The sequence below is a fragment of the Pseudarthrobacter raffinosi genome (assembly GCF_023913835.1).
GTDB classification, from domain to species: Bacteria; Actinomycetota; Actinomycetes; order Actinomycetales; family Micrococcaceae; genus Arthrobacter; species Arthrobacter raffinosi.
In genome coordinates this window covers 340,929-385,096 of the sequence record NZ_JAMXBG010000002.1, presented here as the reverse complement: position 1 = coordinate 385,096, position 44,168 = coordinate 340,929, and the positions used below count along the sequence as shown (strand labels likewise).

At 64.0% G+C, this 44,168-nt stretch carries 32 protein-coding genes and 4 pseudogenes (1 of these 36 only partly in view); 16 read left to right on the top strand and 20 right to left on the bottom strand.

The features are described from left to right. Window positions 1–306: 306 nt before the first annotated feature. Window positions 307–550 (bottom strand): annotated as a pseudogene (locus NG697_RS03595) (recombinase family protein); the annotation flags it as partial. Between the two features lie 561 nt (window positions 551–1,111). Here NG697_RS03595 and NG697_RS03590 point away from each other — a divergent pair. Further along, window positions 1,112–2,569, top strand: a complete 1,458-nt coding sequence (locus NG697_RS03590; RefSeq protein ID WP_252613638.1) for a catalase — start codon at window positions 1,112–1,114, stop codon at window positions 2,567–2,569. A gap of 663 nt (window positions 2,570–3,232) precedes the next feature. Here NG697_RS03590 and NG697_RS03585 read toward each other — a convergent pair. Together NG697_RS03585 and NG697_RS21315 are read right to left on the bottom strand one after the other, a co-directional pair. Beyond that, window positions 3,233–6,247 carry a Tn3 family transposase gene (locus NG697_RS03585; protein WP_252613637.1) on the bottom strand — a complete coding sequence of 1,005 codons (3,015 nt, stop codon included), beginning with the start codon at window positions 6,245–6,247 and terminating at the stop codon, window positions 3,233–3,235. A 9-nt stretch (window positions 6,248–6,256) separates the two neighbouring features. Further along, window positions 6,257–6,496, bottom strand: a complete 240-nt coding sequence (locus tag NG697_RS21315) for a universal stress protein (protein ID WP_374209883.1) — start codon at window positions 6,494–6,496, stop codon at window positions 6,257–6,259. Window positions 6,497–6,616: 120 nt separating this feature from the next. Between NG697_RS21315 and NG697_RS03580 the strand changes: the two genes are divergently transcribed. Then, on the top strand, window positions 6,617–7,309 hold the full coding sequence (locus tag NG697_RS03580) for an NADPH-dependent F420 reductase (RefSeq protein ID WP_308293027.1): 693 nt from the start codon (window positions 6,617–6,619) through the stop codon (window positions 7,307–7,309). Between the two features lie 45 nt (window positions 7,310–7,354). Here the strand turns inward: NG697_RS03580 and NG697_RS03575 are convergent. After that, window positions 7,355–7,912: pseudogene (locus NG697_RS03575) on the bottom strand (transposase); the annotation flags it as partial. Between the two features lie 227 nt (window positions 7,913–8,139). Here NG697_RS03575 and NG697_RS03570 point away from each other — a divergent pair. Further along, window positions 8,140–8,820 carry a response regulator gene (locus NG697_RS03570; RefSeq protein ID WP_252613636.1) on the top strand — a complete coding sequence of 227 codons (681 nt, stop codon included), beginning with the start codon at window positions 8,140–8,142 and terminating at the stop codon, window positions 8,818–8,820. Window positions 8,821–8,822: 2 nt separating this feature from the next. Here NG697_RS03570 and NG697_RS03565 read toward each other — a convergent pair whose 3' ends face one another. Next, window positions 8,823–10,418: a GAF domain-containing sensor histidine kinase gene (locus NG697_RS03565; protein WP_308293073.1), complete on the bottom strand. Its 1,596-nt coding sequence runs from the start codon at window positions 10,416–10,418 to the stop codon at window positions 8,823–8,825. Window positions 10,419–10,701: 283 nt separating this feature from the next. Here NG697_RS03565 and NG697_RS03560 point away from each other — a divergent pair, with 283 nt between their 5' ends. The 7 genes from NG697_RS03560 to NG697_RS03530 all read left to right on the top strand — a co-directional run bounded on the left by NG697_RS03560 (window position 10,702) and on the right by NG697_RS03530 (window position 18,722). Beyond that, entirely contained in the window at window positions 10,702–11,169 is a 468-nt protein-coding gene (locus NG697_RS03560; protein ID WP_252613635.1) for a pyridoxamine 5'-phosphate oxidase family protein, read from the top strand. A 6-nt stretch (window positions 11,170–11,175) separates the two neighbouring features. Then, a complete protein-coding gene (locus NG697_RS03555) occupies window positions 11,176–12,180 on the top strand; it encodes a zinc-dependent alcohol dehydrogenase family protein (RefSeq protein WP_252599437.1) in 1,005 nt (334 codons plus the stop codon). A gap of 76 nt (window positions 12,181–12,256) precedes the next feature. Next, window positions 12,257–12,724, top strand: coding sequence for a universal stress protein (locus NG697_RS03550; protein WP_252613634.1), 468 nt, complete (start codon window positions 12,257–12,259; stop codon window positions 12,722–12,724). A gap of 124 nt (window positions 12,725–12,848) precedes the next feature. Next, window positions 12,849–14,084 carry a universal stress protein gene (locus tag NG697_RS03545; RefSeq protein WP_308293072.1) on the top strand — a complete coding sequence of 412 codons (1,236 nt, stop codon included), beginning with the start codon at window positions 12,849–12,851 and terminating at the stop codon, window positions 14,082–14,084. Window positions 14,085–14,209: 125 nt separating this feature from the next. Beyond that, a complete protein-coding gene (locus tag NG697_RS03540) occupies window positions 14,210–15,265 on the top strand; it encodes a zinc-dependent alcohol dehydrogenase family protein (RefSeq protein ID WP_252599441.1) in 1,056 nt (351 codons plus the stop codon). Between the two features lie 448 nt (window positions 15,266–15,713). Then, window positions 15,714–16,247 (top strand): flavodoxin family protein, encoded by a 534-nt coding sequence (locus NG697_RS03535; RefSeq protein WP_252599443.1) that lies wholly within the window; start codon window positions 15,714–15,716, stop codon window positions 16,245–16,247. Window positions 16,248–16,256: 9 nt separating this feature from the next. Next, complete coding sequence (locus tag NG697_RS03530; RefSeq protein ID WP_252613632.1) at window positions 16,257–18,722, top strand: HAD-IC family P-type ATPase; 2,466 nt, start codon at window positions 16,257–16,259, stop codon at window positions 18,720–18,722. Here NG697_RS03530 and NG697_RS03525 read toward each other — a convergent pair. Further along, window positions 18,719–19,183 carry a pyridoxamine 5'-phosphate oxidase family protein gene (locus tag NG697_RS03525; protein WP_252613631.1) on the bottom strand — a complete coding sequence of 155 codons (465 nt, stop codon included), beginning with the start codon at window positions 19,181–19,183 and terminating at the stop codon, window positions 18,719–18,721. The genes NG697_RS03530 and NG697_RS03525 overlap by 4 nt on opposite strands. Window positions 19,184–19,348: 165 nt before the next feature. On the opposite strand from NG697_RS03525, the gene NG697_RS03520 reads away from it, so the two are divergent. After that, entirely contained in the window at window positions 19,349–19,771 is a 423-nt protein-coding gene (locus NG697_RS03520; protein WP_252568837.1) for an Hsp20/alpha crystallin family protein, read from the top strand. Window positions 19,772–19,791: 20 nt separating this feature from the next. Here NG697_RS03520 and NG697_RS03515 read toward each other — a convergent pair whose 3' ends face one another. The 3 genes from NG697_RS03515 to NG697_RS03505 form a co-directional block, all read right to left on the bottom strand. Continuing rightward, window positions 19,792–20,817 (bottom strand): 6-phosphofructokinase, encoded by a 1,026-nt coding sequence (locus NG697_RS03515; RefSeq protein WP_252609604.1) that lies wholly within the window; start codon window positions 20,815–20,817, stop codon window positions 19,792–19,794. Beyond that, window positions 20,814–23,216, bottom strand: coding sequence for a phosphoenolpyruvate synthase (gene ppsA, locus NG697_RS03510; RefSeq protein WP_252613630.1), 2,403 nt, complete (start codon window positions 23,214–23,216; stop codon window positions 20,814–20,816). Before ppsA ends, NG697_RS03515 begins: the two co-directional genes overlap by 4 nt. 73 nt (window positions 23,217–23,289) lie before the next feature. After that, window positions 23,290–25,848 (bottom strand): cation-translocating P-type ATPase, encoded by a 2,559-nt coding sequence (locus NG697_RS03505; RefSeq protein WP_252609621.1) that lies wholly within the window; start codon window positions 25,846–25,848, stop codon window positions 23,290–23,292. A gap of 237 nt (window positions 25,849–26,085) precedes the next feature. Between NG697_RS03505 and NG697_RS03500 the strand changes: the two genes are divergently transcribed. Beyond that, window positions 26,086–26,538: a universal stress protein gene (locus tag NG697_RS03500; RefSeq protein WP_252613629.1), complete on the top strand. Its 453-nt coding sequence runs from the start codon at window positions 26,086–26,088 to the stop codon at window positions 26,536–26,538. Between the two features lie 143 nt (window positions 26,539–26,681). On the opposite strand, the gene NG697_RS03495 is transcribed toward NG697_RS03500, so the two are convergent. The 4 genes and pseudogenes from NG697_RS03495 to aspS form a co-directional block, all read right to left on the bottom strand. Then, the gene (locus NG697_RS03495) at window positions 26,682–26,957 is read right to left on the bottom strand and encodes a glycosyl hydrolase family 65 domain-containing protein (protein ID WP_252613628.1); all 276 of its coding nucleotides are present in this window, start codon (window positions 26,955–26,957) and stop codon (window positions 26,682–26,684) included. 94 nt (window positions 26,958–27,051) lie between these two features. Further along, a pseudogene (locus NG697_RS21310) lies at window positions 27,052–27,225 on the bottom strand (hypothetical protein); the annotation flags it as partial. Between the two features lie 573 nt (window positions 27,226–27,798). Continuing rightward, complete coding sequence (locus NG697_RS03490; RefSeq protein WP_252613627.1) at window positions 27,799–28,638, bottom strand: GNAT family N-acetyltransferase; 840 nt, start codon at window positions 28,636–28,638, stop codon at window positions 27,799–27,801. Window positions 28,639–28,707: 69 nt separating this feature from the next. Next, window positions 28,708–30,495 carry an aspartate--tRNA ligase gene (gene aspS, locus NG697_RS03485; RefSeq protein WP_252609597.1) on the bottom strand — a complete coding sequence of 596 codons (1,788 nt, stop codon included), beginning with the start codon at window positions 30,493–30,495 and terminating at the stop codon, window positions 28,708–28,710. A gap of 109 nt (window positions 30,496–30,604) precedes the next feature. On the opposite strand from aspS, the gene NG697_RS03480 reads away from it, so the two are divergent. Next, window positions 30,605–31,861: an APC family permease gene (locus NG697_RS03480; RefSeq protein ID WP_252599450.1), complete on the top strand. Its 1,257-nt coding sequence runs from the start codon at window positions 30,605–30,607 to the stop codon at window positions 31,859–31,861. A 16-nt stretch (window positions 31,862–31,877) separates the two neighbouring features. Here the strand turns inward: NG697_RS03480 and hisS are convergent, their stop codons facing one another. After that, window positions 31,878–33,263 carry a histidine--tRNA ligase gene (gene hisS, locus NG697_RS03475; protein ID WP_252599451.1) on the bottom strand — a complete coding sequence of 462 codons (1,386 nt, stop codon included), beginning with the start codon at window positions 33,261–33,263 and terminating at the stop codon, window positions 31,878–31,880. Between the two features lie 231 nt (window positions 33,264–33,494). Here hisS and NG697_RS03470 point away from each other — a divergent pair, with 231 nt between their 5' ends. The 3 genes and pseudogenes from NG697_RS03470 to NG697_RS21525 form a co-directional block, all read left to right on the top strand. Then, a complete protein-coding gene (locus tag NG697_RS03470) occupies window positions 33,495–34,295 on the top strand; it encodes a peptidylprolyl isomerase (protein ID WP_252599452.1) in 801 nt (266 codons plus the stop codon). Between the two features lie 67 nt (window positions 34,296–34,362). Continuing rightward, entirely contained in the window at window positions 34,363–35,973 is a 1,611-nt protein-coding gene (locus NG697_RS03465) for a DUF349 domain-containing protein (RefSeq protein ID WP_252599453.1), read from the top strand. Window positions 35,974–36,095: 122 nt separating this feature from the next. Continuing rightward, window positions 36,096–36,554: pseudogene (locus NG697_RS21525) on the top strand (type IV toxin-antitoxin system AbiEi family antitoxin); the annotation flags it as partial. A gap of 108 nt (window positions 36,555–36,662) precedes the next feature. Here the strand turns inward: NG697_RS21525 and NG697_RS03455 are convergent. From NG697_RS03455 to ruvA, 6 genes are all read right to left on the bottom strand, one after another. Continuing rightward, complete coding sequence (locus tag NG697_RS03455; RefSeq protein WP_305884330.1) at window positions 36,663–39,056, bottom strand: RelA/SpoT family protein; 2,394 nt, start codon at window positions 39,054–39,056, stop codon at window positions 36,663–36,665. Between the two features lie 137 nt (window positions 39,057–39,193). Beyond that, the gene (secF, locus tag NG697_RS03450) at window positions 39,194–40,216 is read right to left on the bottom strand and encodes a protein translocase subunit SecF (RefSeq protein ID WP_252599455.1); all 1,023 of its coding nucleotides are present in this window, start codon (window positions 40,214–40,216) and stop codon (window positions 39,194–39,196) included. Further along, a complete protein-coding gene (gene secD, locus NG697_RS03445; RefSeq protein WP_058932341.1) occupies window positions 40,216–41,973 on the bottom strand; it encodes a protein translocase subunit SecD in 1,758 nt (585 codons plus the stop codon). Before secD ends, secF begins: the two co-directional genes overlap by 1 nt. A 111-nt stretch (window positions 41,974–42,084) precedes the next feature. Beyond that, entirely contained in the window at window positions 42,085–42,471 is a 387-nt protein-coding gene (gene yajC / locus NG697_RS03440; RefSeq protein ID WP_252599457.1) for a preprotein translocase subunit YajC, read from the bottom strand. Window positions 42,472–42,653: 182 nt separating this feature from the next. Beyond that, window positions 42,654–43,742 carry a Holliday junction branch migration DNA helicase RuvB gene (gene ruvB, locus NG697_RS03435; RefSeq protein WP_252613626.1) on the bottom strand — a complete coding sequence of 363 codons (1,089 nt, stop codon included), beginning with the start codon at window positions 43,740–43,742 and terminating at the stop codon, window positions 42,654–42,656. Further along, window positions 43,735–44,168: the 3' portion of a Holliday junction branch migration protein RuvA gene (ruvA, locus tag NG697_RS03430; RefSeq protein WP_141140748.1), read on the bottom strand. Its footprint extends 211 nt past the window's final position; only the last 434 of its 645 coding nucleotides appear in the window; its start codon lies beyond the right edge, outside the window; it ends in the stop codon at window positions 43,735–43,737. Before ruvA ends, ruvB begins: the two co-directional genes overlap by 8 nt.

Genomic DNA, 44,168 nt, shown 5'->3' with positions numbered 1-44,168 from the left:
CAGCGCCGCTGACCCGGCGTAACAGCGGTGCCGACCAGAACCTCTGATACCTGGCCCCACCGGCTTAGCGTGACTTTCCCGAGCATTGGTCCTCAAGCCCCTTACCCCTCTCGGTGGTTGATCTGCCACGCGACAATGCCCGTCGTCAGGTCTGTCCGTTGCGGCGCGTGACCTAATACCACAGGACGCCCCGCTGAGCGATCCCCACGTGACGCAGCGCCGCGATGGCTGATCAACCGCGTGTCGCACGTTGAATCTGCGCCAGTGATCGTCCGGCTTGCGGCTCGTTCATTGGGACGTCTGGGGGTCAGGTTGTTCCCGAAGGGACCGAGCCAACCGGTCAAGCTTTGCAACCACCAAGGTGTCACCGCCTCGGCACGCGGCCAGCGCTTCCCGAAGACCAGGCCGGGCAGGGTTGGTGCCCGTGAGGCCGTGGTCGGTGTAGATCAAGGCAGGTCTAAACACCCAGTCGTTCGCGGGCGTTTTGTTGGGCAGTGAGATCTTGTTCGTTCGTGGATACGCGTGCGTATCCAATCAGTAATTCATTCATGCACGGCAGCGTGAACCGCCGGACCGCACCGGTCAACATCGATCCCGCCGAGCGTTCGAGTCCCGAACTGCCCGCCGTCCCCTCGCGGGCACCCGAGTTCGACCCAGAAGGAGCCGATTTACGATTGGTTCCGTCTTCTCAGGGGTGGCCCGTTCGGCGTCCCTACATGACGCAGCGGTAGTGGATCTGGGGGCTCAGCAGCCCTGGTTGCGAAACATTGACGGTCAGAATCGGTGGGGGTCGACGGTCTCGGACTGGCTGTCTCCATATCCGGTGCACTGGACTTCGGTCGTCCGTGCATGGCGTGGGGATTGTGCAGGAGAGGCAAGTTGTAGTTCGTGAACTGGCTCGACAACGGGCGAGACTTCCGAAATGACCGTGGCATGAAACCCGAGATGTTTCAGATTTTTCTTGACGCCAACCTCATGGGAAGAGTCGTATGGAGTTACTGGTTAAGGAACACCGATCGGATCGGATCGCTGATGTCACCATCTTGGCCGGAGGCTAGTTGACCACTTTCGGAGCTGTTCGGAAGCGGATCAGACAACCGATTGGGAAATCATGTCAGAGCAGAACTTCACCACGAACAACGCGGGCATTCCGGTAGCCAGCGACGAACACTCGTTGACCGTTGGTCCAGACGGGCCGATTCTTCTGCAGGACCATTACCTCATCGAAAAGATGGCGCAGTTCAACCGTGAACGTGTGCCGGAACGACAGCCGCATGCAAAGGGCGGTGGCGCGTTCGGCCGATTTGAAGTGACCAATGACGTTAGTGCTTATACCAAGGCCGATCTGTTCCAACCGGGACGCAAGACTGACCTCCTGATCAGGTTCTCAACCGTAGCGGGGGAACGTGGAAGCCCCGACACATGGCGCGATCCGCGTGGTTTTGCCATCAAGTTCTACACCGAGCAGGGCAACTACGACATGGTCGGCAACAACACCCCGGTCTTCTTCATGCGGGATCCAATGAAATTCATGGACTTCATCCGCTCGCAAAAACGTCGCGCCGATACCAATCTTCGTGACAATGACATGCAGTGGGATTACTGGACACTTTCCCCCGAGTCAGCGCATCAGGTCACGTGGCTGATGGGTGACCGTGGCATCCCGCGCACCTGGCGAAACATGGATGGATTCTCCAGCCACACCTATCTGTGGGTCAATGCGGCAGGTGAGAAGTTTTGGGTTCGCTATCACTTCAAGACGGATCAGGGCATCGAGTTCTTTGCTCAGGCTGAAGCGGATGAGATGGCTGGCAAAGACGGCGACTATCACACCCGCGATCTGCACAACGCAATTGAGCGCGGTGAGTACCCGAGCTGGAGTCTGAAAATGCAGATCATGCCCTTCGATGAGGCAAAAGACTATCGTTTCAATCCGTTCGATCTGACCAAGGTCATTTCCCAGAAGGATTACCCACTTATCGACGTCGGTCGTATGACGCTCGACCGAAACCCTTCTGACTATCACACGGAAATTGAGCAGGCGGCGTTCGAGGTGAACAACATGGTGCCGGGGATCGGGGCGAGTCCAGACCGCATGTTGCAGGGCCGCATGTTTTCCTATCCGGATGCGCACCGGGCCCGGATAGGAACCAACTACAACGAGTTACCAGTAAACAAGCCGCGCAACGCTGAGATTCGGTCCTATGCCAAAGACGGCAACATGCGGCATCACAACCCTGGGGATCCGGTTTACGTGCCCAACTCCAAGAGCGGGCCGACCGCAGGCACGGAACGGTTTGGCGAATCGGCCGTGTGGTTTGCCGACGGCGATCTGGTCCGCTCAGCCGCTTCCCTCCATCCGGAAGATGACGACTGGGGACAGGCAGGGACGCTAGTGCGTGATGTGCTGGACGATTCTGCACGACAGCGTTTGGTGAGCAACATTGTCGGGCATCTTCTCAACGGGGTCAGCGAACCAGTACTTCTGCGTGCCTTCGAATATTGGCACAACGTAGACAACGATCTTGGCGATAAAGTTGAGAGCGGTGTGCGCGCGGGATCACGCTAATCGCCACTGACTCGTTGCCGGCATAGCTTCACAACGGTTGTGCGCTCAATTCCGTCCCGCTCACCGTTCCCCAAATGGGACGGCCGCGACGCCAAATAAAGGTTGCGGTCTAACCGTCACTTTCCGCTCACAGTCACCCCACAGGGAATATTGATCGGATTGAAACCAGCGGTTGATACTTGCCCCCTATTTTTGTGGAGCGGGTATCGGGACAATCAGGGCATGGGACGTACCAGAGAGATCCGCGTGTTCATGGCCGCATGCATTCTGATTTTCTCTATCACAGCCTGCGGAAGTGTTGGCAGTAACGGGGCCGGAGAAGAGTGGCAGGAGCCGCCCCTGCCATCCGCAGAGCCATCCCCGAAAGTCAGTATCAGTCTCGTCCGCGAGTGCCAGGAGACAGGAGACAGGAGACAGGACAGCTTCCCACCAATTCAACAGAATCGATTGTCCCCGCCCCCGACTCTCCGACGGCATCCAGTTGCGTGACAAGCTTTGTTCCACTGACCGAGGGCCAAATGCGCAGCGCCACTCCTATGCCGATGCCGCTTCAACCACTCCCGGAAAGTCCAAGCACACCCTAATCACAGGGGAGCTAACCGAAGGAACTGCCCGATCAGGGTTCCCCTTGCGGGACAGCAGAGCGGTTCACCGTTTTCCGGGTCAGGCCTCTCGGTCCTCGTCGGGGTTCCGGAAGGGCCGAAGCCGCGTGCCGGCGGGGTCTGCGGTGAAAGTGTAGCGGCCCAGCATGTTGATGTGTTCCGAGGCCAGCGGGGAAAGGCGTTGTACGTCTTCATCGGCAACACTGGAGCCACGGTCGCGGAGCTCGGTGAGCGCGGCGTCCACGTACCGGGTGTTCCACAGGATGATTGCGTTTAGGACCAGGCCCAGGGCTCCGAGCTGGTCTTCCTGGCCTTCCCGGTAAGGCTGCCGTATCTGTCCCCTCCTGCCGTGGAAAATGAGTCTGGCCAGGGCGTGCCGGGATTCCTGCAACGTCAACTGAGTATGGATTTGCCGGCGGTAGCCCTCGTCAACGTCGATGAAGTCCAGCAGGTGCCCGGTTTTGGCTATTCTGCCGTACTCCGCCAACGCTTTTCCGAGCAGGCTTGGTGTCCCGCCGCCCTGGGTGACCCGCAGAACTTCCGAGGCGCGCACGGTTCCGGCAGTCAGGGATCCAGCAAGGCGGAGCATGTCCGGCCAGTTCGCCGTGATGAGGTCCATGTTGATCCGGTTGCGTCCGGCGACAGCGTTCAGCTGTCCATAGTCCGCTGTGGTGTCGATGCGCCAGAACCGTTGGTCCGGCAGCCCGGCCAGGCGGGGCGAGAACCGGTACCCGAGCAGGGTGAACAGCCCAAAGACCTGGTCCGAATAGGAGGCCGTGTCGGTGGCGACCATCTCGGGGCGTTGGCCGCCGTCAAGATCGAGCAGCCCGTCCAGAATGTGTAGGGAATCGCGGACCGTCCCCGGGACGACGACGGCGCCAAGGCCGGCCACCTGGTCGTTGAGATAGTTTAGCCAGGTCAGTCCGCGGCCCTGGCCGAAGTAGCGCGGATTCGCCCCGGCATTGACGGTGGCGACCGGCACCACGAACCGCATTCCATCGACGGACGCCAGCAAGCCGGCACCCCAGCGCTGGGCGAGACCAAGACCGGACTGGGCCTGGATCAGCCGGGAGTTCGCCGCGCGAAGCGTATCGGCGCGCACATAGTTTTGATCGACGTGTGACAGACGCCCTCGGGTCAGCGCGGGGTGGCCGTCCTTGACCACCGGTGTCAGGCCGACGTTGCACGCCTCGGCCACCAGAATGGCGGCGACGGAAACACCGAGCTGGTCCATCCGTGCGGAGGCCTCCGAAACGTGGCTGAATTCCGACAGGAACCCCGTCCAGGAATGCACTTCCAACAGCACATCGGGCAGGTCCACCCGCGGCAGCATCGCCGACACGAGCCCCCGAAGCTGCGTTAATGACTCAGGTACCGTCTTGGCCTCCAGGGGCGAGAGATGAACCTTGCCGTCATCGCCAATCCGCACCGCAGGATTATCCGCCAGTTGATCGGCCGCCGCCCGGTAGTGGGCGTCCAGGCTCTCGCGGACACCGTCGAGGTGTGCCGGGGGATCTTCAGGCAGCTGGAGTGCTCTCAAGGTCTCGTTCTTGGTCGCCTGCCATGCCTGGTCGGTCAGCAGCCGTGCCCTGGGGTCTCCCCAACGGCGCCCGTCGAGAACGAAAATGTCCCTGCGTCGCAGCGCCTTATGGACGGCGTCCATTACCGCTACCGTGTAGGCCCTGCGATCGATCTCTTCCGAGGCGTTGATGAGGCGTTGCCAGACGGGTGACAGAACGGACAGATCAACCTGGCCCGGATCGGTTTTACGGCCGTCCAGAACGTCCGGCAACGCTGCCAGCGCCGCCAATGTCGGGGTCCCGCCTGCCGTGGCCCCAAAAGGTGCCGCCGATGCCAACGCCGGCAGGAAGGAACGCACCGTTGTGAACCGGCGCATCATCTCGGCCGCGGTATCGCCCTCGCTGCCGGCAGGATTCACCAATTCAGTCACCACATCGACCGCAGCGCGCAACTCGGGCAACGAAATCTGCTCGGCAAGCATGGATGCGGCATCTGCACCGGAAAATTCCGCATTGCCCAGGACCTCAACCAGTGTTTCCGCAGCCTTGGCCAGCTGCAGCGACGCCCGCGACAAGCGGGGCAGGGACTTCAACCGGGCGGTCGCGGATTCCCGGGCCGCTTTGCGGACCACCCGTTCAGTGACGATCGCATCCAGGGCGTCACACAAATCATCGGCGACCTCGGCCGTCAGGGCCCGCACGGCGCAGAGCAGGGTCGCGCCCCGGCGTTGGCCCGACAGCCCCTGAAGCGCCGATGCCTTGCCTGCCAGCCCGTAGCGGGCCAGGGCATTCATCCGGCCCGCGGGTATCGTTTCCACGTCAACGGTCCCCGCGCCCAGGGCCCGCAGGCGTGCCAGCCGGTCCAGCTGCCGCAGCAGCTCCGGCACCGACACCCTTGAGGGCCCCGTCCGCAGCCGTTCCCACGCGGTCAGCCTCGAGCCGTCCTCGACCCGAAGCAGGCCCTCCAACTCCTGGATCAGGGAGGGCCCGGCCGCGTCAAGCAGCACCGCATAGAGTCGGTCATTCGCGCCGGCACGGACCTCTGAAACCAGGCGCGTCAATGTGGAGACGCCCGGGAGAAGGACCTTCCGCTCGCGCAGCCAGACCGCCGCCCGTTCAAACAAGCGCACCGGCCCCTCCGCCGACGTCCACGCCCGGGCCGACAGGAACAGCTTCAGTTCCTCGTGCCTGGCCGGATCGGCGAAGTCCACGTACTCGTAGATGGCGGAGATCTCCGCTGCATGCTCGTAACCGGTCTGTTCCCGCTGCGCGTATAGCTTGAGAACGGAGGCATCCGCAATGCCCAGCTGTCCGGCCAGGGACTCGACCACCGGCCAGGGAACAACCAACGGATCCGTCAGGAACCGGCCCACGACCCGCACGGTAGCCAGCTGCACAGCGAATCCCAATCGGTTGTGCATCCCCCGGCGGCGGCCGGCTACCGACAGATCGGCATCGTCCAACCAGCAAAAGCGTTCGAGGTCCTCCAGCGACACCTCATCAGGGAATCGGCCGAACCCGGCGGCCTGCTCATCACTTAGGAAATCGACCGCCATGGCACCAATTCAACAGCCACCGGATCCCTTACCGTGAATTTCCGTACCGATCCTCCTCAGACCCCGCACCTGCGCCTCGGCCACGGCCTCCACGTACTGCGCCGGCACCCTGTAGTACGAGGATTCGGGCACCACCCGCACCAAATGCAGCCGGAGGCCTAGCCGGTCCGCCCTCTGCGCAGCCCAGTCCGCAGCCCCTCCGCCTGTGCTGGAGCCATCAACCCCCGCCAGGACCTCATGCGCCTTCAACTCCTGCTCCCTTCATCACACCACTTACACCACAGTGTCTCGCTGAAGCACTGAACGGCCAGTGCCTTAAGCCCCCACCGCCTCCGGGGCTTTCGTCCCTATTGCCCGAACCGACTAACAATGTCTACTGGATGGACAAGCAGATCGCGGCGTTTCCAGCAAGGGAAGATCATGACCAACATCAGCATTCTCGGCAGCGGACACATGGCCCGCGCACTCGCCACGGCGATGCTGCGAGGGAACAACCCGGTACAGATTCTTGGCCGTGACGGCTCCAAAACACGGGATCTGGTCGAAAGCCTCGGACCCGGTGCCACAGGAGGCGTGACGGGGGCCGCCATCACAGGAGCAATAATCTTCCTGGCCATCCCGCACAAGGAAGTCCATAACGCCCTCCTGGAAATCGGCGACGCTCTTGACGGCCGGGTCGTCGTAGACATCAGCAACACCGTGGACGTCACGAATTTCGATCGGCTGACCACGGAGCCCGGCACCTCCGCAGCCGAAAATACAGCCCGGCTGTTAGATGGACGCGCGGATGTGGTGAAAGCATTCAACACCACGTTTCCCACCACCCTGGAGGCTGGAAAGGTCGGCGGGCAACATCTGGACGTTTTTATCGCCGGCGACTCGGAGCAAGCCAAAGAGAAAGTCAGCGCCGTGGCAGCGGCCGCAGGACTCAGGCCCATCGACGTGGGGCCGCTTCGGCGTTCGCGCGAACTTGAAGCCTTCATGCTGGTTGTTATGGGCCTGCAGGTCAGCCCTGAGCACCAGCACTTCAACTGGGACACCGCGCTCAGGATTTTTCCATAGAAAAGGGTTGCCTGATGATCCCGCCTTCAGGCATTCAGCGCGGGTGATCGCCGCGTAGACCTCGTCCAGCGGCCGGTTCTGCCACGCGGCCATCTCCTCGACCACCCGGTCGGTGATCCGGGAGACCGTCTCCTTCGACACAGACGTACCGTAGATCTCGGCGAAATGGGCGCTGATTTCTCCCGTGGTCAAGCCCTTGGCGTAGAGCGAGAGGACCATCTCATCGACCCCCGTCAGGCGGCGCTGGCGCTTCTTGACGATGACCGGCTCGAACGTGCCTTCCCGGTCCCGCGGCACGTCCACCTGCACGGGGCCGGCGGTCTCCGTCAACACCGTTTTCGGGCGCACCCCGTTGCGGGAGTTGCCAGTCTGTTTACCGGCCGTATCGTGCTTTTTATATCCGAGGTGCTCGGTCATTTCCTCATCGAGCGCAGTCTCGATCACGGTCTTGGTCAGCTGCTTGAGCAGACCATCGGGACCGGTCAGGGACAGGCCCTGTTCCTTCGCCATTCTGACCAGCTCGCGGGCAGCGTCAGCCTCGGATATTTCTGTCTTCTTCTCAGCGGTTTTCGTACTCGGCACAGCCTCAAGTGTTGCGGCCATATCGGGCTCCTCCCCGCCAGGCTTAACGCCCGGCGTGTCGAGCCGGATACACCGTTATTTCCACAGTCCCTTCCCCGGTTCCGCGGGCAGGGGTAGGGCCATTGGTCATACCCCGCCGCGCCGGCCGGGTCATTGGACCCTTGTGGCGATACCGTCCTTCCTCAAGAATGAGTCAGTCGCAGACGTGACACCTCGGTACCGGTTGGAACGGGTACACAGAAAGGAACATGATGAACGCCTCGACAGCATCGGAGCAATGGACTGAATCATCCGACGACGGTATCCGGGTGTTCATCCTTGACGACCACGAGCTGGTACGGCGGGGCCTTCAGGACCTCCTGGAAAGCGAAGGTTTCGTCGTCGTCGGCATGTCCGGGTCTGCCGCCGAAGCGGCACGTCGGATTCCGGCGCTGCGCCCGGACGTGGCAGTACTTGATGCCCGGTTGCCGGACGGGACGGGGATCGAAGTGTGCCGCGATGTGCATTCGGTGGATGAAACGATTAATTGCCTGATCCTCACAAGCTACGACGACGAGCAGGCGCTGCGGGGCGCGGTCCTGGCCGGGGCCTCCGGGTACGTTCTCAAGGAAATAGGCGGTTCCGCCCTGATCGGTGCCCTGCGCCGCGCCGCCAAGGGGGAATCCCTGTTTGATGCCGACCTGAAGGCCCGGATTGTTCAGGGACTGGGAGAACCGGAGCGCGTGGACCCAAAAATCGCGTCCTTGACCCGGCAGGAGCGCAGGGTGCTGGAGCTCATTGGGGAGGGTCTGACAAACCGCCAGATCGGCGAACGTATGCTTCTGGCGGAAAAGACAGTCAAAAACTACGTCTCATCCCTGCTTGCGAAGTTGGGTTTTGAACGGCGGACGCAGGCCGCGGTCCATGTGGCGCAGCACCATGAACACTGACCTCAGAAAACTGGAGCCGTCCATGTCAGTGCTGTTCCCGTTTTCGGGGAGCTGGCGACCTCGAAAGTGCCGCCCAGTGAGGCGGCCCGGTGCTGCATGTTCGTCAGGCCGGTGCCAGGCGAAGGCACGCTGAATCCTGTGCCGTTGTCCTGGATCAGGATGCCGACAAGACTGTTGTCCACGGAAACCGACACGCGGATCGAATCCGCTCCGGAGTGCCGGACGGCGTTGCTCAGCCCCTCCGTGATCATTGCCAGGATATTCAGGGCGGTTTCTTCATCCCGGATCGCGTCGATGGGCCCCGTAAGAGTCAGCAGGGGGACAAACGGCAGGGACTGCGCGCCGCTACGAACCGTCTGGAGGACACGGCTGCTGAGGAGTTCCTTCGCCGTGGCGGAGTCACTCAGCGAATAGATGGTGTTGCGTAGCTCCCGGATTGTCTCGTCCAGTTCGGCGGTCACAGTCTGGATGGTCCTGGCTGCGGAGTCATCGGACATATAACGTCGGAGGCTTTGGATGCTGAGCCCTGCTGCGAACAGGCGCTGGATGACGAGGTCATGCAGGTCGCGGGCGATCCGGTCCCGGTCGGTAAACACGGCAAGTTTCTCCCGCAGCCGATGCGCACGCGCCAGCTCGAGCGCCAGTGCGACGTGCGATCCGAACACGGGACCCATCTCCAGGTCCGTCGTACTGAACGTCCCGGATTGACGCTCCCGCAGGAGGAGCAGTAGGCCGTGGTGGGTGCCGTGGGCGCTGAGGTCGATAACCAGGAGCCGGCTCGTGGCCAGGTCACTTCCGGTGCCGAGGGCAGACGATGCGTCTTCAATCACAGCGGCGTGGCCCGTGGCGAGAACGGTGTCCATTTCGCCCGAGTCAAACGACAAAAGCCGTCCGACCCACTCCGGAGCATGGTTCCCCGCACCTCCGGCGATCCGGTACAAGTCGGGAGTGTCCTCCTGGACCAGGATGAGGGCAAGGGTGGAACCGGACTCCTGGAGTGCTCTGGCGGCGATCATGTCCAGTCCCCCATTCTGGCCCTCCGGCGTCTCCTCGTCGCCCATCATTTTGTTGGTCACATCCATGGAGGCCTGAAGCCATGCGGTTCTGCGCCGGGCATCGTCATAGAGCCTGGCGTTTTCGATGGCGACGCCGGCGGCTGCAGCAAGTGCCTCGGCCAGGTCTTCGTCTTCGTCTGTGAAGTCGCCGCCGCCTCTCTTATGGGTCATGTAGAGATTGCCGAACACAACGTCCCTCACTCGGATCGGCACGCCCAGGAAAGATTTCATCTGCGGATGATTCTTGGGAAACCCGTAGGCATCCGGATGCTGGCTAAGATCATGCAGCCGCAGCGGCTTCGGATCGCGGATCAGGAGGCCAAGAACGCCATGTCCTGTGGGGAGGGGGCCAATCTGACGGGCGAGTCCCTCATCTATCCCCACAGTGATGAAATGGCTCAGGGCACGGTCGCCTCCAATCACTCCCAAGGCCCCATAATCAGCCCCGAGAAGGTGGCACGCTGAACTGACCACTCTGTGCAGCACCGCCTCCAGGCTAAGATCCTCGGCCAAGGCAACGACGGCACTTAGAAGTCCTTGCATCCGTTGCTGGTCGCTTACCATTTCCCCGGCACGGTCAACAAAGTCGGTACGAAGTTCGTCGATTCGAGGCCCGGCAACGGGTTGCCGGGCGCCCGTACTGGTGGGGTGTATGGGCTCGTTCAATGTAACCCGCCTTTCGATGGACATCCACGCGGGCCGGCCTGCCGGCTGCAGCCGGTGCACACAGACTACCCCTGCAGGGGAGGTTCATCCAGCACCGCAGGTTCGGTGAGGGGTCTTTGTGCCCTACAGCCGGTCGCACCTGCTCCGTATGATCGTGGCCATGACCCCAGATTCATCGATACCGGAGACCGCCGTGCTGCCAACTGAAGAGTGCTGGCGTTTGCTGCGGGGCGACTCCGTGGGCCGCCTTGCCGTGTGGGTGAACGACCACCCCGAGATCTTTCCCATCAATTACAAGGTTGACCATGAATCACTTGTCTTCCGAACAGGTGCCGGCACCAAGCTTGCGTCCGCATTGGGCAAGCTGGTGGCGCTTGAAGCCGATGGTGCTGACACGGATGGGGGCGTTGCCTGGAGTGTCGTCGTGAAAGGGCCGGCCACAGCCCTCACCCGTACCCCTGAACTCCTTGACTCCGTAGGACAGTTACTGTTCCCCTGGGAGACAGGCCCCAAGGACCATTTCCTCCGTATTGTCCCGGAGAGTGTCAGTGGACGGCGTTTCAAGATCGCCGCCCCGTTGACCTGGGGCGGTCCCTTGGATGAGGCCACCCGCGCCGGACTTGAATGACCAGTCATGAGGGCATGGTGGGTTGAAAAACCCGGCCCCATCGTGTCAGGTCCGTTGCGCCTGGGCGAGCGCCCTGATCCATCGCCGGGGCCGGGCGAGGTCCTGCTCTCGGTTCGTGCATGTGGTGTATGCCGCACAGATCTTCACCTTGCTGAAGGAGACCTGCGGCCCCGTGCTGCTCGACGGATCCCTGGCCATGAAGTGGTCGCCGAGGTGGTGGGGCTCGGAGCTGGCAGCTCCCGGTTCCGTCTTGGCGAGCGCGTGGGGGCAGCCTGGCTGGCCCGTACGTGCGGCTCTTGCCGCTTCTGTGCCCGCGGGTCAGAGAACCTCTGTCTCGCCCCGTCATTCAACGGCTGGGATGCGGACGGCGGCTACGCGGAGCTGATGACCGTCCACGAGGATTACGCGTACCGGATACCCGAAGCATTTACCGATGAGCACGCGGCGCCCTTGCTGTGTGCCGGGATCATCGGTTATCGGGCGCTTCGTTCCTCCGGCCTTCCGCCGGGAGGCAAACTCGGCATTTATGGCTTTGGCGGATCGGCCCACCTGACGGCGCAGATGGCTATCTACGAGGGTGCAAGCGTCTATGTCATGACACGGTCGGCGGCGGCGCAGAGGCTGGCCCTTGAACTGGGGGCAAAGTTCGCCGGGCCCGCTGAAGCAGTCCCGCCTGAGCTGCTGGACGCGGCCATCCTCTTCGCTCCTGCGGGCCGGCTGGTACCAATCGCGCTTCGAGCTCTGGACCGCGGAGGAACCCTCGCCGTCGCAGGCATCCACTTGAGCGACATCCCGGTCCTGGACTATCAAAAGGACCTTTTTCAGGAGCGCCGCCTGCGCAGCGTCACGGCCAATACCAGAGCCGACGGGCGGGAACTCCTCGCGCTGGCAGAGCAAATACCGCTCCGCCCCACCACTACCCCCTATCCGTGGACAAAGGCAGACCAGGCATTGCTGGACCTGTCCCTGGACCGGTTCACGGGGGCCGCAGTGTTGCTTCGACCAGCCTGAGGCGCCGCCGGAAACCGTGTGCCTTCAGTGACCTTCGGCCCTAGGCCACCGCCGGATCCTGGGGGAAGGTACTGCCATGAGTGATAACGATCGCATCCTTGTCGGAATCGACGGTTCCGAATACTCCCCCGCGGCGCTGCGCCTCGCCGGGCGCCTGGCGTCCGCACTGGCCGCACCGTTGCACCTCGTCACATGCCTGGGCTTCTCCGACTTCTACCTGCCCGCGCACCTGCCTCCGGGTTACATCGATACAACGGCCGAGCTTGAGGCCATCGCCAAACGCCTCATGGAACAGGCCATCGACAGGGCCTACGGCGCGGAGCGCCCAGAACATCTCACGACAGCTGTCAAAGTGGGATCGCCTGCGAAGGTCCTGGTTGACGAAAGCCGCAACGCCCAAATGCTCGTCGTTGGTCGACGCGGCCACGGCGGCCTCTTTGGCCAGCTCATGGGCTCCGTCAGCGCAGCGTGTGCAGCCCATGCGCACTGCCCTGTGCTGGTGGTCAGCCAGGAGGCCGAGGAACACGATGCCACCGGCGGCTGAACTGCCGCCAATCGTGGTGGGCGTAGACGGAAGCGCTCCTTCCACACTCGCTCTGCGCTGGGCGGGCGCATTGGCGCCGCTGCTCAACGCCCGTATCCGGGCCATGTCCTCCTAGCAGTTCCAGATCGCCTTCGGCACTTTCACCCCGGTTGTCTGGAACCCCGATGAAGAAGCCCGGAAAATCTGTGCCGAGGCAGTGGCCAAGGCCTTCTACGGTGTTCCTCCTGCGAGGCTCGAAATGGTGGTGTCCCAAGGGCCGGCGGCCAAGGTCCTAGTCGAAGAAAGCAGGTCTGCGCACATGGTTGTAGGGGGCAGCCGCGGCCACGACGGATTTGAAGGGCAGCTGCTGGGTGCGGTGAGCGCAACGGTGGCTGAACACGCAAAATGCCCAGTCCTCGTCGCGCATGGCTCAGACCTGCCGGCAGGGATTTCGATTGCTCCCGGGCAGGCCTCCGTGGAGGGCGGCGGCAAGGCCGGTCCAGCCATGCCCTCCCCTGACCGCGTGGTAGTTGGCTACGACGGATCGGCTGAGGCAGCCCTGGCTGTGCGCTGGGCTGCACGGCACGCGAAGTTTTTGGACTGTGAGTTGCAGGTGGTTCATTGCTCACTGTGGCCGCTGCTGACCAGCGACCTTGGACCCGTCAAGGGCATAGAGGGAAGCGGGCTGCAACATCAGGCGCAGGCCATCCTTGATGAGGGGAAAGCTGAGGCGCTGTCAGTGGCGCCCCGGGTCAGGATCCGGAGCAGCCTCCTGTACGGACTTCCTGCAGGCCATCTCCGGCGGATCGCGGAAGATGCGCGGATGCTGGTTCTTGGCAGCCGCGGGATCGGTGGATTTATGGGACTTCTGGTGGGTTCAGTAAGTCTGGAACTCGCGGCGACGGCGTCCTGCCCCGTTGCGGTCATCCGGTTCGATAAGAACCCGGAGGGGCGCATCGTGGTGGGAATTGACTCTTCCGGGTCGGCGGGCGTCCTGAGTATTGCCTGTGCCATGGCCAGTGCTACGGGAGCGGACCTGATGATCATCCACGTCATCCGGTCCCATGACCGCACAGCCCACGAGGCCGGAGGGGGCCAAGGAGCGGCCCGTCGCCTCCTCCTGACGGCCGCTCACGACGCCAGCGGTCTGGCTTCGGACGTGCCTATCAGCCAGCACGTTGCCCAGGATACTTCCGTCCCGCGGGCGCTCCTTAATGCTGCCCGTGGTGCCGCCCTCATCGTCGTCGGAAGCAAGGGCCGGGGGCTCCTCAGAGGAGCTATCGGGTCAAATGCCCACGCAGTCCTTCACCACGCCACGGCCCCTGTCCTGATCTCCCGGCAACTGGAGCCCGGCGGGACCGCGGGCAATGTGGCGACCTGAGCCGCCGCCGTCGGACTTCCGGGACTTTTGTCCCTTACCGGCGAGGCAATCGGGCGTCATCGTTGAGGTGGAGCAGCATTCCGCACGCCGTGGAACCCTATCAACAGCAACAGGCAGGAACGGTTATGAAAGCTATTGTTTACGGAGGCCCAGGGAAGAAGTCTTGGACGGAAGTCCCCGATCCGGCGATCCGGAATCCCACCGATGCCATTGTCAAGGTTGACACCACCACCATTTGCGGGACGGATTTGCACATCCTCAAAGGGGATGTGCCGGCCGTGACGGAAGGAAGAATCCTGGGCCACGAAGGAGTGGGAACCATTACTGAGGTCGGGTCGTCCGTGACTAGCCTGAAACCGGGCGACCGCGTGATCATCTCCTGTATCAAGTCCTGCGGCCACTGTGCCAACTGCAAGAGCGGCCTCTATTCGCACTGCATGGGCGACGAGGGTGCCTCGGGCATCGGCTGGGTCTTCGGCCACCTGATCGACGGCACGCAAGCCGAATACGTGCGGGTCCCATACGCCGAAAACTCCCTCCATCTGCTGCCCGACGGTGTAAGCGACGAGCAGGCCGTCATGCTGTCGGACATCCTCCCCACGGGCTTCGAAATCGGGGTCCAGTACGGCCGGGTCAAGCCCGGCGACACGGTAGCGGTGGTCGGGGTGGGTCCGGTCGGGCTGGCCGCAATCGCCACCGCCGGGCTCTACGGAGCGGCGACCATCATCGCCATCGACCTTGACGCGAACCGCTTGCAGAAGTCCCGCGAGTTTGGCGCCACCGAGGTCGTCCTGTCAGGCGACGCCGACTGGAAGGAACAGGTGCTGGGCCTGACCGACGGCCAGGGCGTGGATGTGGCCATCGAGGCAGTGGGCATTCCCGCGACCTTCAGCATGTGCACGGAGATCGTCCGGCCGGGCGGGAATGTCGCCAACGTGGGGGTGCACGGCAAATCAGTGGAACTCCATGTGGAGAACCTCTGGATCCAGAACATCAACATCAGCATGGGACTCGTGAACGCCAACACCACTCCGATGCTGCTGAAACTCGTGGCCCAGAAGAAGCTCCCGGCGGAAAAGTTTGCAACACACCGCTTCCGTTTTGACCAGTTCATGGACGCCTACGACACCTTCGCCCGGGCCGCGGAGACAAACGCCCTGAAAGTAGTGATCACCGCATGAAAGGCTACGTTGTTTACGACTCCGCATACGGGAACACCAAGGCGGTTGCAGAGCCATCGCACAAGGCCTCAAACCTATCCGCGCTGCAGCGGTTTCCGTGACGGACTTCAACCCCGGGAACCTGTCAGGCGGCGATCTCCTCATCGTCGGCTCCCCCATCAACGGCTGGCGGCCCACCCCCAAAATCACGGTACTGCTGGCGCAGTTGGGCAACGGCCGGCTCAGGGCATCAAGGCCGCAGCGTTCGACACCCGCGTCCGCTTCTTCATCCATGGCGACGCCGCCAAGAAGGTGACCAAACTGCTCACGGAAGGCGCGCCCACGCCATCGCCCGCCCCGCCCCGTTCTACGTCCGGGGCACCGAAGGGCCCCTGCGCGGTGGAGAACTTGAAAAGGCAGCGAGCTGGGCCCAGGACCTGGCCTCAGCACTCGAGAAGAAGGCCACACCATGAAAGCAGCCATCGTTTACGAATCCCTCTACGGCAACACACGCGCAATCGCTGATGCGATAGCGCAAGGGCTGGAGGGGGTGGCCGAACCACACGTGATGTCCGTGGAGGAGGCAGGCCAGACCCAGCCCACCGCCACGGATCTCCTGGTGGTGGGAGGGCCGACCCACATCCACGGCATGAGCAGGAAGCCGATGTGGGAACTGGCAGTCAAAGACGCCCTTGAACACCCGGAGAAGGGATTGGTCCCGGACGCCGCATCGGGAGGACCGGGCTTGCGGGCATGGTTCGACTTCCTGGACAAGGCAACCGGAAAAGCGGCCGCCTTCGACACCCGGCTGAAGGGGAACAAGCTAGTGACCGGTCACGCGTCCAAAGGCATCGCGAAACGACTCAAGCAACATGGCCTTGAGCTGATAGTCGAGCCTGCGAGCTTCCTCGTCGATGACGCCAACCAGCTTTTGCCAGGTGAACTCGACCGGGCGCGCGAATGGGGAAAGACGCTCGGCGCAGCCCTCTCGCCGGCACCCTGAGTGAGCCGCGTGGGCACGGCAGCGGCGCCATATCCGCCCGGGGCTGATGCTCCCGCAGGATCCGGTCTCTCCGCCGATGATGTGAAGGAACGAACGCTGGCAGGCCTGGCCAACGGAGTTCCCGACAATTCGAGCAGAAGCCTGTGGCAGATTGTCCGGGCGAATGTGCTGACCCTCTTTAACGGCATTGTTGGCGGCTGCTTCCTGCTCTTGCTCTTCCTGGGGCAGTGGAAGGACGCGCTCTTCGGCTTCGCCGCGCTCAGCAACGCCGTCATCGGCGTGGTCCAGGAGTACCGCGCCAAGAGGCTGCTGGACCGGCTGGCCGTCCTTGACGCCCCCCGGGCCAGGGTGCTCCGTGAAGGCCAGGTCCAGGACATCGCAGTTTCCGACGTCGTCCTGGACGACGTCGCGGTACTGCATGCCGGCGACCAGGTCGTGGCAGACGCCGTCATCATCAGCGGGGATGGCCTTGAAATTGACGAATCCTTCCTTACCGGCGAGTCTGAACCCGTAGGCAAGGGCAGGGGCTCCACCGTGTGGTCGGGTTCCACCATCACGGCGGGGCAAGGCGAGGCGCGGGTGGTCGGCGTAGGGGCCGGCTCGTACGCCAGCCGGCTCACCGCGGAGGCGAAACGTTTTTCCCTGGTTAATTCAGAGATCCGCAACGGGATCGACCGCGTCCTTCGGTGGATCAGCTGGGCTCTCTTCCCTGTCGTCGTGATCGTCACCAACGGCCAGATGCAGGCTAAGGGTGGCTGGGATCTGGCTTTCACCACCGGGGCCTGGGTGGAGGCGCTCGTTGGCGCAGTGGCGGGCGCCATCGCCATGATTCCCTTGGGCCTGGTGCTCATGACCAGTGTTGCGTTCGCGGTCGGTGGTGTCCGGCTGGCCCGCCAAAATGTGTTGGTGCAGGAACTGGCAGCTGTGGAGGGACTGGCCCGTGTGGACGTTCTGTGCATCGATAAGACCGGTACCCTGACGGAGGGCAGGGTGGTCTTCGACGGTGTGCACGCTGCGGGCATTCCATCTCCGCCGGGCTGGAGGGAGGCACTGGGATGGTTCGGCGCCGACCCCCACGCCAACGCCACCGCCCGCAGCCTGGCGGGCACCTTCGCCTTTGACGGCAACCGGGTCCCGGCCGCCGTCGTTCCTTTCTCTTCCGCCAGGAAGTGGAGCGCAGCGAGTTTCTCTTCGCCTCATGCTGCTGCGGGAACGTGGGTGCTCGGTGCACCCGAGATGGTCTTGCAGGGGAACAACGCATCCACCGGTGACGTCCTGGTCCAGTCCCGCCGCCTCGCGTGGGCGGGTTTACGCACCCTGGTACTGGCTTACTCGCAGGACGTTGCGCCCGAAAGGGATCCCGACGACGTGCAACTGCCACCAGGGCTTACAGCCGCCACACTGCTGACATTCCGGGAAAAAGTCCGCCCCGATGCAGCGCAGACCCTGTCCTATTTCCGCCAGCAGGGCGTTGCCGTGAAGATCCTCTCCGGCGATGACCACCGGACGGTCATGGCGGTGGCCCGTGAGGTGGGGCTCGACGCCGTCGTCGGCTACGATGCGCGGCACCTGCCCTCAGATCCTCACCTGATGGAGGAAACGCTGGACGGCTTGTCCGTGTTCGGTCGAGTGACGCCCGCCCAGAAGAAAGATATGGTCATGGCGCTGCAGAGAATGGGGCACACCGTCGCCATGACGGGTGACGGCGTCAACGACGCCCTGGCAGTGAAGGAAGCGGACATCGGGATCGCCATGGACACTGCGGCACCCGCCACCAAAGCCGTGGCCCAATTAGTGCTTTTGGACGGGCGCTTTGACAGGCTTCCTGCAGTCGTGGCCGAAGGCCGCCAGGTCATCGTCAACATTGAGCGGGTCTCGGTGCTGTTCCTAAGCAAAACAACCTACGCGGTAGTCCTGTCGATAGTGTTCGGAGCGCTGTTGTGGAGCTTTCCGTTCCTGCCCCGGCAGCTCTCCGCCACTGACGGTCTCACCATCGGCATCCCCGCGTTCTTTCTGGCCCTGATGAGCAATCCACGCCGCTACAAACCTGGATTCTTGAAACGGTCACTGGCCATGGCCGTCCCGGCCGGAATCATCGTCGCGACGGCGGTACTGGCTGTGCAAGTGTATTCCGTGGCGGCGGGCGGCTTCAGCGCCGGAGCCAGCCGCACCGCCTCCGTGGTAACCCTTTCCCTGGTTGCCCTGAGCGTGCTGGCGGCTGTCAGCCGCCCGGTCAGCGCCCTGCGCGTGGCCATCATTGCAGCCATGTGCCTGGGCCTGTTCCTGCTGATGACCGTCCCCATCCTGCAGGAATTCTTTATGCTCGAATGGCCACCTCCTGAACTCACAACTGCCTCGTTTGCCGCCGCCTCCGTCGCCATCCTTGCGGTCCTGGCACTAAGCCAGGTCCACGCACGGCGGTACCCTGTCGATAGGCCTGCGAAGGTGACACAGAACTCAGTGGCGCGGCCCTAGAGCCAGTCCGCCGAAAAATCCTGCGGCGGCCACCAGCGCGTGCGCGGCGAAACCGCAAACCTTCGCCCGGAGACCTCCGTAGGGACGATCTGCACCAGATGCTCTTTGAGTCCGGCCTGCCACGGTTCGCGGTCAGGACCGGCTTCCTGGAGGGCCGCCGGATCTCCGTCAAACGGCCCAGGCATTCCCTTGACCACAACGCTCCACACTTCGGTGGCGTATGCATTCAGCCCGTCTGTCTCAAAAGCCACGGCGGCGCCGCTGAGGAGGGCACGAAGTTTCGTGCCGGGCGCCGTGCGGAAGACCACCGTTTCGCCGACAGTCATGAAGTTCAAGGGAAACATCTCGGGGACCGCACCGTTGATCACGGCCAGCCGCCCGATATAGGAAGACTGGAGATACTTCCAGCAGTCAGCCGGGGCGAGGACTTCCGTGTGAGACTCTGAGGGGGAGCTGCTCATGCAACTGATCCTAGCCCTCCAATGCCGGCTCGCATTGAACCGCACCATCAGCGCAACCTTCCCGGCACTCAGGACCAAAGCCTCTGGGTCCTCCCGGCCCTTTGCCCGACCCTTAAGGAGTCGGGCACGTCATGCCCCGACGGTCATCCAAGCAAGGAGGCAGCCATGGCTGATTTGATGAAATGGTTTGACACCCGGCGCTCCCCCGTCGAGATGATTGAAAGAATTTTCGAAGGTGATACAGCGGCGTCGGGGATCCGCGTCGAAGAATCGGTTGAAGGCAACACACTTGTGGTCCGGGCCGAACTGCCAGGGATCGATCCGGACAAGGACGTCAGCGTCACCATCGTTGACGGCGCCCTTGAGATCAAGGCCGAGCGCAGGGAGCAGTCCGAGCAGAAGGAAAAGGACAGTTACCGCTCGGAGTTCCGCTATGGTTCTTTCGTGCGGAGGCTCGCTTTGCCCGACGGCGTTCAACAGGAGGACATCACTGCTTCCTACAGGGACGGGGTGCTGGAGGTCAGGACGCCGGTGCCGACGGCCGCCCAGCAGCCCCCGGCGAGGAAGATCGAGATAACGCGCGGCTAACAGCAGGATCCGGCCACGGATCAGCCGAACAGGACCGCTGCCTCACGGTAACGGTCCTCGGGAACGGTCTTGAGCCGGCCCAGCGCAGCGTCAAATCCGACGTTCACGATGCTGGTACCGTGCAGGGAGACCATGGTCCCCCAACGGCCGGTGGCGGTGGATTCGACAGCGGCCATGCCCAGCCGTGTGGCCAGCACCCTGTCAAAGGCGGTGGGGGCGCCACCCCGCTGGATGTGCCCCAAAACCGTCGCCCGGGTTTCGATTCCGGTCAGCGACTGCAGTTCGTGCTCCATGAGCACACCGATTCCGCCCAGCCGGGGCCTGCCGAAGGTGTCCAGGCCGCGGGGCGAGTACGGCGCGTCCTGGCCCTCCGGGACGAACGCCTCTGCGACAACCACCAACGGTGCCCGCCCGCGGTCGTGTGCGGACTGCACCCACCCGGCAACCTGCCCCAACGGAACCGTGTGTTCCGGAATGAGGATGGCGTGGGCGCCGGAAGCCATCCCGGCATGAAGGGCGATCCAGCCGGCATTTCGGCCCATGACTTCTGCGATCATGCAGCGGTGATGCGACTCCCCCGTGGTGCGCAGCCGGTCGATGGCCTCTGTCGCCGTCTGGACCGCGGTGTCGAAGCCGAAGGTGAAATCGGTGGCGTCGAGGTCATTATCGATGGTCTTTGGAACGCCCACCACCTTAATTCCCTGGTCTGACAGTTCCTGCGCGGCCGCCAGGGTGCCCTCTCCCCCGATGGCGACCAGGCCGTCCACTCCGAGACGGCTGAGGCTTTCGCGCACCGCCCCCACTCCGCCTTCCTTTAGCGGATTGGTCCTCGATGTACCAAGGATGGTCCCGCCAAGACGGGAAAGTCCCCGCACGGCGTGCCGCGGCAACGGGACCACGTCCCCGTCAAGCACCCCTCGCCACCCGTCCCGGAAACCGACAAAGTCATACCCGTGGGAAATGACGCCACTCAGCACTGCACCGCGGATCACCGCATTCAGCCCGGGGCAGTCTCCGCCGCTCGTGAGAATGCCCAGCCGAGTCACTTTTCGGACTTTTCGGCCGCAGCGATCACGGGAACCGTCTTGAGGTACGTGTCGGGGTTGAGCGAAATGGAATCGATGCCCTCCTTCACCAGGAATTCCGCGAAGTCCGGGTGGTTGCTCGGGCCCTGGCCGCAGATACCGATCTTGATCCCGGCTGCATGCGCCTTGCCGATAACCTCTGCGATCATCGACGTGACCGCTTCGTCCCTCTCGTCAAAAAGCCCGGCCAGCTGTTCAGAATCGCGGTCAACCCCCAGGACAAGCTGTGTCAGGTCATTCGACCCTATGGAGAATCCGTCGAAGCGCCGGGCGAATTCCGACGCGAGGATGACGTTCGAGGGAACCTCGCACATCATGTAGATCTGCAGTCCCTCCTCACCACGGACCAGGCCGTTTTCTGCCATCACCTTGGTCACCAGGTCTGCCTCGTGGAGGGTGCGGCAGAACGGCACCATGACAATGACGTTGGAGAATCCGAGTTTCTCGCGTACTCGTTTCAGCGCCCGGCATTCCAGGGCGAATCCTTCCCGGTAACGCTTGTCGTAGTAACGCGAGGCCCCGCGGAATCCCAGCATGGGATTCTCTTCGGCAACTTCGAAGGAGCCGCCTCCGATCAGGTGTGCGTATTCGTTGCTTTTGAAGTCGCTGAGCCTGACGATCACGGGGAGCGGGTGATAGGGCGCCGCGATCTTGGCGATGCCCCTGGCGAGGACGTCAACGAAGTATTCCTGCAGGTCGGTGTAGCCGCACGTGAGCTCCCTGATGCGTGCAGCCTCGCCGGCGTCTGTGACGCGTTCGGGATGGACCAGCGCCATGGGATGGATCCGGATGAGGTTGCTGATGATGAATTCCATCCGTGCCAGGCCCACGCCGGCCGCGGGCAGGCGCCACCACTGGAAGGCGGCTGACGGGCTGGCGATGTTGACCATGACGGCGGTCCGGGTCGCAGGCAGGGCCCCGAGGTCAACCTCTTCGACATCGAAAGCGAGGGTGCCCTCGTAGACCTCCCCGTCCTCACCGCCCGCGCAGGAAAGCGTGATGGGCTTTCCTTCCTCAAGGACCGAGGTGCCGTTTCCTGTCCCCACCACGGCGGGCACGCCCAGCTCCCTGCTCACAATCGCGGCATGGCTTGTCGGGCCGCCGTGGTCGGTAACGATGCCGGCGGCGCGCTGCATGATGGGAACCCAGTCAGGGTCGGTCATTTGGGTCACCAGGATGGCGCCGTCCCGGAATTTGTCGATGTCCCGGGCGTCCCGGACCACACAGGCGGAGCCGTGCGCGATCGATTCACCGATCGCCGCACCGGAGACAAGCCGAGGGCCCGATTCGCGAAGGTGGTAGACGCGGAAAACGGACCCGCTGCGCCGCGCCTGGACAGTCTCCGGCCGTGCCTGGACCATGAAGAGTTCGCCGGTGGACCCGTCTTTGGCCCACTCCATGTCCATAGGACACCCGTAGTGGTCCTCCACCGCCACAGCCCAGCGAGCTAGGGTCAAAATCTCGGACTCGGTGAGTACCAAGGAGCGCCGCTCCAGGTCTGTCGTGTCAACTGTCCTGGTTCGCGCGTGCCCGCCCCGGCTGTAAACCATCTTCCGTTCTTTCGAGCCCATTGTTTTCTCGATGATCGGTGCAAATTGTGTGGTGGACAGCAGTGGCTTGAATACCTGGTACTTATCGGGGTTGATGGTGCCCTGGACCACCGTTTCTCCCAGCCCCCACGCGGCGCTGATCAGCACGCTGCGCGGGAATCCTGATTCTGTGTCGATGGAAAACATCACCCCGGATGCCCCAAGGTCTGAACGCACCATCCTCTGCACGCCGATGGACAAGGCCACATCCAGATGGTCGAACCCCTTGATTTCCCGGTAGCTGATGGCCCGGTCGGTGTACAGCGAGGCATAACACCGCCTGCAGGCCTCCATCAGCTCCCGCTCGCCGGCAACGTTAAGGAAGGTTTCCTGCTGGCCGGCGAAACTCGCGTCCGGAAGGTCCTCTGCCGTGGCGCTGCTGCGCACGGCAACCGAGGCCCGGGCCTGTCCTGTCCGTTGGGACAAGGCTCTGTAGTGTTCCCTGATGTCGGCGGCGATGTCCGGCGGAAACTGCCCTTCAAGGATGAGTTCCCGGATGGATTCGCCGGCTTCCCGCAGCCTTGTCCGGCCCGCCCGGTATGCATCGATCGAGGCACGCATCGCCGGTTCGATGCCGTTGGCGGCGACGAACGCCCGGTAGGCGGAGGCCGTGGTGGCAAAGCCCTCCGGTACCCGGACGCCCGAACTTATCAGGGAGCGTGTCAGCTCACCCAGCGATGCGTTCTTGCCGCCCACGGAGGGCACATCGCCCATCCCTACGTCTTCCAGCCACACCACGTGAACGTCGGTCATCGTCGTCCTTGCATTCATGGCTCGATCCTCCCGGGTCAGCCGCGGCAGCAGCAGAGGCTTTGGTCCTGCGGACTCCGGCGTGAGAAGGGTGCTATCCGGCTTTTGTTCCGTGCCGTCTTAGCCTCTTGTAAGCCCAGTCGGCTGCCAGCACCGCGGGAACAGCCAAAGCCGCAACGGCGAACCCGAGGAGCGGCGGCGGGAGGTGTCCAAGTACGGCGGAAACAGGCACTGCGTAAAGGCACACGGCCAAAGCGCCGATTTCTGCCAGCACCGCCCAGAGCAGCAGGCGATTAGTGAGCCAGCCCTGCTTCCAGGGCGGCAGGGTGGCGCTGCGGCAGGCGAAAGCATTGGCCAGCTGGCCAAGCACGACGGCGGTGAAGGCGGCTCCGGACGCCGCCATCACCAGATCGGCATCCTGCGGGTCTCCGCGCGTCCACCCGCCGCCGAACAGCACCACGGAAAACGCCGTCATTTCCATGGCCGCTTCCACGGGACCCAGCACGCAGAACACCCGGAACATCAGCCGGCGGTCCATCAGATGCCGTCTTTCGGGTGGCCGCTTCAGCACACCTTTTCCTGGCGGTTCGCCGCCCAGGGCGAGGGCGGGAAGGAGGTCGGTGCCGATGTCGAGGGCGAGGATCTGCAGTACACCGAGGGCGAGCGGGAACTGGCCGCCGGACAGTGCCCAGATGACGAAGGGCGTCAGTTCGGCAACGTTGTCTGTCAGGTGGTAGGTCAGGAAGCGGTGAATGTTGGAGTACGTGGTCCGGCCCTGTTCGATGGCTGCGACGATCGTGGCGAAGTGGTCATCCAGGAGCACCAGATCGGCAGCTTCACGGGCAACGTCAGTTCCGCTGAGTCCCATGGCCACCCCGATATCGGCCTCCTGCAGCGCGGGACCGTCGTTGACGCCGTCGCCTGTCATGGCCACGACGTGGCCGCGGCTCTGCAGCGCCTTGGCCACCCGCAGCTTCTGTTCCGGCGAGACCCGGCTCACCACAATGCCATCCCGGTCCAGCAAGGCGCCAAGGATCTGTTCGTCCTCAGGAAACTGCGATCCTTCCAGAACCAGTTCCGGGGATCCCATCAGACCGATTTCCCGGGCAATCGCCGCAGCCGTGGCGGGATGGTCGCCTGTGATCATCCCGACCCTGATCCCGGCTTCGCGGGCAGTCTGGATCACCTCCCCCACGCCGGGCCGGGGCGGGTCGTGGAGGGCGATCAGCCCCAGCAGGGTGAGCTCCACTTCAGCCTCCTCGGGAAGGCGCCCCAGCCAGTCCTGCACCGGACCGGGCAGCTCACGCATCGCGACCGCCATGACCCGCAGCCCCCGGGAAGCCATCGCTTCAACTTCTTCCGCCGCAGCGCCTGCGGACTCTCCGCAGAGCGCCAGGACCGATTCGGGCGCCCCTTTAACAAAGAGGGTGGCGCCGACAATGGCCGATTCACGCCGACGGCGGGGATCAAACGCGAACCGCCGCGCAGGCATCGCATCTACGGGAGCGGACCCGGAAAGACGGCGCGCCAGAACGTCAATGGCAGCCTCCATCGGATCCCCCGCCGTCCTCCACTCAACTCCGTGGAGGACAGCCCTGCCCTGGGAGGCGGCCCGTGCCGCGAGCGCGGTACTGGTGGCCGCGGAGATCCCGGTTCCCTCTATGTCGGCCTCCGGCTGGTAACCCTCCCCCGTCACCTTCGCACGGCCGTCGGCTGTAAAGACTTCGACGGCGTTCATCCGGTTCTGCGTCAGGGTTCCTGTCTTGTCGGTACAGATGAAAGTGGTGGATCCCAGAGTTTCCACGGCCTCCAGATTGCGGACCAAGGCGTTCCGCGCCGCCATCCGTTGGGCCCCCATCGCCAGTGAGAGAGTGACGGTCGGCAGGAGCCCCTCGGGGACCAGGGCAACGGCGACGCCGATGGCGAAGAGGAAAGCGCCCTGCCAAGGGATGCCTACCAACAAGGACACGAGGAAGAAGAACCCGGCGACGGCCAGTGCTACCGTCGCGATGATGTGGACGATCCGGCGCAGCTCACGGGCCAGCGGTGTCGGCGGAGATACTGTTCCACTGGTCAGCGCGGAGATTCCGGCAAGCCGCGTGTTTCCACCTGTGTGGGACACTACCGCGTCTGCGTCTCCGTTGACGAGGAACGTCCCGCCCCAGGCGCTGTCGCCGCTGGCCTTAGCTACCGCTTCACTCTCGCCTGTCAGCATTGACTCATCCACGGCACAGCCGGAGGCAACAGTCAGGACGACGTCGGCGGGCACCCGGTCACCTGCTGTCAGGACCACGGCGTCACCCGGGACCAGTTCACTGGTGTGAACCCTCTGGATGTGTCCGTCCCGGCGGACGGAGACGTCAGCGGGCAGCAGCGCGCGCAGTTTTGCGGCCGCGTGCTGGGCACGTTCCTGCTGGATGTGGGCGAAAATCCCGTTGACGACGACCACCACGATGATAGCAACACCAAGCTCCGGGAGGCCTCCGACGAAGGCAAGTGCAGCGGCGCACCACAGCATCAGTGCAAAAAAATGCGTCAACTCGCCCAGGAGCTTCCGCCACTGCCGTACCGGCTTCGCGGTGGGAAGAACGTTTGGCCCCGACTCCCTGAGCAATGCTGCGGCGCGTTCAGAACTCAGACCGGTTGCATCCAGTCCGAATCGGGGCGGACCCCCTTGTTGCGTCACTGCTACTCCAAATTCGCCGAAGTCTGGTTCGTTGACAGGCTTCACCAGGTGGGCCGTAGCGTCTAGGGCCAAAGGTCATGGTGGGGTCCGGGACGTTGATGCGGACGCTGTGCCGGCGTCGTGACCTTGGACCCTGTTCGTCCTTAACCGCCGGGTACATGCTTTGAGGAAGCCTGTGCACGTACGGCACGCGAGGAGAAGATCATGGCCAAAGCCGCTGAGGAGAAGATCATCGTCGGCGTGGACGGTTCCGACGCATCCATCGAAGCTCTTCGCCAAGGGACTCGTCTGGCGCTGGCCCTTGGGACCCGCCTGGAAGCCTGGGGATGCTGGGAGTATCCGGCAGGTTATGAAGACTATCTTGCTATGGGGGTAGAAGGTTTTGCCCGCGAAGCTGAGGAAAATCTGGAGCGTGCACTCGCGGAAGCCTTTGGCCCCGAACGTCCGCGCCATGTCATTGTCAGGCTCGTCCACGGATCGGCACGGACGTCGTTAGTTGGCGGAAGCAGGCGCGCCTCTCTACTTGTCGTCGGAAGCCGCGGGCATGGCGGTTTTGCCGGCCTGCTGCTCGGATCGGTCAGCGCTGCCTGCGTCGCCCACGCGCACTGTCCTGTCCTCGTGGTGCACTCGCCCCGGGCGGGAAAGCCCTCTCCGTAGGTGATTCCCGCCGTCGTGTTTCTTTATTCAGCGGGTTCTTTATTCAGCGGACCTGATTCAGCGGGTTCCTTATTCAGCGGACCCTGATTCAGCGGGTTCCTTATTCAGCGGACCTGCCCCGGACAGGTACATGCCGGGAGACCTTAGCCAGCAACAAGCGGGAAGTGCCGTGTATCGCCGGCGCCCAGAAGGACGCGTTCGGAGCCGACCTGCAGCCGGATGGCGGAGGCGTCTCCGGGAGCCGCTGAAACAGTCAACGTGCCGTGTTCGAGGTTGACGGCGAGTAGATGGTCCCGGTAGCGGACACGGAAGGAAACTGACTCTAATTTCTTTTGGCATTTTTGGGGCGAAAAGAAGAGCATCACTGGTGATTCTGAGGCCAGCAAAGCTGCGCTGATAACATCGATGGTTCCGGCCATGGCGCCAAGGTGGATGCCTGTGTGAGTGGTGCCGCCTTGGGTGTCGTCGAAGGTCAGCGCTCAGCGCCTCACGGAAAGTGCTCCAGGCCCGCTCCGTGCCCATCGCGGCTAGCACTGAAGCGTGTGCCACGCGGCTGAGCGTGGAGCCGTGAGCCGTGCGGGCCAGGTAGTAATCGACTGTCTCGGCGAGTTGTGCGGCGGACACTTCATAGCCCACCCCGGCCAGAAAGAGCGTCAATTCCTTCTCGCCAAGGACGTAGAGCAGCATCAGCACGTCAGCCTGGTTGGCCAGCCTCTACCGGTTGGTGCTGTCGCCCTCGGCTTCGAGGATCAGGTCCAGGCGTTCGATGTCGCTCACTGCGGGGCCATCGCGGACGGTGGCCCTGGTGCAACAGAGCTCCACCGGGAAACCCGTTCGCTATTCGACCTACTCCAGCGGCGACAACGGACTGACCTGGGAGCACGGAACCGACCTGGATGCTCCGTCCTCCGATCAGGAGGTGGCCTTCCCCCCCGGCTGGCCACTAACGGCGAAGGGTTTGTGCTGCTGGCAACCCAAGGGCGGCCACGCCATCACACGCGCCCGTTCTTATGGTCAGCGGCGACGGCAGGGAGTTTGCGGCCCGGACAGTGGACCACACCGCACTCGAACAGGAGGATCTCCGTGTTTACGTTATCGGGATCGCAGGCGAAAAGGTGATGATCGCCGGCGCCACCGGGCCACCTGACGGGCGCGAACCCCTTGGGATAAGCGTTGATGTACCGGAGCCATGATGTACCTGAGCCCTTGATGAACCCCTGCCGTGGATGCGCCCGTGCATTGCAGCCGCCGCAAACACCGTCAACAGCCGGTCAGGTGCCGCTTGGGCCGTTCCTGCCGGTAAAGGTAGCGGCAGGCTTCCTGGAATCCTGCCTTGGCGTAGAGCTGCTGGGCCCCGGAGTTTGCTGCGGTGACCAGCAGCCAGTAGCCGGCCAGGTTCCGGACGGCGCCTTCGTACAAGAGTGCCTGCATGATCCGCAGGGCATGGCCGCGCCGCCGGGCGTCCGGGCGGGTGGCCATGCAGTACAGCCCGCCCCAACCCCCTGTTGCTTCCCCGGCGGGAGGGAGAGCGAGCCGGCCGACGGCGGCGGGAACGCCGTCGTGGGACCTCACCAGCGCATAGAGCGACGGGCAGCCTGCCAGGATGCTGCGTGCGGTCTCGCGCTCGGCCGGGCCGCCGCGGCCGTCCACGCTCCACCACAGCTCCAGCCACTCATCGCTGGGGACCGTGGAGATCTCGACGCCGGGTTGGGCCGCCGCAGGATGGGTTAGCGCAGGTTGGTCCGCCGCCTGGACGCCGTTGCTCCGGCACATCACCAGTGTTTCGGACTGCCGGGTGAAGCCTTCCCCGTCGAGGATGGCATTCAGTCCGGTGGAGCGGGGATCATCGAAGACCTGGAAAATCAACGGCAGGCGCCGGCCGCGGTACCAGAGCCGCGCCGCACGCAGAGCCTCGAGCTGCCGGCGGGTGTCGCCCTGCGGCTCCCGCGGCCAGACCGAATTGGCGCGCTGGGTCACGCCCGAGGCCGCGCGAAGCACCCAGCCGGCGGATTCCTCGCGGTCCGGGCCCGGCCAGGCGGCGTCCATCAGCGACTCAAGCCCGGGCAAGGCCGGAGCAGGTCCTGGAGCTGGAGCTGTCATGGCATACCACCCTTCCGATGCGAAAGGCCCCCCGGTTTCCCGGGGAGCCTCGCGACTGCGGTGTTCAGATTACTCGGCCTTTTTGGGCTCTTCCGTTTTCGTTTGGGGCTTGAAGTCCACGCCGGCTTCCTTGCGCTGCTGCGCCGTGATCGGCGCGGGGGCCTGGGTCAGCGGATCGTATCCGTTGCCTGTCTTCGGGAAGGCAATAACGTCGCGGATGGACTCAACGCCCGCCAGCAATGCCACCACACGGTCCCAGCCGAACGCGATGCCGCCGTGCGGAGGAGCGCCGAACTTGAAGCCTTCCAGCAGGAAGCCGAACTTGGTCTGGGCGTCTGCCTTGTCCAGCCCCATCAGTTCGAAGACGCGTTCCTGGACGTCACGCTCGTGGATACGGATGGAGCCGCCGCCGATTTCATTGCCGTTGCAGACGATATCGTAAGCGTAGGACAGGGCCGATTCCGGGTCCTTGTCGAACGTGTCCATGAACTCGGGCTTGGGCGAGGTGAAGGCGTGGTGGACGGCCGTCCACTTTCCGGCGCCAACAGCCACATCGCCGGACGCCACCGCTGCGGCGGCCGGTTCGAACATGGGGGCGTCAACCACCCAGCAGAAGGCCCAGGCGCTGGGGTCGATCAGGCCGGTGCGGTGGCCGATCTCCACGCGTGCAGCACCCAGGAGGGCACGGGCCGCTGACTTCTCACCGGCGGCGAAGAAGATGCAGTCGCCCGGCTTGGCGCCCACGGCGTCGGCGAGGCCTGCACGCTCGGTTTCGTTCAGGTTTTTGGCAACAGGGCCGGCCAGTTCGCCGTCTTCCTTGAAGAGGACGTAGGCCAGGCCTTTGTGGCCTCGCTGCTTGGCGAATTCCTGCCAGCCGTCCAGGGTGCGTCGCGGCTGGGAAGCGCCGCCGGGCATCACCACGGCGCCGACATACGGGGCCTTGAAGACGCCGAATCCGGTGTCCTTGAAGAATTCGGTGAGCTCAGTCAATTCCACGCCGAAGCGGAGATCGGGCTTGTCCGAGCCATAGCGCGCCATGGCGTCTGCGTAGGTGATGCGCTGGATGGGCGTGGGGATCTCGACGTCGATCAGCTTCCACAGCGCCTTGACGATGTTTTCGCCCAGGGCAATGATGTCGTCCTGGTCCACGAAGCTGGCTTCGATGTCCAGCTGGGTGAATTCGGGCTGGCGGTCGGCGCGGAAGTCCTCGTCGCGGTAGCAGCGCGCGATCTGGTAGTACTTCTCGAAGCCGCCCACCTGCAGGAGCTGCTTGAAAAGCTGCGGTGACTGCGGCAGTGCGTACCAGGAACCCGGCGCCAGGCGGGCGGGGACCACGAAGTCGCGGGCGCCTTCCGGCGTCGAACGCGTCAGCGTGGGGGTCTCGATCTCGACAAAACCGTCCTGGTGGAGCAGTTCACGGGCAATCCGGTTGGCTTCGGAGCGCAGCCGGAGGTTGCGGGCGGGGCCGGGGCGGCGCAGGTCGAGGTAGCGGTGCTTCAGGCGGGCTTCCTCACCGACCTCCACGTGCTCGTCGATCTGGAACGGCAGCGGATCGGAGGTGTTGAGGATAACCACCTTGTCCGCCATGACCTCGATGGCGCCAGTGGCCAGAGCGGGGTTCTCGTTGCCCTCCGGGCGCTTGGAGACGGTGCCGGTGATCTGCAGGACGTACTCGTTGCGCAGGCCATGGAAGACCTCTTCCTCACGGACCACAACCTGGGCCACGCCGGACGCATCGCGCAGATCCACGAATGCAACACCACCGTGATCACGACGGCGGCCCACCCAGCCAGCCAGGGTTACGGTTTGTCCAATGTGCTCGGAGCGAAGGGATCCGAGGTCATGTGTGCGCAGCACAGCACGCCTTTCTGAAGACGACAGCAGGAAAACAAAAGATAAAACTGCATAGGATCGTTCCGGGAACAATCCCGTCTGAGTTTACCCGCTGGAAAGGCGCGACTCCCCCATGCCCGAACACCAGCAGCTTCAACGGAGGCTCGGCGTGTTTGACGCCACGTCCATCGGCCTGGGCTCCATGCTCGGGGCCGGCGTTTTTGTGGTCTTCGCCCCCGCCGCGGGCCTGGCCGGAAATTTCCTGGTCCTTTCGGTCCTGATCGCGGGTGCCGTGGCCTACTGCAACGCGGTGGCCTCCGCGGAACTGGCTGCACGGTATCCGGCCAGCGGCGGAACGTACGTGTACGGCCGGAAGCGCCTGGGGGAATGGCCCGGTTTCCTGGCCGGCTGGGGATTTGTCAGCGGCAAGACGGCCTCCTGCGCCGCCATGGCCCTGACGTTCGGCCACTATGTGTCACCGGGCTACGCGGTGCCGGTTGCCATCGCTGCGGTGGTGGCGCTGACCGCCGTGAACCTGTTTGGCATTACCCGCACAGCACTCCTGACCAGAATCCTGCTGTGCGTTGTCCTGGCCACCCTGGTGTTTGTTGCCGCTGCCGCCATCGTGGGGCCGCATCCTGCGGACTTTTCGGCAGGCGGAACGTCCGACGGCGGAGCTACCGCCGGCTTTAGTGGCGTGCTGCCGGCCGCCGGCCTGATGTTCTTCGCCTTCGCCGGCTATGCGCGCATCGCCACCCTCGGAGAGGAAGTCAAGGATCCGGCCAGGACCATTCCGCGTGCGATCCTGGCTGCCCTCGCCGGCGCCTTCGTCATCTACCTGGCGTTGGCGCTGCTGCTCCAAAACCACTTGACCGAAGGCAAGCTGGCCGCCACCACGGCCCCGCTGCTGGACGCTGTGGTCAATTCGCAACTCGCCGCCGGTGCGCCGGTGGTTCAGGCCGGCGCGGCAGCGGCGTGCCTAGGTGCGTTGCTTGCGCTCATCACGGGAGTTGGCCGCACAACGTTGGCCATGGCGCGGGAACGCGATCTGCCGGCGCCCCTGGCACGAGTGGGCGGCAAGCACACGGTGCCGTTCGTGGCGGAACTGGCGGTGGGCGCCGTCGTGATCTTCCTGATCCTGACCACTGACGTGATGACGGTGGTGGGGTTCTCCAGCTTCGGTGTGCTCATCTACTACGCGGTGACGAACGCCGCGGCGTACACCCTGGAGGAGCACCCGGCCCACGGTCCGAGGTGGCTCAATGTGGTTGGCTTCATCAGCTGCCTGCTGCTGGCTTTCACGCTGCCGCACGTCTCGGTGCTGGGGATGGCCGCCGTGCTGGCCGTCGGCGCGGCCGGCCGGTTCGTGGTGCTTCGGCTGCGCCGCTAGCTGAACACCGGGTCGGTCAGGCCGGCTGGGCTGCTGCCGCTGGCACCTGGACTGTTGTGACCTGGACGTTAAGGTCTTCCGACGGCGGCGTCCAGGTTGCGGGATCGGCGTCGGCCTGCTCGCCGGACCGGATGTCCTTGACCTGGTGCTTGCCGTCGTCGTCGGTGAACCAGACGAACGGGATCCCGCGGCGGTCCGCGAATTTGATCTGCTTGCCGAACTTCTCGGCCTTGGCAGCGACTTCGGTGGCGATGCCCCGGCTGCGGAGCTGGGCGGCAACGTCCTGCGCGGCACCCCAGCTGTCGTCAGTGGTGAGCGCCACCAGCACGGCGGTGGGCACCGAACGGGAGGCCTTGGCCAGGTCCTGGCTCAGGATGCGCGAAACCAGCCGCGTCACACCGATGGAGAGGCCGACGCCGGGGAACTTGCGGTTGCCCTTGCTCGCCAACGCGTCGTAGCGGCCGCCGGAGCAGATGGAACCGAGCTGTTCGTGGCCCACCAGGACCGTCTCCACCACCGTGCCGGTGTAGTAATCCAGGCCGCGGGCGATGCTGAGATCGGCAACAACCTTGCCCGGCGCGCGCTGCACGGCCGCTTCGATCACCTGTTCCAGTTCATTCAGGCCCTCCTCAAGGAGGTCGTTCGTCACGCCGAGCGCACGGACCTGGGCCACAAACGAGGTGTCCTCGGTACGGATTCCTGCCAGCTTCAGCGCGGCCTGCGCCTGGTCATCAGTAGCACCCAGTTCGGTCTTGAGCAGATCTGCGACCTTGGCTGCGCCGATCTTTTCCAGCTTGTCGATGCTGCGGAGCACACCGGCGGTGTCATCCAGGCCGATGCCGCGGTAGAAGCCTTCGGCAAGCTTGCGGTTGTTGATCCGGAGGCGGAAGTCCGGAATCGGCAGTGCGCTCAAGGCTTCGGCAATGACCAGGGCAATCTCCACGTCATAGCGGAACGGCAGCTCGCCGTCGCCCACCACATCGATGTCTGCCTGGGTGAATTCGCGGGCCCGGCCTTCCTGCGGGCGCTCCCCGCGCCAGACTTTCTGGATCTGGTAGCGCCGGAACGGGAACGCCAGGTACCCGGCGTTCTCAACGACGTACCGCGCAAAAGGCACAGTGAGGTCGAAGTGGAGCGCGAGGGCGTTGGGGTCAGCTTTGCCGGCCTTGCCCGCGTCGGAGGTGTCGGCATCGTCGTCCTGAAGGCGGCTGAGGCCGTAGACCTCCTTATCAATCTCACCCTTGCGCAGCAGCTGGCCCACGGTTTCCACGGCACGGGTCTCGATGGACGCGAAGCCGTGCAGCTCAAAAACCTTGCGAAGGGTGTCCAGCACGTGCAGCTCCACCAGCCGCTCCTCAGGAAGCCACTCGGGGAATCCGGACAGGGAGGCTGTGCGTGCCATGGTGGATGTTCTCCTCTTGATGAAGGGTGCCTGGGACTTTGCCCGGCATTCCGCCCGAAACGGGCGGGGAACGGCGGCAGTCCGGCAACTCATGCATAAACTATGTGCGGCAGTCAGTTTATGCGTCATCCGCCGGCATCTCTAATACGGCGGCGGCGCCGCAAGGCTGCCGGCAGACAACCGCCTCCGGATTCAGTTCCTACCGGACGCGGCCCGATACAAGGAGGACCATTGGCGGCCAGTCCACGCAACGCCCGCGAAGCCAAACGGCGCATCCAGCAGATGGAGGCAAAGCGCGAGCTGCGGCGGGACCAGGAGAAACGCCGCAAGCGCGACAACCTCATCGCCGCCTGCGCCGGAACCGCCGCCGTCCTGCTCGCCGTCGTGCTTCAGTTCACTGCCTTTGCCGGCAATCCCACCGAAGAGGAATTCGCCGCCGCGGAGGCCGGCCTGACCAGCCCAACCGACTCCCCCACGCCTTCCGCGCCGGCCACGAACGGCGCGAACATCCCGGCCCCGGACACTGCCGCCGGGAAGGTGTTTACCGGTGAATTGGCACTGAACGGGAACGTGCTCGGCGTCGAAATCGACGGTACCAAGGCACCCCAGGCTGCCGCGGTCTTCAAAGCATTGACGGACGATGGCTTCTACAACGGCAGCGCGTGCCACCGGCTGACCACGGGCGACACCTTCGGACTCCTGCAGTGCGGTGGCGCCACCGCTGCTGCCGACCCCGAGTACACCTGGGGTCCCCTCGAAAACACCCCGGCAGACAACATCTACCCTGCGGGCACGATTGCCATCGCCCGGTCCGGCGACAACGCCTACGGTAACGGCAAGCAGTTCTTTGTGGTCTACAAAGACACGGTGATTCCCGCCGACTCTGCCGGGGGCTATACGGTGGTGGGCAAGGTGACCTCTGGAATGGAAGCAGTCAACGCCATTGCCGCCGCGGGAATCAAGCCCGGCTCCAGCGCATCAGACGGCGCACCTGTGCAACCAGTCACGATAGACTCGGTTTCTCTGAAGTAGGAAGCCAGGCCGTTACGGCCGCGGTGCAGTACGTGAGTATTTCCCTCCAAGCGAAAGACTTTTAGCGGTGACAGACAGTCAGAAATCCGACGAAACAGCAGCAGACCTGACCGAGGTAGCGGCCCCCGTGGCTGACCAGGCAGACGCTGTCCAGGCAACCGCCGAACAGGCCACGGTTGACGAAACCGCAACTGAAGCGGACGTGGATCCAGAGAGCGTGGGCCTCCAGGCCGAACGTGCCGAGGTCCCGGCCGCCCCGGTTGAAGAGAGCGCGGCTGAAGGCGAGAGCGCGGCTGAAGAAGCCCCGGCTCCGGTGCCTGCTCCGGCACCTCGACCCGCCCCGTCACCGGCAGCCTTCGCTGCCCGGCCCAAGCCGGCAGCAGCCGCACCTGTGGCAGCACCGGCACCCGTCGCCTCCGCGACTTCGCTGGCGGAAGCTGCAAAGTGGGGCCGTGTCGAGGGTGACGGCCACGTATTCCTGACGATCGACGGCGATGAGCACCCGGTGGGCCAGTACCCCGGCGTCAGCAATGACGAAGCCCTTGCCTACTTCGCGCGGAAGCATGACGACATAGTTGCGCAGGTCCTGCTCCTGGAACAGCGCATCAGCTCCAAGGCGCCCAGCACCGATATGCAGAAGACCGTCACGCACCTGCGCGAGCAGCTGGCGGAGCGGAACATGGTGGGAGATCTTCGTTCCACCGAAGCGCGGCTCGACGCTGTTTCCGTGCAGATCGCAGAACTCGAAAAGGCAGAGAAGGCAGAACACGACGCCGTTCGCTCCGCCGAGCTCGCGGCCCGCGAGGCCATCGTGGCCGAAGCCGAAGAGATCTCGGGGCAGGATCCAGCACAGATCCAATGGAAGACCTCCAGCGCCCGGATGAACGATCTTTTTGAAAGCTGGAAGACAGCCCAGAAGGGCGGCATCCGGCTTGGCCGCAGCAACGAGGACGCCTTGTGGAAGCGGTTCCGTGCCGCCCGCACAGTTTTCGACCGTCACCGCCGCGCGTACTTCTCCCAGCTGGACAGCACCAACTCGGCCGCAAAATCGGCCAAGGAGAAGCTCATCGCCGAAGCCGAGGCTCTGTCCTCGTCCACCGACTGGGGCTTTGCGGCCGGCGAATACCGCCGGCTCATGGATGAATGGAAGGCCTCACCGCGCGCCAGCCGCAAGGACGACGACGCCCTCTGGGCCCGTTTCCGTGCCGCGCAGGATGTGTTCTTCACGCACCGGCAGGCAGCCAACGAGGAGATCGACCAGGAATACGCCGCCAACCTCACGGTGAAGGAAGCGCTCCTTGTCGAAGCGAACAGCATTCTGCCGGTCAAGGACCTGGCCGCGGCGAAGAAGGCGCTCCAGTCTGTCCGGGACCGCTGGGAAGAAGCCGGCAAGGTGCCCCGCGCCGACATGGGCCGCATCGAAGCCGGCCTCCGCAAGGTGGAGGACGCAGTCCGCAACGCCGAAGAGGAAAACTGGCAGCGCTCCAACCCTGAGACGAAGGCCCGCACCAACAGCGCCCTGTCGCAGCTGGAAGCAGCCATTTCCGGCCTGCAGGACGATCTCGCCAAGGCCGAGAAAGCCGGCGACCAGCGCAAGATCAAGGGGGCCCGCGAAGCCCTCGAGGCGAGGCAGGCCTGGTTGGACCAGATCCAGCGCTCGGCCAGCGAGCTTTCCTAGCAAGTAGTTTGAGGACGCCTTCATCAGGCGTCTGTCGGAGGACGCACAGGCCCGGTCCCGGTTATCCACATAACCGGGACCGGGCCTGTGCGCGTTAAGGGAAGACGCGGCAGGATGGAGGGATGGCCACCTCCCCACCACCCCAATACCCGGACCTGTATTCGCCCGGCAAGCCTTTCGCGTGGCCCGAACTCCAGTCGCTGGCAGCGGACGGTGTCCTGGCGCAGTTCCACCAGCACGGCTTCACGTTGCCGGATGCTCCCGCGTCACCCCAGGTGCGGGCCAGAACGGTGGCCAACGCGGTTCCGGCGGCCGTCAGGCAGCGCGTGGTGGCCGGGCGGATGACGGCGGCCTGGATCTACGGCTGTGCGGCTGAACCGGACCGGCTGGCCTTGCTTGTGGATGCGAAGCGGCGGATTTCGAGCCTCCGCAACACAAGGGGCTGCACGCTCCATGAAGTCCGGCTTGGTCCGTTCGACGTTGTCAGCATGGGCGGGCTGATGGTGTCGAGTCCACTCCGCACCGCCGTCGACATCGCCCTGCATGTCGACGCCCACCGGGCCTTGCCAGCACTGGCGGGGTTGCTGGCCCGTCCGGAGCGGGACGTGCGGCTGCGCCTGCTGATTCTGGCCATTGAGGCCAGCCCGCGGGTCCCCCACAAACGGGCCGCACTGGCAAAGCTGGCCTTGCTAGCTCCGGCGCTTGTTACCGGTGGTCCGGTAGACGTCGAACACGCCGTCGATGCGCCGCACGGCACTGAGAACGTGGCTGAGGTACTTGGGGTCGCCCATCTCGAAGGCGAACCTGGAGATGGCCACCCTGTCGGTGGAGGTGTTCACGCTTGCCGCCAGAATGTTGACGTGGTTCTCGGACAGCACACGCGTGACGTCGGAGAGCAGGGACTTCCGGTCCAGCGCCTCAACCTGGATCTCCACCAGGAAAACACTTGACTGGGTGGGTGCCCAGTCCACCTCGACAATCCTGTCGGGCTGGTCCCGGAGATCCGAAATGTTGGTGCAGTCCGTGCGGTGCACCGAAACACCGGAGCCGCGGGTGACAAAGCCGAGAATCGGGTCCGGCGGAACGGGCGTGCAACAGCGCGCGAGCTTCACCCAGACATCGCCAACGCCGCGCACCACCACGCCGGAATCGGAGAACTTGGTTTTGGCCACCTGCGTGGGGATGCTGACTTCAGTGATGTCGTCGTCAGTGCTCTCGTTGCCGCCCAGGCTTTGAACGAGTTTCTCCATGACCGACTGCGCTGACGTATGACCGTCGCCCACGCCGGCGTAGAGGCCCGAGATGTCAAGGTACTTGAACTCTGCGGCTACCGCCGCGAGGGCCTCGTGCGTCATCAGGCGCTGCAGGGGCAGGTTTTGCTTGCGCATGGCGCGGGTCAACAGTTCCTTGCCGCGGTCGATTGCTTCTTCGCGCCGTTCCTTGCTGAACCACTGGCGGATCTTGTTCCGGGCGCGGGCACTCTTGACGAAGTGTTGCCAGTCCTGGCTGGGCCCGGCACCTTCGGCCTTGGAGGTAAAGATCTCAACCCAGTCACCGTGGTTTAGCTCGCTGTTCAAGGGCACAAGCTTGCCGTTGACCCGCGCGCCGATGGTGCGGTGTCCCACTTCGGTGTGGACGGCGTAGGCAAAATCCACCGGAGTCGATCCGGCGGGCAGTGCCATGACCTCACCCTTGGGGGTAAAGACAAAGACTTCGCGGGCATTGATCTCAAACCGCAGCGAGTCCAGGAACTCCCCGGGATCGGACGTTTCCTGCTGCCAGTCCACCAGGGACCTCAGCCAGCCCATGTCACCGTCGCGGGGGCTGCCCGGCCCGACAGCCGTACGGCTGGGCTGATCCTTGTACTTCCAGTGGGCGGCCACACCGTACTCAGCACGGCGGTGCATTTCGTGGGTCCTGATCTGGATCTCCACGGGCTTGCCGCCGGGTCCGATCACCGTGGTGTGCAGCGACTGGTACATATTGAACTTGGGCATGGCGATGTAGTCTTTGAACCGCCCCGGCAGCGGGTTCCAGCGCGAATGCATAGTGCCCAGGGCGGCGTAACAGTCCCGGACCGAATCGACGAGTACACGGACGCCCATGAGGTCGTTGATGTCGTCGAAATCCTTGTCCCGGACGACCATCTTCTGGTAGATCGAGTAATAGTGCTTCGGCCTGCCGGTGATGGTGGCCTTGATCCGGGCAGTACGGAGATCCTCAGTGATCTGGTCCCGGATGACGCCGAGGCTTTTCTCCCGTTCCGGGGTGCGGTCGCCCACCATCCGGACGATTTCCTCATAGACCTTTGGATAGAGGGCCGCGAAGGACAGGTCCTCCAACTCCCATTTGATGGTGTTCATGCCCAGCCGGTGGGCCAGGGGCGCGAATATTTCCAGGGTTTCGCGGGCTTTTCGTGCCGATGACTCCGCGGAGACAAACCGCCAGGTCCTGGCGTTGTGGAGCCTGTCCGCGAGCTTGATCATCAGGACCCGGATGTCCTTGGCCATGGCCACAACCATCTTGCGGACGGTCTCGGACTGCGCGGCTTCACCAAAGCTGACTTTGTCCAGCTTGGTGACGCCGTCCACCAGCATGGCAACCTCGGGACCGAAGTCCCTTTTGAGGTCCGCCAGTGTGTAAGGGGTGTCCTCGACCGTGTCGTGCAGCAGTGCCGCGGCGAGTGTGGTTCCGCTGAGGCCCAGCTCAGCGAGGATGGTGGCTACGGCCACGGGGTGGGTGATGTAGGGATCACCGCTCTTGCGCTTCTGCCCACGGTGGCTCTGCTCAGCCACCTCGAAGGCGCGCTGGATGAGATCAAAATCTTCTTTTGGGTTGTTCGCACGGACGGTACGCAGCAGCGGCTCAAGAATGGGCGAATAGGTTGCCGTGCCGCGGCCGGTCAGCCGGGCCAGACGGGAGCGGGTACGTTCGCGGCGTCCGGGAAATGTAGGGCGGGCGCCCGATTTGTCCACGGGAACAACTGGCGCCGGGCGTGCGGAAGCGGTCAGTCCGGTCTGAACTCCGTGTCCCGGACTGTTATCCCCGCCTGCCGCTGGCACCGACGCCGAACGTTCTTCCAATGAAGCACCCCTCACGACTGTTTAATTACCCCAGTCTATTCCCCCGCCAGTTCACTTATGTAACCGGCGCCTGAATGCGAAACGGACCGGGCGACGTCGGTATTCCGACGCCGCCCGGCCCGCTTTGATGCAAAAGGTCAGGCCTCTGCGGGCTCAGCCGATTCTTCGGTCCGGGCGTTGTTGGCGGACCTGCGGTGTTCGACGCGTTTCGCCTGCTTCACCAGGTCAGGTTCGTTCTGGCGCAGCCAGGCATACATCGGGGCAGCGATGAATATCGTGGCCGCCGTACCGATCAGAATTCCGACGAACAGTGCCAGCGACAGGTCGCGCAGCGTGCCGGCCCCCAGCAGGCCGGCCCCGATGAACAGGATGGCACCGACCGGGAGAATGGCCACCATCATGGTGTTGATGGAACGCACCAGGGTCTGGTTGACGGCGAGGTTGACTTCCTCACCGAAAGTACGGCGCGTGGACGCATCGAGATCCGCGGTGTTCTCACGAATCTTGTCGAAGACCACCACCGTGTCATAGAGGGAGTAGCTGAGCACCGTCAGGAACCCAATGATGGCTGAGGGCGTCACCTCGAAGTCACTGAGGGCATACACGCCGGCGGTGATCATCATCGTCACCAGCATTCCAGCCATTGCAGACAGTGACATCTTCCAGGTCCGGAAGTACAGCGCCATCAGCACCGCGGCCAGGGCCACGAAGACGATCAGGCCAATCAGGGCCTGCTTGGTGACATCCGCACCCCAGGTGGGTCCGATAAAGGTTGATGTCACCTCGTTGTTAGTGACGCCGTAGGCCGAGGTGAGGCCTTCCTTGATCCGGAGAGTCTCGTCATCCGTGAGCTTGTCCGTCTGGATCCGCATGGTGGTACCGGCGACATTGGCGACACGCGGAACGCTGCCGGCCACAACGTCTTCGACAACTTTTTCACCAAGGGCCGAGTCGGTGCTTTGCACGTTGGAGACGGTGAACTCCGAACCGCCGCGGAATTCGATGCCAAGGTTGAAGCCACCCTTGGCAACCGGAATGAGGATGGACAGCGCCACCGCCACCGCCGCGATGATGAACCACAGTTTCTTGGCACCGACGAAGTTGTAGGAGCGCTTCCCGGTGTAGAGCTCGTTGCCGAAATTGGCGAAGCTGCTGGACATTACTTGTTCTCCTTGGCTGCGCTCTTGGAGGAGCCGGTGAGCTGCTCCTGCTTTTCCGCGAGGCGGCGTTCTGCGATGGTCATGCGTCGTTCAGCCTCGGCCGCCGCGCCGGTGTTCTTGGCGCGGACCACGGACGGCTTGGCCTCCGGCGTGCGCAGGCGCCCGGCGCCGCGGTAGAGCGGCACAACACCCAGCCGCTTGGGATCCAGGCCGGAGAGCCGGTGGCCCTCCCCGAAGAACTTGGTGCGCGCCAGGAGCTGCAGCGTCGGGTGCGTGAACATAAAGACCACGATGAGGTCGGCAATGGCCGTCAGACCCAGCGTGAAAGCGAACCCGCGGACGTTGCCGACGGCCACAAAGTAAAGCACCAGCGCGGCCAGCAGGTTCACGGCCTTGGAGGCCAGGACAGTGCGCTTGGCCCGCTTCCAGCCGTTCTCCACCGCGGAGACCAATCCACGGCCTTCGCGGAGTTCATCGCGGATGCGTTCAAAGTAGACGATGAACGAGTCAGCGGTCTGGCCGATGGCGACGATGAGGCCAGCCACGCCGGCCAGGGAAAGCCGGTAGTTTTCGGTCCAGCCCAGGAGGGCGATGGCCAGATAGGTCAGGGCGCCGGCCACCACCAGCGATGCAATGGTCACCAGGCCCAAGGCCCGGTACTGGAAGAGTGAGTAGACCACCACCAGGAGCAAACCGATGATGCCTGCAAGGAGGCCCATACGGAGCTGTTCGCCACCCAAGGTGGCGGAGATCTGCTGGTCGCTCTGGATCTCGAAGCTGATGGGCAGTGCACCAAAGCGAAGCTGGTCGGAAAGGACCTTGGCGGTCTGTTCGGTGAATCCGCCGGTGATCTGCGGACGTCCGTCGGTGATGACGGCCAAGGAGCGCGGCGCGGAAATGACCTGGTCGTCGAGAACGATGGCGAACTGAGCCTTGGGGTCGTTGCCGGTTTCGCCGCCGGCTGCCACATAGAACTGGTTCAGGCGTTCGGTGACCGACTTGAACTTGGCGGTGCCTTCGTCGTCGAACTGGATGTTGACGGCCCAGTCGTTGGTCACAGCGCCCTGCGCACCCTGCTGCAGCTGGAAGGAGGACGTGACAATGTTGCCGCCCTTGACCTCCACTGGACCCAGGATGTACTTGATGGCCGGCGTGGTCTCTGTTGCCGGTTCGCAGGTAACCAGGGGTTTAGTGGGATCGGAGGCTTCCGGGCTCTCCGGCGCAGGATTGTTGCAGTCCATGGTTTCGAACTGCCGGTAGATGTCCGCGGTGATCCAGTTGATATCGCTGCCGTTGGCGGGCTCCGCCGTGGGCTTCGGAAGCTGGTCTTCGGGGGTGAGGGATTCCGTTGGGACGGGCGCGCCGTCGCCGTTCAGCAATACGGGACGGAAGTTCATGTCCGCGGAGGCCTGGATCAGGTCGCGGGTTTCCTTCGTGGGTGTACCCGGAAGGCTGACCACTACGTTGCGGCCTGACTGCGTGCTGATTTCCGCTTCGGCAACACCTGAACCATCCACACGTTGGCGGATGATGGCCACGGCCTGGTTGAGCTGCTCTTCATTGATGTCCGAACCGCCCTCAACCTTGGGCGCCAGGATCATCTGGGTGCCACCCTCGAGGTCCAGTGCCAGTTTGGGTGCCCAGCTTGCCTGTCCGGCAAGGGTGCCGCCGGCCAGGACGGCGGTCAGCACGGCGAGGACTACGCCGAGCCACACCAGTACCCTCAGGCCTGAGTTGTTAGGGCCAGTTCGTGCCATTGTGAATCTTTCTCTTATTTACGGAGGAACCACCGGCGGGAGCTATCAGTCCCACCGGCGGTTGTCCCCAGCCGTAGAGGTGTTGTAACGCGGGCTGCCGTGCGGCGAGGACTAGCTGTCCTTCTTGCCCTCGTCGTTGTGTCGCTTCAGGGTCTCGTCCGGGGTTTCGGCGGATGCCGTCGGGGTGCCCGCTTCTTCAGTGGTCAGGGCTGAGGCGTCATCCGGGACGACCGGAGTCTCGGCTTCGACAGGCTCCACGATCTTGGTCACTGACTGGCGGTGGACGGTGGCCAGGTTCCCGGGCGAGAGTTCCAGGACAACCTTGTTCTCGGCGTCGTCCATGGAGACAATCCGGCCGAAGAGTCCGAAGCTTGTCATGACCTCAACACCGGGCTCGAACTGGGACTGCAGCGTTGCCTGCTGCTCCTTGGTCTTCTTGTTGCGGCGGAACATCATGAAGATAAAGATTCCGAGCATTGCGAACAAGACGATGTTCATTGGATCCACAGGGAAGATTCCGTTCTGTACTGGCGTATCGGGTGTTTGGCAGCGTCCGCGTCGTTCCCCATTGCAGAGAATCCTGCCTGGCAGGCAGCGGCTCCTCGGAGCCGTCGCGGGAACACAGACCCGAACGTGCCGGGAGTCATACCAGTCTAAAGGGAAAAGCTGGGAGGACAGTGCTATTGGCCGTTCGGTGCCCATTCGGCCGCGGACTCGGCGCTTTCCGGGTCCGGTTCGAACAGATCAAGCGGTTCCTGCCCGAAAACTCCTGCCGGTACGGCGAAACCCAAGTGGGTCCAGGCCGGAGCCATGGCGATGCGTCCCCTGGGCGTCCGGCCCAGCAGGCCTTCGCGCACCAGGAACGGTTCCGCCACCGTTTCCACGGTCTCGGTCTCCTCCCCCACCGCAATGGCCAGGGTGGAAAGTCCCACGGGTCCCCCGCCGAACTTCGTAATGAGTGCCTCCAGGACTGCCCGGTCCAGCCGGTCCAGGCCTCGCTTATCCACTTCATACATGTCCAGGGCAGCGGAAGCGGCGCGGGCATCAATCTGCTCAATCCCATGCACGAGTGCCCAGTCCCGGACCCGGCGGAGCAGGCGGTTGGCGATACGTGGCGTACCGCGGGACCGGCCGGCAATTTCGCTGAAGCCCGCAGAGTTGACCTTGAGGTCCAGCAGGCCGGCGGAGCGCCTGAGCACCAGTTCGAGCTCGGCAACGCTGTAGAACTCCAAATGCCCGGTGAACCCGAACCTGTCCCGAAGCGGGCCGGGCAGCAGACCGGCGCGCGTGGTGGCACCCACCAGGGTGAAGGGCGGCAGGTCCAACGGAATGGCGGTGGCCCCGGCGCCCTTGCCCACCACAATGTCCACACGGAAATCTTCCATGGCCATGTAGAGCATTTCCTCTGCCGGCCTGGACATCCGGTGGATCTCGTCCAGGAAGAGGACCTCCCCTTCGGAAAGGGAGGAAAGGATGGCGGCGAGGTCGCCGGCGTGCTGGATGGCCGGACCGCTGCTGATCCGCAGTGGCGCGTTCATTTCAGCGGCCACGATCATGGCCAGGGTTGTTTTGCCGAGGCCCGGAGGGCCGGAAAACAGCACGTGGTCCGCGCTGCGCCCCCGCATCCGGGAGGCCTGCAGGACCAGCGAGAGTTGCCTGCGGACCCGGTGCTGGCCGACGAAGTCATCGAGGTTCTTCGGCCGGAGGGCGGCTTCAATCGCCCGTTCCTCGGGTTCCTCCCCAGCCGCCACCACAGAAGGCTCAGCCACGGCTGCCTACGCGGTTACCGGCCCGCGCGCCGTCCTGGCCCAGCCAGCGCAGCGTGGTCCGCAGGATCTCGGCCACATTGCCACGGAATTCCACCTCGGGATCGTCTGCAAGGGCCTTCTCGATGCTGGCACCGGCATCCTTTTCCGACCACCCGAGGCTGGTCATGGCCGCCACCACCTGGGGCTTCCAGGCCGCTTCGGCCGGAGTGGACACGCCGGCGGCACCTGCCGTTCCGTGGGGCACCAGCTTGCCGGCCAGTTCCAGCACAATCCGGCCGGCCACTTTGGGGCCGATGCCGGGCACCGTGGTGAACGTCTTGCTGTCACTCGTGTGCGCGGCAACCCTGATCGCTTCAGGCTCGTGCACGGCGAGCACCGCCAGCGCGAGCCGCGGACCTACGCCGCTGACGCTGAGCAGGACATCGA

Bases quoted from the DNA above. Each gene is read 5' to 3' on its own strand.
- NG697_RS03590 (WP_252613638.1), top strand. From the start codon at position 1,112: ATGTCAGAGCAGAACTTCACCACGAACAACGCGGGCATTCCGGTAGCC.
- NG697_RS03585 (WP_252613637.1), bottom strand. From the start codon at position 6,247: ATGGCGGTCGATTTCCTAAGTGATGAGCAGGCCGCCGGGTTCGGCCGA.
- NG697_RS03580 (WP_308293027.1), top strand. From the start codon at position 6,617: ATGTCTACTGGATGGACAAGCAGATCGCGGCGTTTCCAGCAAGGGAAG.
- NG697_RS03570 (WP_252613636.1), top strand. From the start codon at position 8,140: ATGATGAACGCCTCGACAGCATCGGAGCAATGGACTGAATCATCCGAC.
- NG697_RS03565 (WP_308293073.1), bottom strand. From the start codon at position 10,418: ATGCAAGGACTTCTAAGTGCCGTCGTTGCCTTGGCCGAGGATCTTAGC.
- NG697_RS03560 (WP_252613635.1), top strand. From the start codon at position 10,702: ATGACCCCAGATTCATCGATACCGGAGACCGCCGTGCTGCCAACTGAA.
- NG697_RS03555 (WP_252599437.1), top strand. From the start codon at position 11,176: ATGAGGGCATGGTGGGTTGAAAAACCCGGCCCCATCGTGTCAGGTCCG.
- NG697_RS03550 (WP_252613634.1), top strand. From the start codon at position 12,257: ATGAGTGATAACGATCGCATCCTTGTCGGAATCGACGGTTCCGAATAC.
- NG697_RS03540 (WP_252599441.1), top strand. From the start codon at position 14,210: ATGAAAGCTATTGTTTACGGAGGCCCAGGGAAGAAGTCTTGGACGGAA.
- NG697_RS03535 (WP_252599443.1), top strand. From the start codon at position 15,714: ATGAAAGCAGCCATCGTTTACGAATCCCTCTACGGCAACACACGCGCA.
- NG697_RS03525 (WP_252613631.1), bottom strand. From the start codon at position 19,183: ATGAGCAGCTCCCCCTCAGAGTCTCACACGGAAGTCCTCGCCCCGGCT.
- NG697_RS03520 (WP_252568837.1), top strand. From the start codon at position 19,349: ATGGCTGATTTGATGAAATGGTTTGACACCCGGCGCTCCCCCGTCGAG.
- ppsA (WP_252613630.1), bottom strand. From the start codon at position 23,216: ATGAATGCAAGGACGACGATGACCGACGTTCACGTGGTGTGGCTGGAA.
- NG697_RS03500 (WP_252613629.1), top strand. From the start codon at position 26,086: ATGGCCAAAGCCGCTGAGGAGAAGATCATCGTCGGCGTGGACGGTTCC.
- NG697_RS03495 (WP_252613628.1), bottom strand. From the start codon at position 26,957: ATGGCCGGAACCATCGATGTTATCAGCGCAGCTTTGCTGGCCTCAGAA.
- NG697_RS03490 (WP_252613627.1), bottom strand. From the start codon at position 28,638: ATGACAGCTCCAGCTCCAGGACCTGCTCCGGCCTTGCCCGGGCTTGAG.
- NG697_RS03480 (WP_252599450.1), top strand. From the start codon at position 30,605: ATGCCCGAACACCAGCAGCTTCAACGGAGGCTCGGCGTGTTTGACGCC.
- hisS (WP_252599451.1), bottom strand. From the start codon at position 33,263: ATGGCACGCACAGCCTCCCTGTCCGGATTCCCCGAGTGGCTTCCTGAG.
- secF (WP_252599455.1), bottom strand. From the start codon at position 40,216: ATGTCCAGCAGCTTCGCCAATTTCGGCAACGAGCTCTACACCGGGAAG.
- secD (WP_058932341.1), bottom strand. From the start codon at position 41,973: ATGGCACGAACTGGCCCTAACAACTCAGGCCTGAGGGTACTGGTGTGG.
- yajC (WP_252599457.1), bottom strand. From the start codon at position 42,471: ATGAACATCGTCTTGTTCGCAATGCTCGGAATCTTTATCTTCATGATG.